This window comes from Roseateles toxinivorans (assembly GCF_004362525.1).
GTDB lineage: Bacteria > Pseudomonadota > Gammaproteobacteria > Burkholderiales > Burkholderiaceae_C > Paucibacter > Paucibacter toxinivorans.
Genome location: NZ_SNXS01000002.1, coordinates 957,951 through 1,014,699 on the forward strand (window position 1 = coordinate 957,951; position 56,749 = coordinate 1,014,699).

Here is a 56,749-nt window from a genome sequence, read left to right on the forward strand (position 1 = left end):
GGCAGGTGGCGTCGGCATGGTGATGGCCGACAACGGCTCCGGCCTGGTCGCCGAAGCCCACTCGGTGCCGACGGTCCATGTCAGCGCCGCCGACGGTGCCCTGGTCAAGGCCTACGCCGCGGGTGCCAACCCCACCGGCGCGATCTCGGCCTTCTACCCCGGCAGCGTGCCCGCCCCGGTGATGGCCAGCTTCTCGTCGCGCGGCCCGAACATGGGTGACGCGAACATGCTCAAGCCCGATCTGACCGCGCCCGGCGTGGACGTGATCGCCGGCGTGACCTACGACCTGACGATGGCCGAGAAGGATGCCGTGGCCGCTGGCACCTGGACGCCGCCTGCAGACTTCGCCTCCTACCAGGGCACCTCGATGTCCAGCCCGCACATTGCCGGCCTGAGCGCCCTGCTGAAGCAGGCGCACCCGAGCTGGTCGCCGGCCGCCATCAAGTCCGCCTTGATGACGACGACGATGTCGACGCTGAACGACGGCCAGGCCGGCATGGCCAATGGCCTGCTGCCCTGGGCGCAGGGCACCGGCCATGTTGTGCCGAACAAGGCCACCGACCCGGGCCTGGTGTTCGACAACAGCAACATCGACTGGATCCGTTACCAGTGCAAGGCCAACCGGACGGCCGTCACGGCATCCGAATGCAGCACCTACGGCACGCTGGACGAGACCTACAACGTCAATCTGCCCAGCATCACCGTGGGCGCCGTCACCGGCTCGACGACCGTGACCCGCCGTGTCAAGAATGTGGGCGGCTCCACGGCCACCTATACGCCGACCATCGTGGCACCGACCGGCTTCACCGCCGTGGTTGCACCGGCGTCGCTGACCCTGACCGATGGCGCCACCGGCACCTTCACCGTCAAGCTGACGGCTGCGGGCGCCGCCGAGAACGTGTGGGGTTACGGTTCGCTGACCTGGAGCGATGGCACGCACAACGTCAAGATCCCGGTCACCGCACGCGTGGGCAAGGCCATCACCGCTCCGGCGGAGCTGACCGCCACCTCGGCTGCAGGCACCCGCCTGGTGACGGTCAAGACCGGCTTTGCCGGCCGCATGACCGCCAACAAGGGTGGCCTGAAGGACGTGGTCATGGGTGACCAGGCCAGCCTGGCCCCGGGCGCGCTGACCTCGGCCGGCCTGAAGACGGCCTGCACGAACGGCAACGATCTGGCCAACGTCAAGGTCTATAACGTGGCCATCCCGGCCGGTACCATCGTCGCCCGTTTCGCCCTGCGCGATGCGGACGTCGGCACCGACGGTGATGACAACGACATGGGCCTGCTGACACCCGGCGGTACCTGGATCTATTCGGGCAGAGACGGCTCGAACGAGGATGTGCAGATTGACAGCCCGGCCGCCGGCAACTACAAGGTCTGCGTGGTCGCCTACGGTGGCGCTGCAACGATGACGCACCGCCTGTCCAACTGGGTGGTGACGCCCGCCGATGTGGGCGGCAAGTTCAACGTCATGCTGCCGGGTCAGGTCTATGCCGCAGGCACCTCGACGGTGGGCTTCGCATGGTCCGGCCTGGGAGCCAACGGCCGCTATGTCGGTGGCGTCCAGTTTAAGGACGCCGGCGGCGTGGTGCAAGCCACGACCGTGGTCCGTGTCGACACCGGTGCAGCTCCGCTGTCCGCGTCGACCAAGGACCTGTCGCCGAAGGCGCTGTCCAAGCTGAACTGATGTGAATGAAGCGGGCCACCTCACGGTGGCCCAACCTTCAGGAGGCCGCAGGCGTGATGCTTGCGGCCTTTTTCATTTACTGCGTCGAGCTGGCCGGCCCGGCCTTGTTCAGCTGGCAGCGGCCGGCCACGCAGCTGGCCCCCGGATCGGGCAGGTACTGACAGTTGGACAGCATGCCGCTGCGCGCCTGTTCTTCGGCCTGCAGCTTGGCATGGCGCTCGACCAGGGGCTTCAGCGCAGCCTCGTCTGTCTGCTTCGACGACCATGCCAGATAGCCGCCCGGGCCGCCGCAGGGCTTGTGGCCCACGCCTATGCTGCGGCATTGGGCCTGGCTGTCGCAGGGCGCGTCCCCAACCTGGGCAACGATGCGCGGCCACAGCGCTGCGCTGGTTTCTGGCGTGGCTGCTTCAGGCCTGCCGGCGCAGGCGCTGCCGAGCAGGGCCAGCAAGAGCAGCAGCGGCGGGCGATAGGGTGTGTTTGTCATGCCCGATGCTCGGGCATCGCGGGCGCGCTGGCAAGCGCTCGTCAGAAGCGGCCCTGTGCCCGCAGCATCAAGGCGGCTTCGCTCGGGGCGTCGGCCTGGTGGCCCGGCTGGCTGCGCAGGGCAAGCACGGCGTCCAGCCACAGCGGCTGGCCGCTGGCGAGCTTGTAGGGCCGGCCGTAGCTCAGCTCCAGCAATTGTTCGCGACCGGTGGGCACCAGGCTGGCGATGCGCTGGCTGCGCTGCTGCATGCCAAATTCATCCAGCCCCGACACCACATTCATCTGCAGCTGGCCCGACACGGCGCGCATCGGCTGCGACAGCGACAGGGTCAGGCGGTCACCGTCCACCCACCGGTTGGCGCCGGCCAGGCCCAGAGACCAGGACTGGGTGCGCTGCGCGCTCAGGCCGGTGATCAGGCTGTCGGCACTGAGATAGCCGGGCGTGCGGCCGAAGGCGGCTTGCGCGCCCAGGGCCCAGCCCGGAGCGAGCTGCCAGCCGGCGGCAAAGCTGATGGCCTGGGTGCGCGCCTGACCCGCCAAGGCCAGGCCACCGGCGGACTGTGTGCCCAGATAGGCGCCGCGCTCCTGCGTGCCCGACCATGACAGGCTCAGCGCGGTGTGCGTGAACTGGCGCTGCAATTCGACCACGGCGGCCTCGGCGCGGCCCGAGTCGGCGAGCAGGCCGAACTGGCCCTGCCATGCCGGCTTGAGGCCGGAGCTCAGCACGCCCGCCTTCAGCCGCAGGCCACCGGCCAGCGGCAGGCTGCCACCGGCATAGGCGGCATTCGGCACCAGGCCCAGATAGGGGTTGGCCAGCGCGCTGATGCCGCGCAGAGCTTCACCGGTGGCGGTGCCGGTCAGGCCGAAGTACTGATTCGCCAGGCCCAGACCGAAGGCCTGCTCCAGGCCGTCATCCTTGGCGCGGCTGACATAGCCGAAGGCGGCCAGCTTCTGCTGGCTGTTGCGCCCCAGAAACGGCAGCGGTGCGGCGGCCGGCTGCACTTCGGGCATTTGCAGCGCCAGGGTGAAGCGGCTGCCATCGGCCAGCACCTGCTCGGTGACCTGCAGCCGGCCGCTGTGCTCGGCCAGCATCTGGTCCAGCGACAGGGCCTGGGGCTTGGTCACATTGGCACCCAGATCGGCCTGGAAATCGCGCTGGTAGTCGTCGAAGGCGATGACCTTCAGGCCGCTGTTCTTGGCCAGGGTCCAGATGCCGCCCAGCGCCGGCGATGGGTTGATCTTGCTGTCCAGCACCTTGATCGTGCGGCCGTTCCAACTGGTGGTGGTGACGTTGCCGACCGGCTGCATCGCCTTCTCGACATTGATCAGTCCACGGCCATAGACCGCGTCGATGCCGGGCGCGCCCAGATCGGTGGCGGTGACGAACAGGATATTCGCCACCTGATCGGCGCGCAGCGTCTTCCAGCGGCTCTTGATCAACGCGGCGGCGCCGCTGACCACGGGCGTGGCCATCGAGGTGCCGCTCATGCTGGCGTAGCCGGTGCCCAGATACGACGAGGTAAGGCCCACACCGGGTGCGACGACGAACCAGGCGGCGGTATCGCCGGCGCGGTTGCTGAACGAGGCGATGACGTTCCTGGAGTCGACCGCGCCGACGGCAATGATCTGGTTGTTGGCCCAGGTCTCCCTGGCAAAACGCGCCGGCCAGCCGGGATTGGCCAGACCGTCGTTGCCGGCGGCGGCGACGATCAACAGGCCCTTGCCGATCGCGTACTTCATCGCGCTGGTGTCGCCGGGCTGGCTGCCGCCCAGACTCATGTTGGCGATGTCGGCACGGCCGGCGATGGCGCGCAGTGCGGCGTCGCTCATGCCGGTATTGCCCGCGCCCTTGTCGTTCAGGACCTTCATCGGCAAGAGGCTGGCCTCGAAGGCCACGCCCATCATGCCAATGCTGTTGCGGCTGGCGCCAATCAGCCCGGCCACATGGCTGCCGTGGCCCTGGCGATCCATCGTGTCGGTCGCGGCGCCGCTGCCGCTGAAATTGCTGCCTGTCAGCAGGCGGCCGCTGGCGGCGAACTCGCCGTGCTTGTTGTTCAGCCCGGTGTCCAGCACGGCCACGGTCACGCCCTTGCCGGTGGCGCCCAGCGCGTAGGCGGCACTGGCCTTGATCTGGGTGATGTAGTTGCTGCGGTTCAGCTCGGCCGTGGCGGCTGCCGTCTGCGCGTGGACCTGCGCCGCGACCAGGCAGGCGAGGGCGGCAATGGCAAGACTCAGAGCGGTGGGGCGACGGTGCATGGCGGACTCCAGGATCTTGAAACATCGATCTGGGCAAGCGCCTGAACACAAGGAGTTGAGCCCTTGCGGCGGCCCCGCTGGCATGCAGCACAGCGCTGCTGTACTGGGTAGCCCGGAAGCTTTGCGTCTCCGGCTTTCGCCGGATTTGCCCTGGACGTCTGGCGGTGCGCCAGCGTCCGGCTCAATGGTAGGGGTTGATGATGGGTTTGGGGGCGGTTTGTCGAGGTGGCGCCGTGAAGGGCGTCACGCTGGTGGACACCAGCCACGTCGTCAGGCGCCGACCCCCGTGATCGCCCGTGCCACCGGGAGATACTTCTCCAAGATTTCCACCATCGTTCTTGCATCCGCCTTGGACAGCGGTGGAAATGGAGATCGGTAGGAGGTGTCGTTGCGCCGGTCGTGTGCGCGGATGACGGCCGCCATCTCGGGGGCAGACAGTTTCAGGTCGGCGCTGACGCGCTGGATGGCCAGGGCACGACCGGATTCCTTGGTGCGTACTTCGTGGAATTCGAGCACCGCTTGCACCAACTGGTGATAGCCCTCGTAGGCATTCGTGAAGGTCTGCATGGGCTCGGTCGCTACCGGCACGCCTGCGAGCAGTGTCTTCGACAGCAGCAGAAAATTCTCGGCATTCTTCAGAAAACCGGCCACGGCGCCGGGCGTGGGCTGGACGGCTTCGAGCGCTCGCGTCTTGATCAGGTTGTCGTATTCAATCGGTCTTGGCATACGGAAGAACCTCCAGCCTGGGTCCGCCGGCGATTTGGGAGACCACCGGGTCGTTCGCGACCAGATCACGCCATTCCGCCGGTTCGTAGACGTTGAATTGCACCCTGCGTCCGAGCGTTTGCTGCAGCCGGCTGGTGACCTCGAACAGTTCCAGTTGAGGCACCAGGCCGATCACCATAACGTCTATGTCGCTCTGACTGGTGTCTGTGCCTTTTACCACCGAACCAAAGACAAAGGCCTTCTCAATGCGGTCCGCATAGGGTTGCAGGGCTTCGCGAACCGGTTCGATGAGACCGAAAGTCTTCAGGGCGATGCTTCTGAGCTCGGGGTAGAGGAAGAACTCGGTGTTGGCTCGAATGCTGCGTTGACGTCCCCTGCGCGGCTCCTCGACGAGCACGCCGGCCTGCACCAGGCGGTCGATCTGCTGCTGGGCGCTACCTCGACCCGCTGCAGCGCTGCGCAGCAATTCTTGAAGGGTGAACGAGCGGTCCGGGCGGGTCAGCGTCGTGCCCAGCACGCGCTGGACCGTGGGGGTGAAGAGAAAGTCCACGGAACTCATGTAATCCCTGAATAGTGGATGAACATCCCTATTATAGGTACTTCCCTGGAATGGGGATATAAATCCCTATTCCAGGGATTTTCTCGTCCATTCGCAAGGAATCAAGCCGCCCGCAGGCAATCGACGATCTTCAGCCTTGCTGCGCGCCAGGCCGGCACGAATCCGCCCAGCAGGCCCATGAACAGGGCGAAGGCCAGCGTCTGCACGACGATGCCAGGAGTCAGCTTGAACTGAAAGGCCAGTTCGGAGAAGGTCTGGAAATTGGTCGTGGAAATGTCCACGCTCTGCATCAGCGCGGCCAGCCCCAAGCCGATCAGGCCGCCGACCAGGGACAGCAGCAGCGACTCGCCCAGGAACGCGATCAGCACCGCGCCGCGCCGGAAACCCAGCGCGCGCAGCGTGCCGATCTCGCCGATGCGCGAGGCCACGGCGGCGAACATGGTGATCATCGCGCCGACGATGGCGCCGATCGAGAAGATCACCGACAGCGCCGTGCCCAGGATGCTGATGAAATTGGCCAGCGCCTCGGACTGGTCGGCATAGAAGCGCTGCTCGCGCTTGGGCTCGACGGTCAGGCGCGGGTCGGCGTCCAGCGTGGCCTTGATGCCATCGAAGGCGTCGACGCGGCCCAGGCGGAACACCACGCTGGAGAAGGCCTGGCGGCGGAAGGCCTGCATCATCTGGTTGGCGTCGCCCCAGATCTCGGAGTCGAAGCCGGTGCGGCCGGCATCGAACACACCCACCACCACCCAGTCGCGGCCGGCAAAGCGCAGGCTGTCGCCCAGCTTGGCGCCCTGAAAGCCCTTGGCCACGGCGGAGCCGGTGATAATCTCCGAGGTGCCTGGCCGGAACATGCGGCCCTCGACCAGCCTGACCTGGGGGCGCAGCTGCAGACCGATCTCGGACGTGCCGCGCACCGTCACATTGCTGGGCTTGCCGCTGCCGCTCTTGGGCAGATTGTTCAGCACCACCGGCTCTTTGCTGACCAGGGGCCGGCCCTCGGCGCTCAGCGCAATGCCGGGCAGGCTCTCGATGATGGCGGCCTGGTCCCGCGTGATACCCGAGTTGATCTCGGCACCGGCGCCCTTGCGCAGGACCATCACATTGTCCGGCTGGCCGGTGGCCACAAGCGTGGCGCGTATGCCCTCGCTCATCATCAGCACGGTGGCGAACACATAGACGACCAGGGCCATGCCGCCGGCCGTCAGCAGGGTGGTGACGCGCCGCACCCAGAGGTTGCGGGCGATGTAGGACAGGGGGATGGCTTTCACTTCTCCGCCGCGCTGCGCGCGCCCTTCGCCGCAGGAAACGTGGAGCGGCAGGGACGAGGGCGCGCCGGCCGCTGCGGGCTGAAGCCTTGCCCGGCCCTGGACGGACCGGACTCCGGCTTCTCTATGCCCGCTGCGACCGGCCCGCCCTCGCCCCTGCTGCAGCCGATGTGCGGGCTCGCCAATCCGCGAGCCACGGGCACTACTCTGGGTTGGGGGCCAACAGCGTATCCGCAGAGGGGGTGGGGGGCCGGCCATGGCGGGCATAAAGAAGCTGGAGGTCGGTCCGAAGGGACCGGCCCAAGCTTCAGCCCGTCGTGGCCGGCCCCCCGCCCCCTCCGCCACGCGAACAACTCCAGGCGCCAAGCACCGACACCCAGTGGCAAGTCGATCAATTCCATCTCAGCCCCCGCATTCCGGCCTGCGGCCTGCATACGGGCTACGCCACATGACGCAGCCCTTGAACGATATCGATACGGCTCATCTTCCACGCCGGCCAGGCGGCGGCCACCAGGCCGACGATCAGCGCGGCCCCCATCTGCAGCGCCATGGTGCCGGCCGAGACATGAAAGCGCGGCAGCAGGCTGCCCACGGCCGCACCAAAGCCGCTGGCCAGCGGCAGGGTCAGCAGCAGGCCCAGCAGGCCGCCCAGCAGCGCGATGAACAGGCTCTCGCCGAACAGCAGCTTGACGACGAACTCGGGCGGGAAGCCCAGCGCCTTGAGCGTGGCGTATTCGGCCAGTCGCTCGCGGGCCGTCATCGTCATGGTGTTGGCCATCACCGCCATGATGATGATGACAATGATGAAGCTGACCGCCTGTATGGCCACCAGGATGGCCTCGCTCATCGACACAAAGCCGAGCTGGAAGGCCTTCTCGGTCTCGGTCAGCGTTTCGGCCAGCGAGTTCTTGAAGGCGGTGTCCACCCGCTGCGAGATCAGCGCGGCGTTGTTCGGTTCGTTGATGCCGACGATGTAGACGCCCACCGTGTCCGCGCGATTGCCCAGGCGCTTGCGCAGGCTCTCGTTGATATAGGCCCAGTGGAACAGCAACTGGTTCTCGTCGGTGCTGGCCTCGGCGCCGGTCCAGATACCGCGTATCGTGAAGTTCCAGGTGCCGGGGTAGATGGTGCCCTTGATGGGCACCACGTCGCCGAGCTTCCAGCCGAACTTGTCGGCCAGCTTCTTGCCGACCACGCAGCCCTTGCGGTCCCGGTAGAAGGCCAGCTTCTCCTCGTCGGTCAGCTGGTACTCCGGGTACAGGGCCAGATAGCTTTGCGGATCGACGGCGAACTGCGGGAAGAAGTTGCGTGGTTCCTGGTAGATGCCGCCAAACCAGTTCGACCAGGAGATGCCGGTCACGCCGTCGATGGCCTTGATGCGGCCGGCGTAGCTCAGCGGCAGGCTGAAGGTCAGCGAGACCGCGCTGCGCGTCACCAGCCGGGTGCTGGAACTGCTCTCGACGCCGGCATACCAGGCGCTGACGATGGTGCGTAGCAGGCCGAAGGCGCAGATCGCCACCACCAGGCCGACCATCGTCAGGCCGGTGCGCAGCTTGTGGCGGAAGGCGTTCTTCAGCAGCAGCTTGAACAGGAACATGGTGCGTTGCCGTTCGCGTCAGGCCGGGGCGTCGTCGACCAGCACGCCCTTTTCCAGGTGCACCATGCGCCGCGCGCGCGAGGCCGCCTTGGGGTCGTGCGTCACCATCACGATGGTCTTGCCCAGGCTGCGGTTCAGGTTGTCGAGCAGGCTCAGCACCTCTTCGCCGGTGACGCGGTCGAGGTCGCCGGTCGGTTCGTCGGCGACGATCAGCGTCGGGTCGCTGACCAGGGCGCGGGCAATCGCCACGCGCTGCTGCTGACCGCCGGACAGCTCGTTGGGATAGTGGTCCATGCGGTCGGTCAGCCTCACCATCTCCAGCGCCGCCTGCACATGCTGCTTGCGTTGCCTTGACGACAGGCTGGTCAGCAGCAGCGGCAGCTCGACGTTCTCGAAAGCCGTCAGGACCGGCATCAGGTTGTAGAACTGGAAGATGAAGCCGACGTTGGCGGCGCGCCAGTCGGCCAGCGCGGCCTCGCTCAAGGTGGCGATGTCGACGCCGCCGATATGGATGCTGCCGGAGCTGGGCTTGTCGATGCCGGCGATCAGGTTCAGCAGCGTGCTCTTGCCCGAGCCGCTGGGGCCCATCAGCGCGACGAAGTCGCCGGCGGGCACGTCCAGATCGATGTTCAGCAGCACCGGGATCTGCTGATCGGCGCGGGTGTAGGACTTGGACAGCCCACGAATGCAAATGAGGGCTTCCTCGCTCATTTGGCGCTGACACTCACCTTGGCGCCGGTCTGCAGCCTGGCATCGGGCTTGAGCACCAGCTTGTCGCCGGCCTTCAGCGCGCCGCTCACTTCCAATGCATCGCCGAGCTTGCGGCCGGTCTTGACCTCGACCGCCTCGACGGTCTGTGCGCCGGCCTCGCCCTGGATGCGCAGCACCAGCCTCTTGCCGTCGCGCTCGAGCACGCTGCCCGGATTGACGGCCAGCACCTTCTGCTGGTCGGCCTCGCTGGCAGCCTGGGACAGGAAGCTGACCTTGGCGCTCATCTCGGGCAGGATGCGCGGGTCCAGCTTCTCGAACTGGATCTTGGTCATGACGGTCGCCTTGGCGCGGTCCACCGTCGGCACGATGCTGCCGACCTTGCCGCGCAGGCGCAGCTCGGGCAGGGCGTCCAGCGTGATCTCGACCGGCTGGCCGATGGTGGCCTTGGACAGATTGCTCTCCGACACATCGGCCTCGACCTCCAGGGTGCTCATATCGGCCATCGTCACCACCGCGCCCTGGCTGCCGGCGGCGCTGGAGAAGGGCGTGATGATGTCGCCCACGTTCGCGTTCTTCACCAGCACCACGCCATCGAAGGGCGCGCGGATCTCGGTGAAGTCCTGGTTCACCTGCTGCACCCGGGTTTGCGCCTGGGCCTGGGCGACGCTGGCCTGGGCCTGGGCCACGGCGGCCTGGGCGGTGGCCAGCGAGGCGCGGGCGGCGTCGAAGCGGCGCTGCGTGGCCTCCAGGCTTTGCGCCGAGATGAAGCCCTGGCCCTGCAGGCTCTGCGCCCGCTTGAACTCGGCCTCGGCATTCAGCTGCTCCACCTGGGCCTGGCGCACGCCGGTCTCGGCCTGGCGCTGCGCGGCCTCGGCCTGGCGCACGCCGGCCTGGGTGGCAGCCATCGCCGCCTGCACATCGCTGGCGTCCAGCCGCGCCAGCAGATCGCCCTTCCTGACCTTGCTGCCCTCGCGCACATTCAGCTCCAGCAGCCGCCCCGTCGCCTTGGAGGCCACAGCCGCACGGCGCTGGGCGACGACATAGCCCGAGGCGGTGAGCTGCACATATTGCTGCGAGGGATAGCTGACCAGCACGGCCGTGGCCTGCACATCCTGCGAGCGCGGCATCAGAGCCACGGCCGCGGCGCCGGCCAGCAGCACCGCCACCACCGCCCAGCGCACCCAGCGGCGGCGCTTGCGCGCGACCGGCGCGCTGCGATCGATCTTGAGCTGGGTCAGCGAAGCCTTGTCGTTCTCTGCCATGGTGCTATGCGCTTGTGCTTGGAGTGAGCGCATTGTGCACGGCGCGGCGCTCCGATCGTTACCATCTCCGTCCATGACACGCTTCAAGCCCTGCCTGATGCAAGGCCTCATGCCGTTCGCACCGGCCTGGGGCCTGCTGCTCTGCTTGGCCACGCCGTTGGCGCTGGGCGAGCCAACGCCCTGCAGCGCCATGAACACCCAGGCCGAGGCCCTGCGTCAGCTCAACGATTTGCGTGCCCGGGGCGGGAGTTGCGGGGCCTCCGCCTTTGCCGCCGCCCCATCGCTGCGCTGGGACGAACGCCTGGCGCAATCGGCCCATGGCTATGCGCGCGAGCTGGCCGAGCGCGATCAGATCGATCCGCTGCGCCACAGCGTGTTGCGCGACCGCTTCCGCGCGGCGGGCTACCGCCTGCGCCTGGCCGGCGAGAACCTGGCCGCCGGCCCCGAGCAGGTGGACGAGCTGCTGGCCCTGTGGCTGACCAGTCCGGCGCATTGCGCCAATCTGCTGGAGCCACGATTCGTCGATGTAGGCATGGCCTGCGTGCCTGGTCGTGCCAGTGGCGAGCCCTTCTGGGTGCTGCACCTGGGGCGCGGCTTGCAGGAGTAGCAGCTGGCGATCAGCAGCCCTCGATGCTGTGGTTGATGATGCGGTCACTGCGTTCGTTGACGATGTAGCGGACCACGCAGCTGAAGGTCACCGGGCCCTTGGGCCCTTTGAGTTGTGCCGACCGGGCATAGAGGTGGACGAGCGTGCCGTCACCGCTGCGGGTGCTCGACTTCGGTGCCCCCAGCTTGGCAAACAGCTCCTGCGTGCGTGCGCCATGCCAATGGTCCAGGCTGCGGTCGAACTCGGTGCGGCGCTGCGCGTCGGTCTGCGCGGGGGCGGGGCGTGCAGCGGGTGGCGGTGGGGCGGGCAGCGGCTTGGGCGGCGGCGCCGAGGCACAGCCGGCCAGCAGCCCCAACGCGATCAATGCCAGTCTCCAGGGTTGCTGCTTCATGCCGGGTTTCCATGCGCCCGGATCGGGCCCAGCGGTCAGTGTGCCGGCATTCGGCGCCTGTGACGCGCCGAGCATGTATCCAAAAGGAACAGAAGCGTTGTGGCTACAGCGCGCGCTGCACGCGCAGCACGGTCGCATCGCCCGGCACCGGCTCCACCTTGAAGTGGAGCCTGCGTGCCAGCATCAGCATTGACGTGTTCGCCGCGGTCACCCAGCCTTCCATCGTCTTGTAGCCATCGCGCCGCGCCCGGCGCAGCAGACTGGCGAGCAGGCGGCGGGCGATGCCGGTGCCGCGCCAGTCTTCGGCCACGGTGATCGCGAACTCGCAGGTCTCGACATCGCCCGGAGCCGTGGCGACGTACTGCGCGGCCGCAACGATGTCGATGCCGTCGGCGGCCGGAATCGTTACCACGAAGGCAAACTCGCGGCCGGGCTGCGGGCGCACCCCGCGCTCAAGGGCGATATCACTGATGCGTTTCTTGTGCTGCATGAAGCGGCTGTAGCGCGACTCGGGCGACAGCCGCTCGAAGGCCTGCACAATCTCCGCCGCATCGGTCTCGGCAATCGCGCGCAGCGTCACCTCGCGGCCATTGCGCAGGACGATGCGCCGCGGACGAAAGCGGGGCGGCGGCTTCACACGCGCAACTCGCGCCGCAGGATCTTGCCGATATTGGTCTTGGGCAGGGGCTCGCTGCGGAACTCGACGATGCGCGGCATCTTGTAGCCGGTCAGGTGCTGCTTGCAATGGGCGAGCAGCTCGGCCTCGGTCAGCGCCGGATCCTTGCGGACCACCACCACCTTGACCGCTTCACCGGAGCGATCATCGGGCACGCCGATCGCTCCGGCCTCCAGCACGCCGGGGTGCATGGTCAGCACATCCTCGACCTCGTTGGGGAAGACCTTGAAACCGGAGACCACGATCATGTCCTTCTTGCGGTCGGTGATGCGTATGCCACCGCGCTCGTCCATCAGGCCCATGTCGCCGGTGCGCAGCCAGCCGTTCGCTGTGAACACCTTGGCGGTTTCCTCCGGCCGCTGCCAGTAGCCCTGCATCACCTGCGGCCCGCGCAGGCAGATCTCGCCCACCTGACCCGGTGCGACGGGCTTGTCGTCGTCGCCGAGGATGGCGGCTTCGGTGCTGGGCAGTGGCACGCCGATCTGGCCGCTCCACTCCTGGATGGTGACCGGGTTGGCGATCGCCACCGGTGCGCTCTCGGTGAGGCCATAGCCCTCAACCAGGGGCACGCCGGCGCGCTCCTTCCAGCGATGGGCGATCACATGCTGCACGGCCATGCCCCCGGCCACCGCGAGCTTCAGATGATGCAGATCGACATCGGCGAAATCCGGTGTGTCGAGCATGGCGCGGAACAGGGTGTTCACGCCGATGATGGCGGTAAAGCGCGTCTGCCTGAGCGCCTTGAGGAAGGCCGGCATGTCGCGCGGGTTGGCGATCAGCAGAATCTGCGCACCCTTGCTGAAGAAGGACAGGCAGCCGGTCAGTGCGAACACGTGATACAGCGGCAGCGGAATGACCACGGTCTCCTGGCCGTCGATCAGATTGGGCGACATCCAGGCCGCCACCTGCAGCACATTGGCCACCATATTGCCGTGGCTGAGCATCGTGCCCTTGGCCACGCCGGTGGTGCCTCCGGTGTACTGCAGGAAGGCCAGGTCGTCGCGGGTCAGCGGCACGTCGTCGAGCGCCTGCGCACGGCCGGCGGCCAGCACCTGCCTGAAGTCCACCGCACCGGGCAGCCGCCATGGCGGCACCTGCTTGCGCACCTGCTTGACGACGAAGTTCGTCAGCAGCCGCTTCAGCGGCGGCAGCAGGTCGCCGGCCTGCGTCGTGATCACCCTGCGTACCGACGTGGCCTTGATGACCTGCTCCAGCGTGTGCGCGAAGTTCTCCAGCACCACGATGACGGTGGCGCCGGAGTCGCTGAGCTGGTGCTCGAGCTCGCGTGGCGTGTAGAGCGGGTTGACGTTGACCGCCACCATGCCGGCGCGCAGCACGCCGAACAGCGCCACCGGGTACTGCAGCAGATTGGGCAGCATCAGGGCGACGCGATCGCCGCGCCGCAGCTGGGCCACCTGCTGCAGCCAGGCCGCAAAGGCGCGGCTGGCCTCGTCGAGCTGCCGGTAGGTCATGACCGTGCCCATCGAGTTGAAGGCGGGCAGGTCGGCAAAGCGCGCGCAGCTGGAGGCCAGCACTTCCTTCAGCGAGGCGAACTGTTCGATGTCGATCTCGGCCGGAACCCCGGGCGGGTACTGGACGAGCCATGGCTTGTTCATCTGTGCCGCTCCTTGCCGCGGGACAGGGCCCGCGTGCACGGCCGAGTATGCGGCCTTGGTGGCAGCCCGGGACTGCGCTGGAACAAGGGAATGGCGCAATCGGTGGTGCGCGCCGGATTCAGGCCCAGGCCGCGCAGATCACCCCGCCGCCCAGGCAGACCTCGCCGTCGTAGAGCACGGCCGACTGACCCGGCGTGACGGCCCATTGCCTGTCGGCGAAGCTCAACTTGAAGCCGGCCTCGGTGGGCTCGAAGCCGCAGGCGGCGTCGCTCTGACGGTAGCGGCTCTTGGCCGCGTAGGCACCTGTTGGCGGCGGGTGGCCGGCCGCCCAGCTGACGTCTTCGGCCGTCAGGGCGGTGTACTGCAGCCAGGGGTGCTCATGGCCCTGCACGATGTACAGCGTGTTGGTCGCCATGTCCTTGCGCGCCACGAACCAGGGCTCGTGCTCGCCGCCGCCGCGCGGTGCGCCCTTCTCCTTGACGCCGCCCACGCCTATGCCCTTGCGCTGGCCCAGGGTGTAGAAGCTGAGCCCCACATGCTCGCCGAGCTTGCGGCCGCGATCGTCCTTGATGGGCCCGGGCTGATGCGACAGATAGCGGTTCAGGAATTCGCGGAACGGCCGCTCGCCGATGAAGCAGATGCCGGTCGAGTCCTTCTTCTTCGCGTTGGGCAGGCCGATCTCCTCGGCCAGGCGGCGCACCTCGGTCTTGGGCAGTTCGCCGACCGGGAACAGGGTGCTGGCCAGCTGGGCCTGGTTCAGACGGTGCAGGAAATAGCTCTGATCCTTCAGCGGGTCCAGGCCCTTCAACAACTCGAAACTGTTGTTGCGCTCCCGCACCCGGGCATAGTGGCCGGTGGCGATCTTCTCGGCGCCGAGGCGCATCGCATGGTCCAGAAAGGCCTTGAACTTGATCTCGGCATTGCACAGTATGTCGGGGTTGGGCGTGCGGCCGGCCTGGTACTCGCGCAGGAACTCGGCGAACACGCGGTCCTTGTAGTCGGCGGCGAAGTTGACGTGCTCGATCTCGATGCCGATCACATCGGCCACGGCCGCGGCGTCGACGAAGTCGATATTCGACGAGCAGTATTCGCTGTCGTCGTCATCTTCCCAGTTCTTCATGAAGATGCCGACCACCTCGTGGCCCTGCTGCTTGAGCAGCCAGGCGCTCACCGCCGAATCGACACCGCCGCTCAGGCCCACCACCACGCGTTGTTTTTTACTGTTCATCACCATCGGCGGATTTTATCGACCGGCCCCCGGTCCGGTCGGCGCGGGGCCTTTGCTCAGGTGAGTTCGGGCAAACAGGCTTCCAGCAACCGCGCCATATGCACACCGGCCTGGGCCGCGTGGGCCAGCACCGCCTCTATCGTGTCCGGCTGCTGGTGCTTGGAACCGGTGGCGACATTGCAGATCGCCGATAGGCCCAGCGCGTGCAGCCCGGCGTGGTTGGCGGCAATCACTTCCAGCACGGTGGACATGCCCACCGCGTCGCCGCCGGCCAGGCGCATGAAGCGGCGCTCGGCCGAGGTCTCCAGCGAGGGGCCCGGCGTGGCCACATAGATGCCGCGCTGCAGCGGCGTGCCCAGCCTGGCGGCCTGCGTCGCGACAAGCTCGCGGTGCGCCGGCCAGTAGGCCCGCGACAGGTCGGGGAAGCGCAGGCCCAGTCGCTCGTCATTGGGGCCGGTCAGTGGATTGACGCCCAGCAGATTGATGTGGTCGTCGATCAGCATCACCTCGCCGGGGGCGAAGTCGGGGTTCAGTGCGCCGGCGGCGTTGGTGACGATCAGGTGGCGGCAGCCCAGGCGTTGCATCGCATAGACCGGGCAGGCCACGTCCTGCGCGCTCCAGCCCTCGTACAGATGAAAACGCCCCTGCATGGCGACGACGCGGCGGCCGGCGAGAAGCCCCAGCACCAGCTGGCCGGCATGGCCAGGCGCGGTGGAGGTGGGCAGGCCGTCGATCTCGGCATAGGGGATGCGACGTGCGTCGCCGATGGCGTCCACCATCCGGCCCAGGCCCGAGCCCAGTATCAGGCCGACTTCCAAGCCCTCGCCCACGCCATGCCGCTGCAGCGAGGCCTTGATGCGATCCACTCGTTCCATCATCTGACTCATCGGTGTTTCTCCGGCGTGCCGAACATTGCCGCAATCGCCGCCGGGTTGGCGGCGCAGACTCCCCGCTCGGTGATCAGCCCGGTGACCAGGCGCGCGGGCGTGACATCGAAGCCCGGATTGGTTGAGCAGGAGCTGCCGTGCGGGGCGATGCGCACGGTCTCCAAGCGCCCGTCGGCGGCAATGCCGCTGACCATGGCGATCTCGTCCGCCGAGCGGTTTTCTATGGTGATCTCGCGCAGGCCGTCGCTGACCGTCAGGTCCAGCGTTGGCGAGGGCATGGCGACGTAAAAGGGCACATCGTTGTCATGCGCGGCCAGCGCTTTCAGATAGGTGCCTATCTTGTTGCAGACGTCGCCATGGGCCGTCACGCGGTCGGCGCCGACGATGCACAGGTCGACCTGACCATGCTGCATCAGATGACCGCCGGCGTTGTCCACGATCAGGCTGTGCGGCACGCCGTGCCGCCCCAGCTCCCAGGCCGTCAGCGAGGCGCCCTGGTTGCGCGGCCGGGTCTCATCCACCCAGACATGCAGCTCAATGCCGGCGTCGAAGGCCTGGTAGATGGCCGAGGTGGCCGTGCCCCAGTCCACCGTGGCCAGCCAGCCGGCATTGCAGTGGGTCAGGATGTTCAGCCGGCGGCCGGGATGGCGCGCTGCGGCGGCCTTGATCAGGGCCAGGCCGTGATGGCCCAGGCTCTGGTTGATGGCCACGTCCTCGTTGCACAGCTCGGCCGCCAGCAGATAGGCCATCTGCCTGCGGTCCGCCGCCGGCGCCGGGCGCAGCTGGCGGCTCAGGCGATCCAGCGCCCAGCGCAGATTGACGGCGGTCGGCCGGGTGGCCAGCAGGCGCGCGCAGGCCTCGTCCAGCGCCGCATCCGAGGCCTCTTCGCGCATCGCCAGGGCCAGGCCGTAGGCGGCGGCGGCGCCTATCAGCGGCGCGCCGCGCACCCACATATCGCGGATCGCGACTTCGACCTCGGCGCAGCTACACAGGCGCCGCGTCTCCAGGTAATGGGGCAGGGCGCGCTGGTCGATCACGCCGACCGCGCCATCGGGCTCGCGCCATATGGTGCGCCAGGCTTCTCCGTTGATCAGCATCTTGACCTCTCAGCGCAGCATCGCGGCGACATTGCCGCCGTCGACGCAGATGATGTTGCCGGTGGACTTGGTGAGCTGGGCCGACAGCACGAAGGCCTGGGCCACATCGTCGGCCGTGACCTCCCGTTCCAGCAGATTGCCGGCCATGTACTGGGCCTCGCTGACGCCGCGCGCCTGGGCGCGGCTGGCGATCATCTGCTCGTTGAGCAGGCCCGAGCGTATGCGGTCGGCATTGACGGCGTTGACGCGTATGCCGTCGCGGCCGTGCTCCAGCGCGTACTGCCGCACCAGAGCCAGCAGCGCCGCCTTGGCTGTGCCGTAGGCGCCGAAGTCGGGGCCCGGGTTGACCGCCTGCTTGGACACGTTGAACAGCAGCGCACCGCCCATGCCCTGCGTCTGCATGATGCGTACCGTGGCACGCGCCACATTCTGGTGGCCGAAGAAATTGACCTCGAAGCTGCGGCGCAGTGCGGCATCCTCCAGGCCCAGCATGCTGCCCTGGGTGGCCATGCCGGCGTTGGACACCAGCACATCGATGCCGCCGAAGCGCCGCACCACCGCATCGAAGGCGGCCTGCACCGACACGACATCGCAAACGTCGCATTGCAGCGCCAGCGCGTGGCGGCCTATCGACTGGGCGACGGCCTGCGCCGCATGGCCGTCAAGATCGAGCAGGGCCACCTCGGCGCCGCGGGCCGCAAAGGCCTTCGCGGTGGCCGCGCCAATGCCGCTGCCGGCGCCGGTGATCACGACCACGCGGCCCTGCTCGGGTGGCGGCAAGGTCCTGCCCAGCTTGGCCTGCTCCAGCGACCAGTACTCCATGTCGAACTCGTCGGCCTCGCCGACCGGCGTGTAGCGGCCTATCGCCTCGGCCTGGGTCACGACCTGCATCCAGCATTCGATGATGTCGGCATTGACCGCCGCCTCGGCGGCCGAGCGGCCCACACCCAGGAGCCCCAGATGGGGCACAACGATGGCGCGGGGCAGGCGGTCCAGCTCGATCTTGATGCCGCCGACGCGGGTGTTGTTGCGGCGGAAGTAGGCGTGGTAGTGGTCCTGGAAGCCGGCCAGATGGCCGCGCAGGCTCAGTGCCCAGTCGTCTATCCGGCCCTGCTCAGGGGCTTCCAGCACCATGGGCCGGCCCTTCATCCTGATCACATGGTCTGGCGTGGCCACACCGCGTTGAGCTGCCTTGCTTCGGCCCAGTCCCGATGAGAAGGCCAGCGCCGCCGGTGAATCGCGCAGATCGAATACCCAGTGGCGGCCCTGCAGAGGCGACTGCTCGGCATAGGCGGCGCGCAGATGCGGGGCGATATCGGCGATGCGGGCCAGGTTGGCCGGGGCTGCCTCGGTGGGCGATGCCGGGGCGGCCCGCCGGGCAATGAAGTCCTCGGCCAGCGTGACGAATTCGATCATCCGCTCGTAGCTTTGCCGGGCCGTGTCGCCGAACGAGAACAGGCCATGCTGGGCCAGCAGCAGGCCCTGGGCCTCGGGCCGGGCCTCGACCGCGCGAGCCACCACCTGGGCCAGCTCGAAGCCGGGCATCACGTACGGAATCCAGATCAGCCGCTCGCCGTAGATCTGCTGGCACAGCGCCTCGCTGTCGGGCTGGTCGGCGATCACCATTGCCGCCACCGCATGGGTATGGTCGATGTAGCGGGCTGGTACATAGGCGTGGAGCAGGGTCTCGACCGAGGGCGTCGGCGCATTGCAGTCGAGCAGGTTCAGGCGCAGGACATTGACCATATCGGGGTCCGACAACTGGGCCAGCTGGCGCAGCCGCTGCAGCGGGCCCAAGCGCACCGCCGGATGGCCGGCCGGCTCGATCTTGGCCAGATCCCAGCCGCTGCCCTTGACGCACAGCACCTCGACCTCGTCGCCGAACACATCGCGCTGGGTCAGCTTGACCGAGGTGTTGCCGCCGCCATGCAGCACCAGGCTGGGGTCACCGCCCAGCAGCCGCGCCGAATAGGTGCGCAGCGCCAGCTCTGCCGGCACGTGCTGGTAGTTGTCGATAAAGCGCTGAGCTTCGTCGGGCTTCCACAAACTCTTCATGCTGCTGATGCCTGAGGTTGAACAGGGCACAGCGTAGCGGGCCGCGGGCGCGGCGACCAGCGTTGGATCAAAAAATAGCTTCATCGCCGCCGGACGCGGGCGCCGAGGCGCGCAGGAGACTGGGCGAGCCCGCAGCTCCGTGTCCCCCGGGCGCTGCGCGCCCTCCTCCTTTACCTACGCTGCGGGCCCACCCAGCCTCCTGCTTGTGCCACTTCGGTGCTCTGCAACGCACGCCCGCAGCCCGAGTCACGCTACCACCGGGGCCCCGGAAAGCGGCGATGAACCGAAAAGCCGGGGAGTCAGTCGCGCAGCTCTGGGGAATAGACGGTGGCGTCCGTTGTCACCAGATTCAGCTGGTGGCGGATGCCGACCAGATGGTCTTCGATGCAGCGCAGCAGCAGCGGGCTGCGGTGGCGATCGACGCTGGCGCGTATCTCGTCCACCGTCATCCACAGCGTGCGCAGGATGCCGGTGTCCAGCTGCAGGCCGGGCAGTTCATCGCCGACCGTGCCGCAGAAGGCGAAGCGCATATAGGTCACGTCTTCGCCGCTGGCCTGCCGGTGAAAGCGCGACAGATAGACGCCCAGCAGCGCCTCGGGCTTGAAGGGCCGCATCGTCTCTTCCAGCGTTTCGCGCACAACCGCCTGCTCGGGCGACTCGGCCGGGTCCAGGTGGCCCGCCGGGTTGTTCAGCTTCAGGCCCTCGGGGGTCTGCTCCTCGATCAGCAGATAGCGGCCGTCCTGCTCGATGATGGCCGCGACGGTGACGCTGGGCTTCCAGCGCAAATCATTGTTGCTCATGGTTCCCTCGTGTCGTTCAGGCCCAGCGCGCCATTGACCATGGCCAGTATCGTCTCGCGGGCCTGGGCGAATTCCTCGCCGTCGGGCGTCGGCTTGCCCAGCAGCATGCCGGTCTGCCAGGCGAAGTCGGCATAGGTCTGTGTCATGGCCCAGAGGGTGAACAACAGGTGCGGCACCGGCACGCGCTTGATCTGGCCGGCGGCCATCCATTGCTCCAGCAGGGCCGTCTCGGCCTTGAAGGCGGGCAGCAGCTTGGCCTCGATGTCGGCCGCGCAGAGCGGGGCCTGGGCCATGATCTCCAGCGCGAACAGCCTTGAACCGGTCGGGTTGTCGAACGAGAACTGGAGCTTTTGCGTTACATAGCGCTCCAGCGCCTGGCGTGGCGTCGAGGCCGGATCGGCCAGCTCGCTGAGGTCCTGCACCCAGGCGTCGAGCACGTCGTTGAAGACGCGCCGGTACAGCGACTCCTTGGTGGCGAAGTAGTACAGGAGGCTCTGCTTGGACATGCCGGCGCTGGCCGCAATGTCATCCACCGACACGCCCTCGTAGCCGTGGCGGGCGAAGCGCTCCTGCGCGGCGGCCAGCAGCTTGGTCTCGGTCTGCTGGCGTTTGGTGGTGCGGTTGTCGCTCATCGCTGGGTCTCGTTTTCTGCTGCTGACCCTAAGCAAACCGGAGGTTGCAAGGCCTAGGTGTTTCGCCCTATAGGCCAAATGCTGCGCTTATCTGACCATTTGGTCAAATTCAGCCAGGAGTCCTCCGATGAGCGAAGCCAAGCAACCCGACGTGCGCGCCGGCCGACTGAGCCCGGCCCAGCTGAAGCAGAACTTCTGCGACGCCCATCCGCCGCTGAATGCGGTGCAGGCCAATATCGAGGCCGAGCGCTGTTACTACTGCTACGACGCCCCCTGCCAGACCGCCTGCCCGACCGGCATTGACATCCCGACCTTCATCCGCCGCATTGCCGATGGCAATCTGCGCGGCGCAGCGCGGGCCATCCTCGAAGAGAACCCGCTGGGTGGCATGTGCGCCCGTGTCTGCCCCACCGAGGTGCTGTGTGAGCAGGCCTGCGTGCGCAACACCAATGAGGACAAACCGGTCGAGATCGGCATGCTGCAGCGTCACGCGACCGATGCGCTGCTGGCCAACCCGGGCAAGCCGCTGTTCGTGCGTGCCGCCGAGACGGGCAAGCGTGTCGCCGTCGTCGGCGCAGGCCCGGCCGGCCTGGCCTGCGCGCACCGGCTGGCGCTGCTGGGTCATCAGGTCAGCCTGTTCGATGCAGCACCAAAGCCGGGCGGGCTGAACGAATATGGGCTGGCGACCTACAAGACTGTCGACGACTTTGCCCAGCGCGAGATAGCCTGGCTGCTGTCGGTGGGCGGCATCACGGTGCACTGCAATCAGGCGCTGGGGCGTGACATGCATCTGAACCAGCTGACGGACGAGTTCGACGCCGTGTTCCTGGGCCTGGGCCTGGGCGGCGTCAACGAACTGGGCCTTGACGGCACCGATCTACCCGGCCTGCGCCCGGCAGTGGACTTCATCGCCGAGCTGCGCCAGGCCACCGACTACGCCGCGCTGCCGGTGGGCCGCAGGGTGGTGGTGATAGGCGGCGGCATGACGGCGGTGGACGCCGCCGTGCAATCGCGCAAGCTCGGTGCCGACGAGGTGACCATCGTCTACCGCCGTGGCCCCGAGGCCATGGGCGCCAGCGGCCACGAGCAGAGCTGGGCCAAGGAGAACGGCGTGCGCATCGTTCACTGGGCCGCGCCCAAGGCCCTGCTCAGCGAGGCCGGCGTCTTGAGTGGCATGGAGTTTGCGTGCACCACGCTGCAGGAGGGCAGGCTGATTGAAACCGGGGAACGCTTCACGCTGGCCGCCGACTGGGTGCTGGGCGCCATCGGCCAGAGCTTTGTGGCCAGCGCGCTGGAGGACAGCGGCCTGGAGCTGCAGGGTGGGCGCATCAAGACCGATGCCGAGGGCGGCACCAATCTGCCCAAGGTCTGGGCCGGCGGCGATGCCCGCTACGGCGGTCGCGACCTGACGGTGGAGGCGGTGCAGCACGGCAAGCTGGCCGCGGCGTCCATTCACAACGCGCTGGTTGGTTCTTGATTCATACCTGACCCCCAAGCAAGCAGGAGCGAACAAACATGGCAGACCTGAGCAGCACCTTCGTCGGCATCCGCAGCCCCAATCCCTTCTGGCTGGCCTCGGCCCCGCCGACCGACAAGGAAGTCAATGTCCAGCGCGCCTTCGAGGCCGGCTGGGGCGGCGTGGTCTGGAAGACCGTCGGCGAGGACCCCTGTGTCGTCAATGTGCACGGCCCGCGCTACGGCGCCATCTACGCCGCCGACCGCCGCGTGATCGGCTTCAACAATATCGAGCTGATCTCCGACCGGCCCTTGCGCACCAATCTGGACGAGATGGCCCGCGTCAAGCGCAACTGGCCGGACCGCGCCGTCGTCGCCTCGGTGATGGTGCCCTGCACCGAGGCCGCCTGGAAGAACATCCTGCCGATGATCGAGGACACCGGCTGCGACGGCGTCGAGCTGAACTTCGGCTGCCCGCACGGCATGAGCGAGCGCGGCATGGGCTCGGCCGTGGGCCAGGTGCCCGAGTACATCCAGATGGTCACCGAATGGTGCAAGCAGTATTCGAAGCTGCCCATCATCGTCAAGCTCACCCCCAACATCACCGACGTGCGCCAACCGGCACGTGCGGCGAAGAAGGGAGGGGCCGACGCGGTGAGCCTGATCAACACCATCAACTCCATCATGGGCGTGGACCTGGAGGCGATGGCGATGATCCCCAACACCGCCGGCATGGGCTCGCACGGCGGCTACTGCGGCCCCGGCGCCAAGCCGATCGCGCTGAATATGGTGGCCGAGATCGCCCGCGACCCGCTGACCGCCGGCCTGCCGATCTCCGGCATCGGCGGCATCACCACCTGGCGCGACGCGGCCGAGTTCATCGCACTGGGCGCCGGCAATGTGCAGGTCTGCACCGCGGCCATGGTCTACGGCTTCAAGATCGTTGAAGACCTGTGCGACGGCCTGTCCAACTTCATGGACGAGCAGGGCTACCAGAGCGTGGACCAGATGAGCGGCCGCGCGGTCAAGACCGTCACCGACTGGAAGTTGCTGAACCTGAACCATGTGGAGAAGGCGGTCATCCACCAGGACGCCTGCATCCAGTGCGGCCGCTGCCATGTGGTCTGCGAAGACACCTCGCACCAGGCCATCAGCGCCACCAAGGACGGCAAGCGCTTCTTCGAGGTCAAGGAAGAGGAATGCGTGGGCTGCAATCTCTGCGTGGCGATCTGCCCGGTGCCGGGTGCCTTGAGCCTGCGGGCGCTGAAGCCGGGCGAGGTGGATCTGCGCACAGGCAAGACGGTCAGCGGGGAGTATGCGAACTGGACCACGCACCCCAACAACCCGTCGGCCGTGGTGTAGCCCGGATGCAATCCGGGGGCCGCCGTTCCGCCGCACCGCAAGCCCCGGATTGCATCCGGGCTACGGCGTAAACACCGTTGCGGCCTATCGCTGCCGCGTCGTACCTTCAAACACCCATTCACTCACAGGAAGCCAGCATGATGATGAATACGCGTCGATTCGCTCTCCTTGCAGCCGGCGCCGCCGCGCTGATGTCACTGGCGCCTGCCGCCATGGCGCAGGCCAAGCTGAAGGTGGCCGGCATCTACACCGTGCCCTTCGAGCAGCAATGGGTGAGCCGGCTGCACAAGGCCCTGCTGGCGGCCCAGGCCCGCGGCGAGATCGAGTACAAGGCCAGCGAGAACGTCGCCAATCCCGACTACGAGCGGGTGATGCGCGAATACGCCACCGGCGGCAACCAGCTGATCGTCGGCGAGGCCTTCGCCGTCGAGGCTGCCGCCCGCAAGGTGGCCAAGGACTTCCCCAAGGTGTCCTTCCTGATGGGTTCGTCGGCCAAGCCGCAGGCGCCGAACTTCTCGGTCTTCGACAACTTCATCCACGAGCCCTCGTACCTGGCGGGCATGGTGGCCGCAGGCGTCAGCAAGAGCGGCAAGATCGGCCTGGTCGGCGGCTTCCCGATCCCTGAGGTCAACCGGCTGATGAACGCCTTCATGGCCGGCGCCAAGGAGATCAACCCGAAGATGCAGTTCTCGGTCAGCTTCATCAACAGCTGGTTCGATCCGCCCAAGGCCAAGGAAGCGGCCTTCGCGATGATAGACAAGGGTGCCGACGTGATGTACGCCGAGCGCTTCGGCGTCAGTGACGCGGCCAAGGAGCGCGGCAAGCTGGCCATAGGCAATGTCATCAACACCCAGGACAAGTACCCCGACACCGTGGTCGCCTCGGCGCTGTGGCATATGGAGCCGTCTATCGACCGCGCGATCAAGCTGGTCAAGGAGGGCAAGTTCGCGCCTGAGGACTACGGCGTCTATTCGATGATGAAGCACAAGGGTTCAGAGCTGGCCCCGCTGGGCACGTTCGAGAAGAAAGTGCCGGCCGACGTGGTGACCAAGATGCGTGCCAAGGAGAAGGCCATCCTGGACGGCACGTTCACCGTCAAGATCGACGACAGCCAGCCCAAGGCTGCTTTCAACTGATCGACCGCTGATCCGGTGCCTGCATGACTGAATCTGCGCTTCGCATGCAGGGCATTACCAGACGCTTCGGCGAGCTGGTGGCCAACAACAATATCTCGCTGGAGCTTGGCTCCGGCGAGGTCTTGGCCCTGCTGGGCGAGAACGGCGCCGGCAAGTCCACCTTGATGTCCATCCTGTTCGGCCACTACTCGGCCGACGAGGGGCACGTCGAAGTCTTCGGCCAACCGTTACCGCCCGGTGACACCCGCGCGGCGCTGGCCGCCGGCATCGGCATGGTGCATCAGCACTTCACCTTGGCTGACAACCTCAGCGTGCTCGACAACGTGATGCTGGGCAGCGAGAGCCTGGCTGCTTTGAAGAGTGCTCGCGGCGAGGCACTGGCCCGGCTGAAAGAGGTGGCGCAGCGCTCCGGCCTGCCGGTCAATCCGCAGGCCCTGGTCGGCAGCCTGTCGGTCGGCGAGCGCCAGCGCGTCGAGATCCTGAAGGCGCTGTACCGTGGCGCGCGCATCCTGGTGCTGGACGAGCCCACCGCCGTGCTGACGCCGCAGGAGGCCGATTCGCTGTTCGTCACGCTGCGTCAGCTGGTGGCTGAAGGGCTGGCGGTGATCTTCATCAGCCACAAGCTGCACGAGGTGATGGCGATCTCGCACCGGGTGCTGGTGCTGCGCGGCGGCACGGTGGTGGCGCAGGCCAATACGGCCGACACCGACAAGGCCGAGCTGGCGCGCTGGATGGTGGGGCAATCGGTGGTGTCGCTGCAACGCGAGGCGGCCGTGCTGAAGCCCGACGCGCCGCTGCGGTTGAGTCTGAAGCAGGTGAACGCCAACGATGGCCACGCCGCGCTGCGCGAGCTGAGCCTGGACCTGCGCGCCGGCGAGATCGTCGGCATTGCCGGTGTTTCGGGCAATGGCCAGACGCTGCTGGCCGATCTGCTGTTCGGTCTGCTGCCGGCCAAGGGTGGCACGCTGAAGGTCGATGGCCAGCCGTTGGCCAGGACGCCCGCGCGCATCGTCGCCCAGGGTCTGGCGCGGATACCGGAAGACCGGCAGGCGGTGGGCATCGTCGGGGATCTGCCGATCTGGGAGAACGCCTGCGCCGAAGGCCTGCGCACGCCGGTGTTCTCGCGCTGGGGCTGGATACGCCGCCGCGCCGCGCGGGCCTATGCCAGCACGGTGCTGCAGGCCTTCGATGTGCGTGGCGCGAGCCTTGACAGGCGCACCCGCGCGCTGTCCGGCGGCAATATGCAGAAGCTGATTCTGGGCCGCGTGCTGCGCCGGCCTGGCGGTGCGTCGGCCGGCGTGATCATCGCCCACCAGCCGACCTGGGGGCTGGACATCGGCGCCGTCAATTTCGTGCACGCTCAGCTGCGTGCCGCGCGCGATGGTGGTGCGGCAGTCTTGCTGATTTCCGACGATCTGGACGAGATCGAGTTGCTGGCCGACCGCATCGCGGTGATGCACCACGGCCAGCTGAGCGCGGCCCTGCCCAGCGCTGACTGGAACCGTGAGCGCCTGGGCTTGGCGATGGCAGGAGCAACCCATGCGGCTTGAGGCGCGCAGCCATGTCGGCCCCCATTTGCTGTTGATCGCGGGACTGGCCTCTTTCGCCGCCGTGATGCTGATCGCCGCCTTGCTCGTTGCCGCCGCCGGTGCGCCGGTAGCCCAGACCTTCGCGCTGTTGATACAGGGCGCCTTCGGTTCGGTGTTCGCCTGGAGCGAAACGTTGACCCGCTCGATACCGCTGATGCTTACTGGGCTTGCCGCCACGGTGGCCTTCAAGGCACGCTTGTTCAATATCGGCGGCGAGGGCCAGCTCTATGGCGGCGCGCTGGCAGCGGTGGCCATCGGCGGCTTGCATGACGGCGTCGGCCTGGCCACCCCCGGCCCGCTGCTGTTCACTGCCATGATGGCGGCCGCGATGCTGGCAGGTGCCCTGCTGCTGCTGGGTCCGGCGTTGATGAAGCTGCGCTTCGGCGTTGACGAGGTTGTGAGCACCCTGCTCCTGAACTTCATCGTGCTGCTGGGCGTCGGCGCGATGCTGGACGGTGCGATGAAAGACCCGCTGGCCATGGGCTGGCCGCAAAGCGTGGCGCTGCAGCCGGAGCTGGAATTGGCCAAGCTGGTCGAGAAGACTCGCGTGCACACCGGGCTGCTGTGGAGCGTTGGCGCCGCCCTGCTGCTTTGGGTGATCATGCGATTCACGACGCTGGGCTTCGACATTCGCGCTCTGGGTGCCAACTCGCGCGCCGCGGCCTTTGCCGGCGTGCCGGTGACGCGCACGGTCGTGCTGGTGGCCCTGCTGTCCGGTGGTTTGGCGGGCCTGGCCGGCGCGATCGAGGTGGCCGGGCGCACCAGCTATGTGACCCTGGACATGTCGCCAGGCTATGGCTACAGCGGCATCGTCATCGCGATGCTGGCGGGCCTGCATCCGCTGGCGGTGGTCGGTTCCAGCGTGCTGGTGGCCGGCGTGCTTGTGGGCGCCGACAGCATGAGCCGGCAGATCGGCGTGCCCAGCTATCTGGCGGATGCGGTGGTGGCCTCGGCCCTGCTGGTGGTGCTGGTGGCGGCGATGCTGACGCGCTACCGCGTGCGGCTGGAGTTGAAGGCGGCCGCATGAGCGACGTCTTGGACATGCTGACCACCATCCCCTTCTGGGTCGCCGTGCTGCGCGTGGCCACGCCTCTCATCTTCGGTACCCTGGGCGTGCTGTTGTGCGAGCGCTCCGGCGTGCTGCATCTGGGCATCGAAGGCCTGATGGTCGTAGGCGCGTTCGCCGGCTGGTATGCCGTCTTCCTGGGCGCGCCGCTGTGGGGTGGAGTCATCGCGGCGGCAGCAGTTGCCGCCATCTTCGGCCTGCTGCACGCGCTGCTGACGGTGGGCCTGGCCCTGTCCCAACACGTCGCCGGCCTGGGTCTGACGTTGCTGGGCACGGCGCTGAGCTACTTCTGCTACCGCGTCGCCTTTCCCAAGGTCAATACGCCGCCGACGATCACGCCGTTTGCCGAGATGTCATGGCTGCCGATCCCGGTGCTGCAGCAGCAGACGCCGCTGACCCTGCTGGCCCTGCTGCTGGTGCCGCTGATCGGTTACGGCCTGTACCGCACGCCGGCCGGTCTGGCGCTGCGCATGGTCGGCGAGAGTCCGCAGGCGGTCGAGAGCCAGGGCATTTCGGTGGCGCGGGTGCGCACCACCGCCATCGTGCTGGGTTCGGCGCTGATGGGCGTGGCGGGGGCCTTCCTGACGCTGTCGGCCTTCAATTCCTTCTACTTCAATATGGTCAACGGCCGAGGCTGGGTCTGTGTGGCCCTGGTCGTGTTCGCCGCCTGGCGGCCGGGCAAGGCGCTGCTGGGCGCGCTGCTGTTCGCCTTCTTCGATGCGCTGCAGCTGCGTCTGCAGCAGGCCAATGCGGGAGGCTTACCCTATCAGTTCTATCTGATGCTGCCCTATCTGCTGTCGATCGCGGCGCTGATCGTCGCCTCGCGCCGATCGGCCACGCCGCAGGCCTTGATGAAACCCTATATCAGGGGAGAGCGCTGAACCATGTCCCAACTCGATCTGCTGATCACCAACGCCTCGCTGGCCGATGGCCGGCGCAACATCGGCGTGGCCGTGCGCGAAGGCCGCATTGTGGAAGTGAGCGGGGGCCTGCAGGCGCCGGCTCACGAGACCGTCGATGCCAAGGGCCTGCTGCTGAGCACGCCGTTCGTCGATGCCCATTTCCATATGGACGCGACACTCAGCTACGGCCTGCCGCGTGTCAACCAGAGCGGTACGCTGCTGGAGGGCATCGCGCTGTGGGGCGAGCTGAAGCCGCTGCTGACGCAGGAGGCGCTGGTCGAGCGCGCGCTGGCCTACTGCGATTGGGCGGTGGCCAAAGGGCTGCTGGCGATACGCAGCCACGTGGACGTCTGCGACGACCGCTTGCTGGCCGTCGAGGCGCTGCTGGAGGTGAAGAAGCGCGTCGCACCGTACCTGGATCTGCAACTGGTGGCCTTCCCGCAGGACGGTGTGCTGCGCAGCGCGACTGCCTTGGCGAATCTGCGGCGCGCGCTGGACTTGGGCGTCGATGTCGTCGGCGGCATCCCGCACTTCGAGCGCACGATGAGTGACGGCGCCGCCAGCGTGAAGTTGCTATGCGAGGAGGCCGCCGCGCGCGGCCTGCGCGTGGACATGCATTGCGACGAGTCGGACGATCCGCTGTCCCGGCATATCGAGTCGCTGGCCAGCGAGACCCATCGCCTCGGCCTGCACGGCCGGGTCACCGGCTCCCATGTCACCAGCATGCATTCGATGGACAACTATTACGTGTCCAAGCTGATACCGCTGATACGCGAATCCGGCGTGTCCATCATCGCCAACCCGCTGATCAACATCACCCTGCAGGGCCGGCATGACAGCTATCCGAAGCGCCGCGGCATGACCCGCGTGCCCGAGCTGCTGGCCGCCGGCGTACCGGTGGCCTTCGGCCACGATTGCGTGATGGACCCCTGGTACAGCATGGGCAGCGGCGACATGCTGGAGGTGGCCCATATGGGCCTGCACGTCGCCCAGATGACCGGCCAGGCGGCGATGCGCCAGTGCTTCGAGGCGGTGACCAGCACGCCAGCCCAGATACTGGGCCTGGACGGCTACGGCATCGCCGCGGGCTGCCATGCCGACCTGGTGCTGCTGCAGGCCCGCGACCCGGTCGAAGCGCTGCGCCTGCGTGCCACTCGTCTGAAGGTCTGGCGCCGCGGCAAGCTTGTCGCCCAGGGCCCGGCCGCCACGCATCAGTTGCATCTGGATGGCCGGCCCGGCCAGATCGATTTCATGCCCCGGCAGTAGAAGTCCAACACCACAAGATCAACAGGAGAGCCCATGAGCAATACCCAAGCGATTCGATCCGCACCGGCCGACGCCGCGCTCAGCAACGAGGACCTGCAGCCCACGCCGGTCGCCCATCGCACCTGGACCTGGAAGGACTTCGCCGCGCTGTGGGTGGGCATGGTCGTCTGCGTGCCCACGTACACCATGGCCAGCTCGATGCTGGACCAGGGCTTCAGCTGGCAGATGGCCGTCTGGCTGGTGCTGCTGGCCAACTGCATCGTGCTGATTCCTATGGTGCTGATCGGCCGCGTCGGGCCGCGCCACGGTATTCCGTTCCCCATCCTCGCGCGGGCCTCGTTCGGTGTGAAAGGCTCCAATCTGCCGGCCGTGTTGCGCGGCCTGGTGGCCTGCGGCTGGTTCTCGATCAACTGCTATTTCGGGGCGCTGGCCCTGCACGGCTTCTTCAATGTGATCGGCATGAACCTGGCCGGCCCGGGGCCGGGCGAGACGATCTCGACCTCGCAGTTCCTCTGCTTCCTGGCCTTCTGGGCGATGCATCTGTACTTCATCTGGCATGGGCCCGAGTCGATCCGCAAGCTCGAGGTCGTCGCCGCGCCGCTGATGATTGCCGCCTCGGCCGCGCTGGTGATCTATCTGATGATCAAGGTGCCGGCTGGCCAGCTGTTCAATCTGCCGGCCAAGGTGGTGGAGGGCGGGCCCAAGACCTGGGCGGCGCTGACCGGCCTGGTCGGCTTCTGGGCCACGCTGGCGCTGAACATCCCCGACTTCACCCGCTTTGCCAAATCGCAGAAGGACCAGACCCTGGGCCAGGCGATAGGCCTGCCGATCCCGATGGCGCTGTTCTCGATGGTCGGCGTGATCGGCTTTTCGGCCTCGGCGATCCTGTACGGCAAGGCCCAGCTCTTCCCCGACGGCCTGCTGACGCAGATGGGCACCTTCGCCTCGGGCCTGGGCCTGCTGGTGATCTTGCTGGCCAACCTGACGACCAATGTGGCGGCCAATCTCGTCTCGCCCTCGTATGACTTCAGCCAGCTGGCGCCCAGCCGGGTGAGCTTTCGCACCGGTGGTTTCATTGCTGCCACCATAGGCCTGCTGTTCATGCCCTGGAAGCTGCTGGCCACCTCGGGCGGCTATCTGTTCACCTGGCTGGGCGGCTACGGCACCCTGCTGGGCGCGATTGCCGGCATCCTGCTGGTGGACTACTACTTTGTGCGCAAGGGCGAGCTGAAGGTCGATGACCTGTACCGCCGTGGTGGCGAGTACGAGTACAGCGGCGGCTGGAATGTCCATGCGCTGGTGGCCTTTGGCTTGGGCGTGCTGCCCTGCCTGCCGGGCTATCTGGTGGTGTCGGGCCTGTTGCCGAAGGAGTCCGTGCCGCCGGTGCTGGTGAGCCTGTTCGACTTCGGCTGGTTCTTCAGCCTGTTCGTCGCCGGGGTTTATTACTACCTGACGGCGAAGAAGCGCTAAGGTTGAGTTGGGATGGGTCCCGGATTGCATCCGGGCTACCCGCCTTTCGCGGCCCGGATGTTTTCGTAGCCCGGATGCAATCCGGGGAGCATTGAGGAGTTGTCATGAGCCCTACCGTGTTGATACAAGGCGGCACCGTCGTCAATGCCGACCGCGAGTTCCGCGCCGATGTGCTGTGCATTGACGGCAAGATCGCGGCCGTCGGCCCTGATCTGGAGGTGCCGGCGGGCGCCACGCGGCTGGACGCCAGCGGCCAGTACCTGCTGCCCGGCGGCATAGACCCGCACACGCACATGCAGCTGCCCTTCATGGGCACGGTGACGATGGACGACTTCTTCACCGGCACGGCCGCGGGCCTGGCCGGCGGCACGACCAGCATCATCGACTTCGTCATCCCCAACCCGCAACAGCCGCTGATGGAGGCCTACCGCACCTGGCGCGACTGGGCGCAGAAATCGGCCGGCGACTACAGCTTCCACGTCGCCGTGACCTGGTGGGCCGACAGCGTGCGCGAGGACATGGGCACCCTGGTGCGCGACGAGGGCGTGAACAGCTTCAAGCACTTCATGGCCTACAAGAACGCCATCATGTGCGACGACGAGACGCTGGTGAACAGCTTCAAGCGCGCGCTGGAGCTGGGCGCCATGCCCACCGTCCATGCCGAGAACGGCGAGCTGGTGTTCCTGCTGCAGCAGGAGGTGGCCAAGATGGGCATCACCGGGCCGGAGGGGCATCCGCTGTCGCGCCCGCCGATGGTCGAGGCCGAGGCTGCTCAGCGTGCCATCGCCATCGCCGACGTGCTGAACGTGCCGATCTACGTCGTCCACGTCTCCTGCACCGAGGCGGCCGACGCGATCGCCCGCGCACGGGCCCGCGGCCAGCGCGTCTATGGCGAGGTGCTGGCCGGTCATCTGGTGATAGACGACAGCGTCTACCGCCACCCCGATTTCGCCACCGCCGCGGCCCATGTGATGAGCCCGCCGTTCCGGCCCAAGGGCCATCAGGAGAATCTCTGGCGCCATCTGCAGGCCGGCAATCTGCACACCACCGCCACCGACCACTGCACCTTCTGCGCAGCGCAGAAGGCTGCGGGCCGCAATGCCTTCGCGCAGATACCCAACGGCTGCGGCGGCATCGAGGAGCGCATGGCCGTGATCTGGGATGCCGGCGTCAACACGGGCCGCCTCACGCCCAGCGAGTTCGTCGCCGTGACCTCGGCCAACGCCGCCAAGCTGTTCAATATCTATCCGCGCAAGGGCAGCATCTCGGTCGGCGCCGATGCCGACCTGGTGCTGTGGGACCCGGCCGGCACCAAGACCCTGTCGGCCAAGACACAGTTCTCCAAGGGTGACTACAACATCTTCGAGGGCCGCACCGTCAGGGGCGTGCCCAGCCATACGCTCAGCGCCGGCAAGATAGTTTTTGCCAGCGGTGATCTGCGCGCCGAGCAGGGGGCAGGGCAGTACATCAAGCGCCCGCCGTTCGCGCCGGCCTTTGGCGCGCTGGCCAAGCGCACAGCCGATCTCGCGCCGACTGCAGTCACCCGTTAAGACTTCGAGAACATCATGGACATGACCACCACCCAAACGAGTATCGACAGCTTGCGCATCAATGGCGACCGTCTGTGGGCCGCGCTGATGGAGCTGGCCCAGATCGGCGCCACCAAGAAGGGCGGCGTTTGTCGTCTTGCCTTGACCGACCTCGACCGCCAGGGCCGCGATCTGGTGCTCGGCTGGGCCCGCGAGGCCGGCATGACCGTCACCATCGACAAGATAGGCAACGGCTTCATGCGCCGCGCCGGCCGCAACAACAGCCTGCCGCCGGTGATGACCGGCAGCCATATCGACACCCAGCCCACCGGCGGCAAGTTCGACGGCAACTACGGCGTGCTGGCCGGCCTCGAGGTGGTGCGCACCTTGAACGACCATGGCATCGAAACCGAAGCACCGATCGAGGTCGCCTTCTGGACCAACGAGGAGGGCTCGCGCTTTGTGCCGGTGATGATGGGCTCCGGCGTGTTCGCCAAGGCCTTCACCCTGGAGAAGGCCTATGCCGCCAAGGACACCGAGGGCCTGACCGTGCAGGGCGAGCTGGAGCGCATCGGCTACATCGGCAGCGAGGAACCCGGCGCCCATCCGATAGGCAGTTATTTCGAGACCCATATCGAGCAGGGCCCGGTGCTGGAAGACCATGATGTGACGATAGGCGTCGTCAACGCCGTGCTGGGCATCAAGTGGTATGACTGCCTCGTCACCGGCATGGAGGCCCACGCCGGACCCACGCCGATGGCGCTGCGCAAGGATGCGTTGCAGGTGGCCGCCAAGCTGATGCAGGAAGTGGTGGCCGTCGCCCACCGCCATCCGCCCCATGGCCGCGGCACGGTGGGCATGGTCCACGTCCACCCGAACAGCCGCAATGTGATCCCCGGTCAGGTCAAATTCAGCATCGACCTGCGCAACAACACCGATGAGCTGGTCGAGGCGATGGACGCCGACATCCGTGCCACCGCTGCCCGCATCAGCGCCGAGTCCGGTCTGCCGATCACGATCGAGCTGGTGTCGCACTACCCGGCCCAGCCCTTCCATCCGGATTGCGTGGACGCCGTGGAACGTGCGGCGAAGAAGCTCGGCTACTCGAACATGCCGGCCGTCTCAGGCGCCGGGCACGATGCCGTCTATATGGCCAAGCTCGCCCCGGCCGGGATGATCTTCATCCCCTGCAAGGACGGCATCAGCCACAACGAGATCGAGGATGCCAAGCCGGAGCACATCACGGCCGGATGCAATGTGTTGTTGCATGCGATGCTGGAGAGGGCACGAGTGGCGTCGTGATTGCTGGCTGAAGAACTCAAGCCGCCGGAATGTGAAGCCGTGTGAGCGGAGGCCACTGGATGGCCGTTTTCTTCGCGCAGCTACCTCGGGGTTCTCACCATTCAGTCGTGAGGCGGTCTCGAAGTAAACTCAGCAAAACAGTTAGTTGAGCGTCATCTTGCCCGCCAGGATGAGCGTGCGCCTGGGGAGGCCGTCGATACATCTGCCATCGCAAGATCGGGCAACGGGCTCGGTCTGGTTGCCCTGTGCCTGCGACTGAATAGATGCAATAGAACACCACATCAATCGAGGAGGGAATATGAGAAAACTGTTCATTTTGGCCAGCATGGCTCTGGGTGCCGCGTTAAGTGGCTGCGCATCATTTGTCACACCCGAGTATTCGGCCGACTATGCTGCAGTTGATGCCCTCAAGCGGCAGAGTCTGAAGCCCGCATCGGTGGGCAAGGTGCAGCCGGAGGACCCGGGTGCCAAGGTCAACAACATCACGCTGAGAGGTACCAAGCTGGCGGCCAGCACCGGTACTTTTGCCCTTTATGTCGAGCAGGCATTGATCCGAGACCTCACCGAGGCTGGGCTGTACGACAAGGCAGCGGGCAAGCGCCTTGATCTGCGCCTGGTCCGCAACGACATCGATGTGTCGGGCTTCAGCACTGGCGCGGGTGATATCGCGGCCGAGGTCACCGTGACCGAGGGCAGCAGCGTGCTCTTCAAGAAGCAGTTTGACGCCAGGACCCAGTTCGAGTCTTCCTTTGCCGGCGCCGTGGCCATACCCAAGGGCCAGGCCGAGTATCCGCGCCTCGTGCGCGAGCTGCTGTCGGTCATCTATCGCGACGCCGGTCTGGTGGCTGCGCTGAAGAAGTAGAACAAGCTCATCCACCATTGTTCAGGGAATCAAGAAGATGAACCGTATCACCTCTCATCCCGCATCTGCAGCCCGCCTGCTGAAGCTGGCACTGGGCCTCGCCCTTGTGCTGATACTGGGTGCTTGTGCCCACCCGATCTCCATCGAGGCCAAGAGCGTGCCGCAGCGCAACGCTGGCGCCACCTCTTCGGCCAAGAAGGTGGTCTATGTGATGAGCGATACCGATCGCGCCAAGCAGGTCACGACGGAAGGCGGCGGCGGCGACAAGATCACTTATTTCCCCTACCGCGATTTCGAGCGCTCGCTGCGTGCGGCACTGGGTGCGAGCTTTGCCGACGTCAGCGTCGTCAAGGCGGCCACTGACCTACCGGCCATAAAGGAGACCGGCGCGAGTTATGTGTTCGTGCCAGACATCATGACCCACTCCAGCTCGCCCTCGCTGCTGACCTGGCCACCGACCCGCTTCACCGTGACCTTGGCGGTCGAGGTGCTGGATGCCACTGGCGCGCCCCAGACGAAAGTGCGCGTCGTCGGCAACGGTGCAGCCGAGTTCGAGGAATTCAAAGGTGATTTCGGCCTGGCAGGCCGCCGCGCGGTCGAGGCTGCCGCGCAGGAGTTGGTAGTCGAGTTGAAGCGCAACGACAAGCTTCGCTGATGGTCTCTTTGGTGTCGGCAGGAACGGCGGATCGATCAGATGGCCGTCTGCCAGTGCCATTGCAGCTGGTGTCGCATTACCTGCCCAGCCTTTTCATCCGGACTGCGTGGATGCCGCGGCACGCGCCGCGACGAAGCTCGGCTACTCGAACAAGCCGGCCGTCTCAGGCGCCGGACATGACGCCGTCTACATGGCCAAGCTCGCCTCGGCCGGCTGCAATCTGCAGCTCCACGCCATGCTGGAGCGGGCTGAGCCCGTGCACAAATAGGCCGGCGGCCTGTTTGTGACTGGCGAAGGGCCGGGCCACTGGCCCGGCGCGCCCTGCAAGGGGAGCCCGTGCACAAATAGGCCGGCGGCCTGTTTGTGACTGGCGAAGGGCCGCTCGGGAGTCTCAGCGCAGCAACGCCAGCACGGCCTTGGCGGCCTGCTCCGACGAGGCCGGATTCTGGCCCGTGACCAGTTTGCCGTCGGTCAGCACATAGGGCTGCCAGTCAGCATCCTTGCTGTAGATGCCGCCGTTGGCCTTGAGCATGTCCTCGACCAGAAAGGGCACGACGTCGGTCAGCTGTACCGCCGCCTCCTCGCTGTTGGTGAAGCCGGTGACCTTGCGGCCGTTGACCAGCGGCGTGCCGTCGGCGTTCCTGGCGTGGCGAAGCACCCCGGGCGCATGGCACACCGCGGACACGGGCTTGTCGGCGCGGACCATGGTTTCGATCAAGGCGATCGAATGAGGGTCTTCGGCCAGGTCCCACAGCGGGCCGTGGCCGCCCGGATAGAACACGGCGTCGAAATCCTCGGCCCTCATGTCGGCCAGTAGCGCGGTCTTGGCAAGCAGCGCGGTGGCCGCAACATCAGCGCGAAAGCGTTTCGTCGCCTCGGTGTGTGCGCTTGGGTCATCGCTCTTCGGATCCAGTGGTGGCTGGCCGCCCAGCGGCGAGGCCAGGGTGATGGCTGCGCCGGCATCCTTGAACGCGTAGTACGGTGCGGCAAATTCCTCCAGCCAGAAACCGGTTTTCTGGCCGGTGTTGCCGAGCTTGTCGTGCGAGGTAAGAACCATCAGGATATTCATGGCATGTTCCTTGTTGAGTGGGTGGGGCCGGGGGGCATAAGGGCGGTGAGTGAGTGTGCCCCCGTGCATCGGGCCGGCGGCAGAGGACGGTGCCGCGCCTCGGTGTCAGGATTTGCCGCGTCTCCTGCCGTGTTAGCTTCGGGCTTACCGTCAGACTGGCATGGCGCTTTCGGCCCGGCGATCCTGCCGGAGGGCCTTGCTCACGCCACCACCCCCTTGCTGCGCAGTGCGGCGATCTGCTCTGCCGTAAGGCCCATGCCGGCCAGCACCGCGTCGGTGTCGTCGCCCAGGTGCGGGGCCGAGGTGCGCAGGCTGCCCGGCGTGGCCGACAGCTTGGGCACGACGCCGGGCACGTCCAGCGTGTAGCCGTCGCGGGTTTCCTGCGGAACTATCATGTCGCGGGCGCGGTAGTGCGGGTCCTCAACGATGTCCCTGGCGGTATAGACCTTGCCGGCCGGCACGCGGGCTGTACCCAGCAGGGCCAGCACCTCGTCGACGCCGCGGCTCAGCGACCATTGCTCGATGGCCGCGTCGATCTCGGCCACGCGCACAACGCGGCCGGCGTTGTTGGCCAGGTCGGGCGCGTTGCCCAGGTCCATCCGGCCGATAGCCTCCATCAAGCGCTTGAAGATGCTGTCGCCATTGCCGGCGATCAGCACATAGCCGTCGCTGCATTTGTAGGCGTTCGAGGGCGCAATGCCGGGCAGGGCAGAGCCGGCCGCCTCGCGCACCGCACCGAAGGCGCTGTACTCGGGGATCAGGCTTTCCATCACATTGAACACGGCCTCATGCAGGGCCACGTCGATGACCTGGCCCTGGCCACCGTTGACCTTGCGGTGGTACAGGGCGGTCAGCACACCGATCACCCCGTGCAGGGCGGCCAGCGTGTCGCCGATCGACACGCCCACGCGCACCGGCACTCGGCCCGGCTCGCCGGTCAGGTGGCGCAGGCCGCCCATCGCCTCACCGATGGCGCCGAAACCGGGCAGGTCGCGGTAGGGGCCGGTCTGGCCGTAGCCGGAGATGCGCAGCATCACCAGGCCGGGGTTCAGCGCACTCAATTGCTCCCAGCCCATGCCCCAGCCTTCCAGCGTGCCGGGGCGGAAGTTCTCGATCAGCACATCGGCCTCGGCTATCAGCCTGCGGGCAATGTCCTGGCCTTCCTCGGTGCGCAGGTCCAGCGCCAGCGACTGCTTGTTGCGTGACGACACCTGCCACCAGACCGAGGTGCCATTCTTCAGCAGTCGCCAATTGCGCAACGGGTCGCCGGCGCCCGGGGCCTCGATCTTGATCACCTCGGCGCCGAAGTCGCCCAGCGTCTTGCCGGCAAAGGGCCCGGCAATCAGCTGGCCCATCTCGATCACGCGCAGGCCCTGGAGGGCGTTGGGGTGCAGCGCAGGCGGGTTTGGCTTCATCATCGGGCTCGCGATTGGGGAGCCCCGATGGTAGCGAGTGGCGGCCAGCGACGGCCACAGGGCAGCCGCCGGATCGACCCTTGCGTCAGACCTCGAAGGCGCTGACCAGGGCGGTCAGGCGATGCGTCTGCCCGCGCAGCGACTCGGCTGCCGCGGCGGCCTCCTCGACCAGCGCGGCATTCTGCTGGGTGGTGCGGTCGATGTCGGCAATCGCCAGGTTCACTTCCTCTATGCCCGAGGTCTGCTCGCGACTGGCGGCGCTGATCTCGCTGATGATGTCGGCCACCTTGCGCACCGACAGCATCACCTCGCCCATCGTGCGGCCGGCTTCATCCACCATGTCCGAACCCGCCTGGGTGCTGGTCACGGCCGAGCGGATCAGGGTCTCGATCTCCTTGGCCGCCTGCGTCGTGCGCTGCGACAGGGTGCGCACCTCCGAGGCCACGACGGCGAAGCCGCGGCCGTGTTCGCCGGCCCGTGCCGCCTCGACGGCGGCATTCAGCGCCAGGATGTTGGTCTGGAAGGCGATGCTGTTGATCACCGAGGTGATGTCGCCGATCTTCCGCGAGTTGTCGTTGATGGCGCTCATCGTGCCGATGACCTTGCTCACCACCTCATGACCCTGCTCGGCGCGGCGCGCCGCGCCCTGCGACAGCTCCTGGGCATGGGCGGCGTTCTGCGCGTTCTGCTTGACCGTGCTGGTCAGGTGCTCGACGCTGGAGGCGGTCTGCTCCAGCGCGCTGGCCTGCGATTCGGTGCGCGAAGACAGGTCCGAGTTGCCCTGGGCGATCTCGGTCGAGGCGCCATCGATCGCATTCGCACCCATGCGCACCTCGCTGACCATGCGGGCCAGGCTGTCGCGCATGTCGCGCAGCGCGCTCAGCAGCAGCGTGGCCTCGTCATTGCCGCTGAGGGCGATGTCCGAGGCCAGGTCGCCCTTGGCGACGCGGGCCGCGGCATCGACCGCGGTCTGCAGCGGGCGGGTGATGCTGATCGTGAGGCGCCAGGCGGTCAGCGCGGCAAGCGCCAGCAGCAGCACGCCCGCGGCGGCAATCACCCGCTCGGTGTTGCGGTTGCTGGCGTTGGCCTGCGCGGTGGCTTCGGCCGTGTGCTCTTTTTGCATCTGGATGAACTTGGCCAGCTCGGCGTTGGCCTGGTTCAGCAGGGGGTCGATCTTGCCGGTGATCACGGCACCGGCCTGCTCGGTGTTGAACTGCGCCGCCAGGTCAACGGCTTCCTTGAAGTGCTTTTCCATCAAGTTGTCGATTTCGCCCAGCCGCTTGAAGACTGCGCGCTCGTCGGCATCGAGCTCGGTGGCCTCCAGCTTGTTGCGGGTGGCCAGGTAGTTGCCGCGTTCCTTCTTCGCCTGCGCCTCATCCTTCTGCACGGCCTCGACCTGGGTCTGCAGGCCCATGTTTCGCACCGCCACGGCGCTGCTGAGCAGGGCGTGGCGCATGGCCACCGCCTGGTCTTCCTGGGCTGCTGACACCTGCAGCGTCTGCAGCAGGGCGCCACGGCTGCTCGCATTGCTGACCATGGCGCCGACCAGCATGGCGCTGGCCGAAGCCAGGATGACGCCGAAGCCCAGCCCGAAACGGGCACCTATCTTGAGATTGCGCAAATTCATGGCGGTGACGAGCTCCCGAGAAGAGAAAGGCCCGCAACATCGCCGCGGGCCTGGGGTGCCGATGCCAGGCCGCCTGGGCAGCATGGCCGGCAGCGAGGATCAGCCCTTGTAGATGCCGCAGCCGACCAGGGTGTCGCCCACGCGCTCAAGATACATGGCCTTGCCTTCGATCTTCTGCGTCACCGGATTCAGGAACTTGTAGCCCTCGACCCAGCCCTTGCCCTTGGTCTTGGCCAGTTCGACGAACATCTGGATCAGCGGCTTGCCGTCCGGGTCCTTGAGGCCGATCAGGTCCTTGCCCACCAGCTTGGGGTTGGCGCCCTGGGCCAGGTTCTTGCCATTCAGGTCGTAAACAATGATGTAGAGGTCACGGTCCTTGAATGACTTGCCATTGGTGAACTCCTCGTATGACTTCTCCGGCCCGTTGGCCTTGATATAGGCCACGGCCTTCTTGACCATGGCCTCGGCCTCGGCGGCCGTGCCTTGCTCGGCGGCGTGGGCCGCGCCCAGCATCACCAAGCTCATCAGCGCAGCGCGCACAAAACCCTTGAACAGCGAAAAACTCTTCATTGACCGTCTCCGTTGGAAAATTGCGTGAGCCCTGAGGATCCTGAGGTGGACGCCCCGTGTGCCTTCATATCGGCAGCGAAACGGGCGGATTGATGTACGAAGGCAATTAAACCCACGGTCTGCAGCCCTTGTCCTCGAAATCTGTGGGGTCCCGTCACATTGGCGACAGCGCAGCTGGCAATACTTGGCACCTGGCCTGTTCATGAGGCTGCACCCGCTGCGGTCAGCTTGATGAAAATCAACGCGTCGGCGCGCTGATCGCACAACACCGGTGCACGCAGGATTAGTATGAAAACCTTGTTCATTCAGCGCCCGGACCGTCGCTGCCCGGTAGCGCGGGCGGCCTGTGAGGTCGCTGACAATTGATTGGCTACCTCGGAAAATGAGCGAAGCGGCAGACAACAGCGTCAACCCCCACTATCTGGATCATGTCGTGGCCACCGGCCGGCAGTATGAGGTGGAGGCCAGCGAGGACATCATGGCCGGCAACGGCATGAAGCTGCTCGCCAAGGGCGCCCGAATCAACGCCGATGTGCGCGACCGCCTGCTGCAGCACAAGCTGAGCAAGCCGCTGGAGGACTGCGTGCAGGTGGTGGACGGGGTGGTGCCGGCCCGGTTCGGCCCCATCGCCGAGGAATTGATGGGCCAGCATGCGCTGCTGGCCGCGCTGTGCACGCCTAAGCTGGCCCAGCAGGGGCTGCCGCAGTCGCTGGCCAAGCTGCGCCTCAGTCTGCCGGTGCAGTCGTTGCTGACGGTGTATTCCGAGTATCAGGGCGACCGGCTCAGGCACACGGTCGGCGTTTCGCTGATCGCGATGGCGCTGGCCCGCCACCTGCTGCCGGGCCAGGTCGATCACCAGCGCATGCTGGCCCTGGCAGGCCTGGTCCATGATGTCGGCGAGCTGTACATCGACCCTGTGTATCTGCGCCGCGAAGAAACGCTGAGCCCGGAGGGCTGGAAGCACATCGTGCTGCACCCTGTGGTGGGCCATCGCGTGCTGCACAAGATGCTGGGCGCCGGCCCGGCCGTGGCCGAGGCGGTGCTGATGCACCATGAGCGGCTGGACGGCTTTGGCTATCCGTATGGCATAGCGGCCGAGCGTCTGAGCCTGGATGGCCAGATTCTTGGCGTCGCCGAGTGGCTGATGGCGCTGATCGAGTCGGGGCTGTCGCCGCTGGAGCGCGCCAGCGTGGCCACCAAGCTGATACCCGGCGAGTTCAGCAGCGAGTTGCTCGAATGGGTGGCGGCCTCGGCCGGCGCCAGCCCCGGCATGCAGCAGGCCCGCGAGGCCCCGGCGCCGCTGGAGCTGGCCGTGCCCCGGCTGGAGCGGCTGGCCACGCTGTTGGCGCGCTTCGGCGCCCTGCGCGGCTGGATTGACGCCCACATCGCCGAGGCCGGGCCCGAGCTGGGCCAGCAGCTGCAAAGCGGCGCGCAGCGCCTCTTGCGCATCCAGCGTGCCTTCAGCAGCGCCGGCCTGGACATTGCCGAGCCTGTGGTGCTGTTGCGTCAGCTGGCCGCCGTCCGCGAGCCCGGCATGCATCTGGAGGTGATGCTGGTGCTCAGCGAGCTCGAATGGCGCTTGCGCGAGCTGGAGCGCGAGGCCCTGCTGCGCGGTGGCCTGATGGGCGCTGACGACCGTGCGGTGATGCTGGAAATGGTGCAGCGGCTGACCGAGGGCTTGGGCGACGCCCCCGTCTGATCACGGCCCAGTCGAGTTTGGGGCGGGCGCGCGAGGGCGGCCGCCCGCATTGCGTGGACAATGGGCCCCCGTCTCAACGCAGAAAGCAGCCCCCGATGTCGATTCAATGGTTCCCCGGCCACATGCACCTGACCCGTCAGGCCATTGCCGAGCGCATCAAGGACATCGATGTGGTGCTGGAAATGCTCGATGCGCGGCTGCCGGGTTCCAGCGCCAATCCGCTGCTGGCCGAGCTGACCAAGGCCAAACCGGCCCTGAAGGTGTTGAACAAGCAGGATCTGGCCGATGTGGCGCGCACCGCGCTGTGGCTGGCCCACTACAACGCCAGGCCCAACACCCGGGCGATCAGCCTGGACGCCAGCGTCACCGCGCCGGCCAAGGCCCTGATCAAGGCCTGCCAGGAGCTGGCGCCGCTGCGCGGCGGGCTGACCAAGCCGATGCGGGTGCTGGTCTGCGGCATTCCCAACGTCGGCAAATCGACTCTGATCAACACCTTGACCGGCAAGCGCGCCGCCAAGACCGGCGACGAAGCAGGTGTCACCAAGGCCGAGCAGCGCATCAATCTGGCGCCCGACTTCGTGCTCTACGACACCCCGGGGGTGCTGTGGCCCAAGATCATTGTCGCCAAGAGCGGCTACAACCTGGCTGCCAGCGGCGCCATCGGGCGCAATGCCTTCGACGAGGAAGAGGTGGCGCTGGAGCTGCTGCACTACCTGATCCCCAACTACGGGGCGGCGCTGCAGGCACGCTACCAGCTGGACGTGGTCGAGGGCCAGAGCGACGAGCAGGTGCTGGAGGCGGTGGCGCGCAAGCGTGCGCCGTTGCTGGGCAGGGGCCGTGCCAATCTGCAAAAGGCGGCCGAGATCGTGATTCACGATTTTCGCCACGGTGTGCTGGGCGCCATCAGCCTTGAGACACCAGAGGAGTTCGCCGCCTGGCATGCCGAGGGCCACAAGCTGGACGCCGAGCGCAAGGCCAAGAAGCAGTCGCTGCAGGACCAGGGGCTGATCAAGGTCAAGCCGCCGAAGAAGGTCAAGACCGACGCGCGGGCCAAGAACAAAGCGTAGGGTCTGGCCTCAAGCGCGCCCTCACGATCTTTGTGTAAGCTCCGGGTCAGTCAAGCTATAACGAGCCCGAGGAGCCAGCATGTTGATCGGAGTCCCTAAAGAGACCGCCCAGGGGGAGACACGCGTGGCCGTGACCCCCGAGACGGCCAAGAAGCTGAAGGCCCAGGGCCACACGCTCAAGGTGGCCGCGGGCGCGGGTCTGGCGGCCAGCGTCACCGACGAGGCCTATGTGGCCGCCGGGGCCGAGATCACGGATCAGGCCGGGGCCCTGGGTGCCGAACTGGTGCTCAAGGTGCGCAGCCCGTCGGAGCAAGAGCTGACCCTGATGAAGGCGGGCGCCAATCTGGTCGGCATGCTCAACCCCTTTGACCGTGAGGGCCTGCAGCGCCTGGCCGCGGCCGGCCTGACCAGCTTCGCTCTTGAAGCCGCCCCGCGTACCACACGGGCGCAGAGCATGGACGTGCTGTCCAGCCAGGCCAATATCGCCGGCTACAAGGCGGTGATGATGGCCGCCGACAAATACCAGCGCTTCTTCCCGATGCTGATGACGGCGGCCGGCACGGTGAAGGCCGCCCGCGTCGTGATCCTGGGCGTCGGCGTGGCCGGCCTGCAGGCGATCGCCACGGCCAAGCGCCTGGGCGCCGTGATCGAGGCCTCGGATGTGCGGCCCTCGGTCAAGGAGCAGGTCGAGTCGCTGGGCGCCAAGTTCATCGATGTGCCCTACGAGACCGCCGAGGAGAAGGAAGCGGCCGAGGGCGTGGGCGGCTATGCCAAGCCGATGCCGCAGAGCTGGCTGGACCGTCAGAAGGTCGAGGTCGCCAAGCGCGTGGCCGCCGCCGATGTGGTGATCTCCACCGCGCTGATTCCAGGCCGCGCCGCGCCGGTGCTGGTGACCGAGGAGATGGTCAAGGCGATGAAGCCGGGCTCGGTGATCGTCGACATCGCCGCCGGCAAGGGTGCCAACGGCGTGGGCGGCAACTGCCCGCTGAGCGTGGCCGACCAGACGGTGGTTGCGCATGGCGTGACCATCATCGGCGAGACCAATCTGGCCGGCCTTGTGGCCGCTGATGCCTCGGCGCTCTATGCCCGCAATGTGCTGGACTTCCTGAAGCTGGTGCTGCCCAAAGACGGCGGCTTCACCGTGCCTATGGACGACGACATCGTCGCCGCCTGCCTGATGACACAGGCCGGCGAGATCAAACGCAAATAGGTCGTAGCCCGGATGGAATCCGGGGCCGATCCCGGATTTCATCCGGGCTACGAACTCGAAAAGAAGGAGAACTCCATGGACATCGTTTCACCCACCGTCACCAACCTGATCATCTTCGTGCTGGCCATCTATGTCGGCTACCACGTGGTCTGGAATGTCACCCCGGCTCTGCACACGCCGCTGATGGCAGTGACCAACGCGATCTCGGCCATCGTCATCGTCGGCGCCATGCTGGCCGCGGCCCTTACCGAGACCGACCTGGGCAAGGCCATGGGCACGCTGGCCGTGGCGCTGGCCGCAGTCAATGTCTTCGGCGGCTTTCTGGTGACGCGGCGCATGCTGGAGATGTTCAAGAAAAAGGACAAGAAGACCGTGGAGGGCAAGCAATGAGTTTCGATCTCGTCACCCTGCTGTATCTGTTCGCCAGCGTCTGCTTCATCCAGGCGCTGAAGGGCCTGTCGCACCCGACCACCTCGATACGCGGCAATTTCTTCGGCATGCTGGGCATGACGGTGGCGGCGCTGACCACCGTTGCGTTGATCGTCAAGCTGGCCCATGGCGAGCTGTTCGGCCTCAGCTATGTGCTGGTGGGCCTGGTCATTGGTGGCGGCATGGGCGCCTATATGGCCAACAAGGTCGAGATGACCAAGATGCCGGAGCTGGTGGCCTTCATGCACAGCATGATCGGTCTGGCCGCCGTTTTCATCGCAGCCACCGCCGTGGTCGAGCCCCATGCCTTTGGCATCACTTCCAAGGGCGGGCCGATTCCGGGCGGCAACCGCATCGAGCTGGCGCTGGGCGCCTTCATCGGCGCGGTCACTTTCAGCGGCTCGGTGATCGCCTTCGGCAAGCTCAGCGGCAAGTACAAGTTCAGATTGTTCCAGGGCGCACCGGTGACCTTCGCCGGCCAGCACAAGCTGAACCTGGCCCTGGGTCTGGCGGCGGCCTTCTTCTGCTTCGGCTTCTGGCACTCACAGAGCTGGATGGACTTCGGCATCATCATCGCGCTGGGCTTTCTGCTGGGCGTGCTGCTGATCATTCCGATCGGCGGCGCCGACATGCCGGTGGTGGTCTCCATGCTGAACAGCTACTCGGGCTGGGCGGCGGCGGGCATCGGCTTCTCGCTGAACAATTCGATGCTGATCATTGCCGGCTCGCTGGTCGGCAGCTCGGGCGCCATCCTTTCGTACATCATGTGCAAGGCGATGAACCGCTCCTTCTTCAACGTCATCCTGGGAGGCTTTGGCGGTGATGCCGGCGGCCCGGCGGCCGGGGCCAAGGAGCAGCGCCCGGTGAAGAGCGGCAGTGCCGACGATGCGGCCTTCATCCTCGGCAATGCCGAGACGGTGGTGATCGTGCCCGGCTATGGCCTGGCCGTGGCCCGCGCCCAGCATGCGGTCAAGGAACTGGCCGAGAAGCTCACGCACAAGGGCATCACCGTCAAGTACGCCATCCATCCGGTGGCCGGCCGCATGCCGGGCCACATGAACGTGCTGCTGGCCGAGGCCGAGGTGCCCTACGACCAGGTGTTCGAGATGGAGGACATCAACGGCGAGTTCGGCCAGGTCGACGTGGCCATCATCCTGGGCGCCAACGACGTGGTGAATCCGGCCGCGCTACAGAAGGGCAGCGCCATCTATGGCATGCCGATCCTCGAGGCCTACAAGGCCAAGACCATCATCGTCAACAAGCGCTCGATGGCCGCCGGCTATGCGGGCCTGGACAACGAGCTGTTCTATATGGACAAGACCATGATGGTGTTCGGCGACGCCAAGAAGGTGGTCGAGGACATGGTCAAGGCGATCGAGTAAGCCGCAGCCGCCGGGGCCCGCAAGGTGGAGGCTGCAGTCAAGCCCGCCCGACCCAGAGGCCTGCGGCGTATCGCCCTGGCGCTGCTGCTGCTGTTGCTGCCGCTGCTGTTGATGGCGGTGGTGCATGAGGTTTCGCAGTACTACAACATGGTCACGCCGCCGCAGGTGCTGCGGTTGGTGCTGGCCGACCGCATCTTTGATACGGGTGAGTTGCCTCCGTTCGGTGCGGTGCTGCCCCCGGCACGGCCGGCACAGGCAGTCACGCTGCCCGACGCGGTGCCCGAGACTCAGGCCGACGGCAGCCCCACCGCGGCCAGTTGGTACCGCCTGCCCTTCGAGCTCAGCGAGCCGGCGCGCGAGCCCTATCTGCTGAGCCTGCAGCACCGGCCCGAGGCGATGGTGTATCTGGACCAGTACCTGGTCACCCGCTCGCATCCCGATGACGCCAGCAACCGGCTGCAGCGCAGTCTGGGCCTGGGCCGCCAGCCGGTGCTGATCAATATCGCGCCCGACATGCTGGACGCCGGTCCGCATGCCATCTATGTGCGGCTGGCCGAGCCCGGCTTCGAGGGCACCAAGCTCTCGGCCGTCCTGCTGGGCCCCGCCGCTCAGATGCAGCGCTTTCATTCCTCGCGCGACGTGCGCCAGTCGCTGCGCGCCGCCACTGCCCTGGCCGGCCTGGTGATAGGCATCTTCCTGCTGCTGGTGTGGCTGGCCCTGCGCCAGGAGTGGGTGTACGGCCTGGGGGGCTTTTTCTGCCTGTCGGTGGCCCTGCTTCTGTCACCCTATCTGTTGGCCGCCGCGCCCCTGCCTTCGCCCTGGTGGCGCATGGTGCTGGACGTGGGCGATCTGCTGTCCAAGGTGGCCCTGCTGGTGCTGGTGGCACGGCTGACCGCCTGGCCTGCACGCTGGCCGGTGATGCTGGCCCTGGGCGTGGCCGCCATCGGCCTGCCCATAGATGCCTGGGCCGCGCTGACCGGGCAGACCTGGCTCGACTTCAGCCGACCCTGGCCCTGGTGGGCGCTGGGCAGCCGCCTGACGCTGCTGGTCGCGGCGGCCGGGCTGATGCTGCTGGCGGCGCTGCGCAGCGGGCGGCTGGTTGCGGCGGCGGCGGCCCTGGCGGTGGGGCTGTCGTTGTGGGCCTGGGTCTATGTGAGCTTCTTCGCGCTGATCATGAACAAGCTGTTCCTGGTGGTGGACGTGAATATGGTCGGCCATGCGGCCCTGGTGCTGCTGGCCGGCCTGACGCTTCAGCAGCGCTTTGTGGCCTCGCTGCGCGAGCAGCAGCGTGTGCGGCAGGATCTTGAGCGCCAGGTTGAAGCGCGCTCACGGGAACTTGAGCAGCGCTTTCGCGAGCTGCAGCACAGCGAACAATTGCGCAGCGCCGCCGCCGAGCGCGAGCATCTGCTGCAGGAAATGCACGATGGCCTGGGCTCGCAGCTGCTGATGGCCAAGCTGGGAGCCGAGAGCGGGCTGGACAAGCGCGAACTGGCCGCCCTGCTGGACGACTGCATCGACGAGATGCGGCTGACCGTCGATGCGCTGTCGGTCAGCGACGGCGACCTGACGCAGTTGCTGGCCAATCTGCGCCATCGGCTGGGCGCCCGGCTGGCCGCCGCCGGCCTCACGCTGAGCTGGCAGCTGGCCGACACGCCGCTGCTGCCCTGCCTGGCCGGCACCGGCGGGCGCGAGCTGGTGCGCATCGTGCAGGAGACGCTGAACAATGTGCTGCACCATGCCGGCGCCACCGAGGTGGTGTTCTGCACGCAGCTGGAGGCTGATGGCACTGCCGTGCGTCTGTCGATCAGCGACAACGGCCTGGGCATGCCCGCCGAGCCGAGCGCGGGGCAGGGCATGCGCAATATGCGCAAGCGTGCAGCGCGGCTGGGCGCCACCTTGAGCTGGCACGCGGCGGCATCGCTGTCCGTTGTGCCCGGCGCGCCGCCCCGGGGCACCGAGCTGCGCCTGCGCCTGCCGCTGGATGCGCCGCGTATCAGCCGTGCCTAGGCCATTTACCTAGGGACTGCCGCCCAAATCCCGCTATCGAATCCCCTGATTTCGGTGACCCCATTCCTTGGTCACAATGCCCCTCAATAATTGGAGACCGTGCTGATGGAGAAAATCTGGCTGAAGCAGTACCCCGCAGGCGTGCCGGCGGAGATCGATACCAAGCTCTATCCCTCGCTGGTGGCCTTGCTGGACTCAGGTTTCAAGAAATATCGTGACCGGCCCGCCTACAAGATGATGGGCAAGGCGATGAGCTTCGGCGAGATGGACGAGCTGTCGCAGGCGCTGGCCGGCTATCTGCAGGGCCTGGGCCTGGAGCGCGGCGACCGTGTGGCGGTGATGCTGCCCAATGTGCCGCAGTACCCGGTGGCGGTGGCAGCCATCCTGCGCGCCGGCTATGTGGTGGTCAACGTCAATCCGCTGTACACCCCGCGCGAGCTGGAGCATCAGCTGAAGGACTCGGGCGCCAAGGTGATCGTGATCCTGGAGAACTTTGCCGCCACCCTGCAGCAGGTGCTGCCCCATGTGCCGACCAAGCACATCCTGCTCACCGGCATGGGCGATCTGCTGGGTTTCCCGAAGCGTTACATCGTCAACTACGTCGTGCGTCAGGTGAAGAAGCTGGTGCCGGCCTTCGAGCTGCCCACGGCGGTGACGCTGGCTGCGGCCCTGTCGCGGGGCGCCAAGCTGCCCTACAAGGCGCCGACCATGGGCCCGGAAGACATTGCCGTGCTGCAGTACACCGGCGGCACCACCGGTGTCAGCAAGGGGGCGGTGCTGGTGCACCGCAATCTGGTCGCCAATCTGCTGCAGAGCGAGGCCTGGTACGGCCCGGCGCTCAAGAAGGTGCCGGCCGGCGAGCAGCTGGTGTCGATCGCGGCGTTGCCGCTGTATCACATCTTCGGCTTCACGACGAACATGATGCTGGGCCTGCACATGGGCTCCTGCAATGTGCTGATCCCCAACCCGCGCGACATCCCGGCCCTGTTCAAGGAGCTGTCCAAGCACCGCTTCCACAGCCTGCCTGCGGTCAACACCCTGTTCAATGCGATGGCCAACCACGCGCTGTTCAACACGGTGGACTGGAGCGGCCTGATCATCTCGGTCGGCGGCGGCATGGCCGTGCAGCAGGCCACGGCCAAGCTGTGGCTGGAGAAGACCGGCTGCCCGATCTGCGAGGGCTATGGCCTGTCCGAGACCTCGCCCTCGGCCACCTGCAACCCGACCGACAGCCTGGCCTATACCGGCTCGATCGGCCTGCCGCTGCCCAGCACCGAGCTGTGCCTGCTCGACGACGACGGGCACGAGGTGGCCCCGGGCCATTCGGGCGAGATTGCCATCAAGGGCCCGCAGGTCATGGCCGGCTACTGGCAGCGTCCCGACGAAACCGCCAAGGTGATGACGCCGGAGGGATTTTTCCGCACCGGTGACGTGGGTACGGTGGACGATCAGGGCTTTTTCCGCATCATCGACCGCAAGAAGGACATGATTCTGGTCAGCGGCTTCAATGTCTATCCGAACGAGATCGAGGACGTGCTGACGCAGATGGAGGGTGTGCTCGAATGCGCCGCCGTCGGCGTGCTGGACGAGAAGTCCGGCGAGGCCGTCAAGGTGGTGATCGTCAAGAAGAATCCGGCGCTGACCGAGGCCGAGGTCAGGGCCTATTGCGAAACCACGCTGACCGGTTACAAACGGCCCAAGGTGGTGGAGTTCCGCACCGAACTGCCCAAGACGCCGGTAGGCAAGATACTGCGGCGTGAACTACGCGACAAGAATTGAGTTTGCGCAGCGGGTGACCACCGCCTGATCGGGCCGGCCTGCGCTAAGGTCGCGGCGGAGGATTTGAACGCCGATGCTTGACCAGTGCTACACGAAGACCGATGCGGGTCGCGCCGAGATCAAGGCGCGGGCCCTGGCCTTGTCGCGCAGCACCCGCAATCTCTTGCTGGTGCTGGACGGTTCGCGCACGGCCCGTGAGTGGCTGGGCCTGGTGCAGGGCGTGACCGAGGCCGACATCGCCTACTTGCTGGAGCATGGTCTGATCGGCGCTGCCGGCGCTGCCGCTCCCGCCCTTGCTGCAGCGGTGCCGGTTGCCTCCACGCCGGCCATCGCGGTGCCTCCGTCCAGCCGGTCGGAGCGCCAGCTCGCCGCCTTCGGTGATCCTCCGCAGCTGGACTACCAGCAGCTCTACGCCTACCTGAGCAGCCAGGCCACCAAGCAGCTGGGCCTGATGAAGGGCTATGTGTTTGCGCTGGAGGTCGAGCAATGCCACGACCTGGCCGAGCTGCAGGGCCTGGCGCTGACCCTGGTCGAGCGGGTGGAGCAGAACAAGGGCGCCGAGGTAGCCGGTCCACTCCGCCTGGCCTTGGGCATCCGGGCTTAGACCACCAGCGCTTCCGTCTCGGCCATCAGGCCCAGTGCGGCCTTGACCAGGCCTTCCACCTGCGGCACGCCGGCCTGCTCCAGCACCCAGGACGCCGCCGCCGGCGCATCGGGCCCGGTCACGCGCCTGATCGGCGCCTTCAGCGCGGCAAAGGCCTTCTCGCTGACGATGGCCGCCACCTCGGCGCCCACGCCGCAGGGCGCCGCCGCCTCATGTACCACCACCAGGCGGCCGGTCTTGCGCACCGAACGCAGAATCGTCGCCTCGTCCAGCGGCTTCAGCGTGCGCAGGTCTATCACCTCGGCGTCCACGCCCTGGGCGGCCAGCTGTTCGGCCGCCTGCAGGCAGCTGCCCACCGTCTTGGCATAGGACACCAGGGTCACGTCATGACCGGCCTTCAGCACGGCGGCCTGGCCCAGCGGCACCACATGCTCGCCTTCCGGCACTGGGCCTGGAGTATGGGCCAGGGCCAGATCCATGAAGAACAGGACCGGGTTGTTGTCGCGGATGGCGCTCTTCAGCAGGCCCTTGAAGTCGGCCGCGCTGCTGGGCATCACCACCTTCAGCCCGGGGGCGTGGACGAACATCGCCTCCAGATTGTGGTTGTGCTGGGCGCCGACGGCCCAGCCGGCGCCGGTCATCGTCATCACCACCATGGGGAACTCGAACTGGCCGCCGGACAGATAGCGAAGCTTGCCGGCGCTGTTCATGATGCCGTCCATGGCCAGCGACAGAAAGGGCGCGAACAGCAGATCGACCACAGGGCGCAGGCCCATGGCCGCGGCGCCGGCGGCGGTGCCGGCGATGATGCCCTCCGCCAGTGGTGTGTTGCGCACGCGCTGCGGGCCGAATTCGGTCAGCAGGTCACCGCGCTTGGTGGCCACGCCCTCGCCGAACATCATGACGCGGGGGTCGCGGCGCATTTCCTCGACCAGGGCCTGGCTGATGGCATCGCTTACAGATATGGTTTGCATTTCGGATACTCCTTGATGGCGTTCAGGCGTAGACATCGGTGGTCAGCTCGCGCAGATCGGGCCAGGGCGAGGTCTGGGCATAGCTGAAGGCGGCCTCGACCAGGGCGGCGACGCGATGCTCGATGTGCGCGTATTCGCCATGGCCCAGCTGGCCGCTGGCCAGCAGCCGGTCGCGCTGCAGCGCGATCGGGTCACGGGCCTTCCAGCGCGCCAGCTCGGCCGGCGGCACATAGGACTGGTCGTCGGGCTCGAAATGGCCGCGGGTGCGGTAGGTGTTGAGCTCGAGGAAGTAGGGCTTGCCGGTGCGGCGCACCTGTTCGGCGGCGGCCAGGGTCGCGGCATGGACGGTCTCGACATCATTGCCGTCGACCGTCAGCGCCGGCAGGCCATGGCCCTCGGCCCAGGGGCGCACATGCTCATGCGGCATCGTTTCGTCGCGGCGCACAAAGGCCTGCCACTGGTTGTTCTCGCAGATATAGAGTACCGGCAGCTGCCAGGTCACGGCCAGGTTCAGCGACTCGTGGAAGATGCCCTCGCAGGCGGCGCCGTCACCGAAGAACACGGTGGTGATGCCGCCCGGCTCGGTGCCGGCGCCGCCCATTTTCTGGGCCAGGGCCACGCCGGTGGCCAGCGACAGCTCGCCGCCGACGATGGTGGATGTGAGCACCACGCCGAGCTCCCGCGCCGAGACATGGAGCGAGCCGCTCTTGCCCTTGCAATAGCCGGTGGCGCGGCCCATCACCTCGGCCATCAGGCGGCCGGGGTCGGCGCCGCGGGCCAGCAGATGGCCGGCGCTGCGGTGGTTGGTCAGGATGCGGTCCCGCGGCTGCAGGGCCGTGACCGCGCCGACGGCAGCGGCCTCCTGGCCGACGGCGGTGCAGGTGCCGGGCGATTGACCGGCGATGGTGGCGAGCTTCTCCTCATGGGCGCGGATCAGCATCATGGCTTCGAGCATGGAGATGCGGCTGGGGCTGGGCATGGCGGTCCTTCGGGTGGCAGGTGGGGTGATTCGATTCTGGGCAAACGGGCCTCTGCCGGCATCGGCCAAAGGAGTCACGGCCCGGGGCACGACGGGCCATGGCCCGAGGGCCCCTGGCCCTGGGGCACAATTCGCCATGCCCTCCCGCCTCCATGTCGATACGCCGCTGCAGACCGGTGTGACCCTGCTGCTGCCGCCCTCCGCTGCCCGCCATGCACAGGTGCTGCGCCTGCAGCCCGGTGCCGAGCTGACCCTGTTCAATGGCCTGGGCGGCGAATGGGCCGCCACCGTCACCCGCATGGGTCGCAGCGAGGTCGAGGTGATGATTGGTGCCCATGACAACGTCGAACGCGAGTTGCCCCAGGCCATCACCCTGGCCCTGGCCATGCCCGCGAATGACCGCATGGACTTCCTGGTCGAGAAGGCCACCGAGCTGGGCGTGGCTGCCATCCAGCCGCTGATGAGCGAGCGCTCGGTGCTGCGCCTGGCCGCCGAGCGGGCCGAGAAGAAGATCAACCACTGGCAGGGCGTGGCCATTGCCGCCTGCGAGCAAAGCGGCCGCACCCGCGTGCCGCGGATCGCTCCGGTGCGCACGCTGGCCCAGTGGTTGGCCGGGCTGGAGATGCCCGCCGGTGATCAGCGCCGCTGGCTGCTCAGCCCTACCGCCGCCAGACCGCTACCCGAGCTGTTCCAACAAGCAGGAACTGGCACCATCGTGCTCAGCGGCCCCGAGGGCGGCCTGAGCCCGGCCGAGGAAGACGTGGCCCGCGCACGCGGCTTCGAGGCCGCGACACTGGGCCCGCGCATCCTGCGTGCCGACACCGCGCCGCTGGCGGCGCTGGCCTGGCTGGGGCTGCAGACCTCATGAATCCTCAACTGCTGCTGCTGACCTTCTGCCAGGGCCTGTTCCTGACCAACAACGTCACCTTCATCGCCATCAACGGCCTGGTTGGCCTGGCCTTGGCGCCGCAGGCGTGGATGGCCACGCTGCCGGTCTGCGGCTATGTCGCCGGCGGTGCGCTGTTCGCGCCGCTGGTGGCGCGTCATCAGCGCGCCTGGGGGCGCAAGCGCGGTTTCCAGCTGGGCCTGGTGGTGGCCATGTTCAGCTGCGCGCTGGCCGCCTGGGCGGCGAGCACCCAGCAGTTCTGGTGGGTGGTGGTGGCCACGGTGCTGGCCGGCTACTACAACGCCAATGCCGGCCTGTACCGCTTTGCCGCCACCGAGCTGGTGGCGCCGGCGTTCAAGGAGCGGGCCATCTCCTGGGTGCTGGCCGGCGGCATCATGGGTGCGGTCACAGGGCCGAATCTGGCCAAGGCGAGCAAGGATCTGCTGGTCCAGCCCTTTGCCGGCGCCTATCTGGTGCTGATCGCCGTGGCCCTGCTGTCACTGTTGACCCTGTCCTTCATCCGCTTTCCGCCGCTGCCTGTGGCGGCGCCCGGCGCGGCGGCCGGGCGCACGGTGCGCGAGCTGATGCGCCAGCCGGTGTTCGTGGTGGCGATCGCCGCCAGCGCCCTGGGCTATGGCGTGATGAATCTGCTGATGGCCGCCACGCCGATCGCGATGGCGCAATGCGCGCACCCATTCGATAACGCCGCCATCGTGCTGGAGTGGCATGTGCTGGGCATGTTCGTGCCCAGCTTCTTCACCGGCAGCCTGATCAAGCGTTTCGGGGCCCTGCCCATCATGGGCGTCGGCGTGCTGCTGAACCTGGCCTGCGTGATGTTTGCGTTGTCCGGCACCGACCTGATGCATTTCGTCGGTGCGCTCCTGGTGCTGGGCGTGGGCTGGAACTTTCTGTTCATAGGCGGCACTACGCTGTTCACCCAGGCCTACCGGCCCGAGGAAAGAACCACCGCCCAGGGCGCGATGGATTTTTGCATTTATGCGACTATGACCGTTACCTCGTTCAGCTCCGGCGCCCTGGTCACGACCGGCGGCTGGACCTGGATGAATCTGGGCTCGTTGCTGCCGTTGGCGGCCACCGGTTTGGCGCTGTTGTGGCTGGCCACGCGCCCCAGACTGGCGCGTGTTTGAACTGTTACACCGTTGCCCTCTATTTGACTTGAAATAGGCCGAAACTCGGCAATACTCGTTGTCCACACCCGCGCATCGTCAACCTGGGAGACGCATGATGGGACTGCTGAATGCCGTGCTGATTGCGCTGTCGCGCCGCAATGGCTTCGAGAATTCGGAGCTGGGCGCCGTGGCCGGATTGCTGGGGCGCGACGCCCCGGGCGAGGGCGTGACCGGTCTGGTGGAGCAGTTCGAGTCCAGCGGCATGGGCGAACTGGTCGACTCCTGGATTGGCCCCGGCGAGAACCTGCCCGTCGAGCCGCACCAGATCCAGCAGGTGCTCGGTCGCGAAACCCTGCAGGGCATGGCCGATCAGCTGGGCCTGTCGGAGCTGGAGGTGGCAGTGCGCATGAGCCAGCTGCTGCCCGACGCGGTGAACCGGCTGACGCCGCAGGGCCATCTGCCACCCCGAGGCCTGGGCAGCGTCAACGAACTGCTGGGGCGGCTCAGCGCGCCGAACTGATCACTCGGGCGCGGATTCGGCGGCTGGCTTGGGCGTACGCGCCGAGCCGGCGACGAGATCGAACCTGAACAGCCGACATTCGATCGGGCCATTCCACATCGGCACCCGGCGCGACTCCTTCAGCCGCATCTTGCTGGGCAGCTTCATGTCCGGTGTCAAGAGGTAAGCCGTCCAGCCCGGGGTCTGCAAGGTGTAGGCCCGCTTCCAGTGGGCCGACAGGCGCGGGAAGAAGTCGTCCGTCGCGTCACGCTGCTCCGATCCGGATGCATCGCGGCTCATCGTCTGCAGTCCGGCCTTGCCGCGCACCTCGATCCGTTCGCCATAGGGCGGATTCATCATCAAGGTGCCGGGCATGCCCTCGGGCAGCACGGGGGCCGGGCGCTCCAGCGCATCGCCGCCATTGAACTGGATGTACTGGGCGACGCCGGCGCGCTCCGCATTGCGGCGGGCAAAGTCCACCATGCGGAAGGCCACATCGCTGGCGTATATCGGCACCGGGCAGGGACGGATGCGCTGCTTGGCCTGGTCCTTGATCTGCTGGAAGCGCGAGCGCAGGCCGGCAAAGGGCAGCAGGCGCTCGAAGGCAAAGCGGCGGCCCATGCCGGGCGCCATCTGGCAGGCGATCTGGGCGGCCTCGATGGCAATCGTGCCCGAGCCGCAGCAGGGGTCGTGCAGGGCGCCGCCCGCCTCGGGCGTGCCCTTCCAGCCGGCGGCGGCCAGCATCGCGGCGGCCAGCGTTTCCTTCAGCGGGGCGTCGCCCTTGTCCTCGCGCCAGCCGCGCTTGAACAGCGGCTCGCCGGAGCTGTCGACATACAGCGTCGCCCACTCCGGGCCCAGATGCAGCACCACCGACAGATCGGGGAAGCGGGTGTCCACGCTGGGCCGCTCGCCGGTGGCGTCGCGCAGCACATCGCAGATCGCGTCCTTGATGCGCAAGGTGGCGAAGTTCAGGCTTTGCAAGGGCGAGCGGTGGGCGGTGGTGTCCACACGTATCGTCTGGTGCGGGGTGATCCACTGCGTCCAATCGATGCGGCAGGCCAGTGTGTACAGCGCGTGCTCGTCGAAATAGGGGCCGTCGGTCAGCTGTATCAGCACCCGCTGGGCCAGGCGGCTGTGCAGATTGAGCTGCATCACCACGTCCAGATCGCCCTTCAGGCCTATGCCGCCCTTCAGCGTGTTGACCGGGATGTCGGGCAGCAGGGCCTGCACCTCCTCGGCCAGCAGGGCTTCGACGCCGGCGGCGCAGGGGAGGAACAGGGTGAAGGTGGTGGGGATTGAGGCTTCGGACATACGAGATTATCGGCCCTGCCGATAGTGCCCGCCTTAGAGCTGTTTTCGCAGATTGGCGGGGGCTATCCGCAAGCCCTCGCGGTACTTGGCCACCGTCCGCCGCGCCACCTGTATGCCCTGCTCGTCCAGCATATCGCTGAGCTGGCTGTCGGACAGCGGCTTGGTCGGCGACTCGGCGGCAATGAACTGCTGGATCAGCGCACGCACCGCGGTGCTGGAGGCATTGCCGCCGGCCTCGGTGTTCAGCGAACTGCCGAAGAAATACTTCAGCTCGAAGGTGCCGAAGCGGGTGGCCATGTACTTGGCGGTGGTGACGCGCGAGATGGTGGACTCGTGCAGGCCCAGCTCGTCGGCAATCTCGCGCAGCACCAGCGGCTTCATCGCCAGTGCGCCGTGGGTGAAGAAGGCCTTCTGCCGCTCCAGGATGGCCTGGGACACGCGCAAGATGGTGTCGAAGCGCTGCTGGATGTTCTTGATGAACCAGCGCGCCTCCTGCAAGTGGGTGCCCAGCGTCGAGCCGCTGGCGCCGCCGCGCTGCTGGCGCAGCGCCCGGGCATAGAGCTCGTTGATGCGCAGCTTGGGCATCACGTCCGGGTTGAGCACCACCTTCCAGCCCTTGCCCGCGGGCAGCACCAGCACGTCGGGCTGTATCGCCGCCGCCTCGGTGTGCGAGAAGGCGCGGCCGGGCTTGGGCTCCAGCGAGGTGATCAGGTTCTGCGCCTCGCGCAGCAGGTCCTCGTCGGCGCCGGTGGCGGCCATCAGGCGCTTGTGGTCGCGCCGCGCCATCAGCTCCAGATGCTGCTTGCAGATCAGGATGGCAATGGCCTGGGCCTGGCTGCGTGGCAGTGCGCGCAGCTGCAGCAGCAGGCATTCGGACAGATCGCGGGCGCCCACGCCCAGCGGCTCCATGCTTTGCAGCCACTTCAGCGCGCAGCGTAACTGGTCAAGGATCTCGTCATGGCTGTCTGGCTCATCGG

The 56,749-nt window shown here is 67.1% G+C and carries 50 protein-coding genes, 1 pseudogene and 1 riboswitch (2 of these 52 only partly in view); of the genes and pseudogenes, 26 read left to right on the forward strand and 25 right to left on the reverse strand.

Annotation, left to right across the window (positions count from 1 at the left end):
- Positions 1–1,690: the 3' portion of a S8 family peptidase gene (locus DES47_RS10145; protein ID WP_133700536.1), read on the forward strand. The gene continues 1,466 nt to the left of window position 1, outside the view; 1,690 of the gene's 3,156 nt are visible here — the last part of the coding sequence; its start codon lies off the left edge, out of view; the stop codon is at positions 1,688–1,690.
- Positions 1,691–1,766: 76 nt separating this feature from the next.
- On the opposite strand, the gene DES47_RS10150 is transcribed toward DES47_RS10145, so the two are convergent.
- The 8 genes from DES47_RS10150 to DES47_RS10185 all read right to left on the reverse strand — a co-directional run bounded on the left by DES47_RS10150 (position 1,767) and on the right by DES47_RS10185 (position 10,552).
- Positions 1,767–2,174: a hypothetical protein gene (locus DES47_RS10150; RefSeq protein ID WP_133700537.1), complete on the reverse strand. Its 408-nt coding sequence runs from the start codon at positions 2,172–2,174 to the stop codon at positions 1,767–1,769.
- Between the two features lie 41 nt (positions 2,175–2,215).
- Positions 2,216–4,429, reverse strand: a complete 2,214-nt coding sequence (locus DES47_RS10155) for a S8 family peptidase (protein ID WP_133700538.1) — start codon at positions 4,427–4,429, stop codon at positions 2,216–2,218.
- Between the two features lie 64 nt (positions 4,430–4,493).
- Positions 4,494–4,589: riboswitch (cyclic di-GMP riboswitch) on the reverse strand.
- Positions 4,590–4,699: 110 nt separating this feature from the next.
- Positions 4,700–5,155 (reverse strand): hypothetical protein, encoded by a 456-nt coding sequence (locus DES47_RS10160; protein ID WP_133700539.1) that lies wholly within the window; start codon positions 5,153–5,155, stop codon positions 4,700–4,702.
- Positions 5,139–5,714 carry a nucleotidyltransferase domain-containing protein gene (locus tag DES47_RS10165; protein ID WP_133700540.1) on the reverse strand — a complete coding sequence of 192 codons (576 nt, stop codon included), beginning with the start codon at positions 5,712–5,714 and terminating at the stop codon, positions 5,139–5,141. Before DES47_RS10165 ends, DES47_RS10160 begins: the two co-directional genes overlap by 17 nt.
- A 101-nt stretch (positions 5,715–5,815) precedes the next feature.
- Entirely contained in the window at positions 5,816–6,985 is a 1,170-nt protein-coding gene (locus DES47_RS10170; RefSeq protein ID WP_243748246.1) for an ABC transporter permease, read from the reverse strand.
- Between the two features lie 436 nt (positions 6,986–7,421).
- The gene (locus tag DES47_RS10175; RefSeq protein WP_133700542.1) at positions 7,422–8,579 is read right to left on the reverse strand and encodes an ABC transporter permease; all 1,158 of its coding nucleotides are present in this window, start codon (positions 8,577–8,579) and stop codon (positions 7,422–7,424) included.
- An 18-nt stretch (positions 8,580–8,597) separates the two neighbouring features.
- On the reverse strand, positions 8,598–9,290 hold the full coding sequence (locus DES47_RS10180; protein ID WP_133700543.1) for an ABC transporter ATP-binding protein: 693 nt from the start codon (positions 9,288–9,290) through the stop codon (positions 8,598–8,600).
- The gene (locus DES47_RS10185; protein ID WP_133700544.1) at positions 9,287–10,552 is read right to left on the reverse strand and encodes an efflux RND transporter periplasmic adaptor subunit; all 1,266 of its coding nucleotides are present in this window, start codon (positions 10,550–10,552) and stop codon (positions 9,287–9,289) included. The genes DES47_RS10180 and DES47_RS10185 overlap by 4 nt, the downstream gene beginning before the upstream one ends.
- A gap of 73 nt (positions 10,553–10,625) precedes the next feature.
- On the opposite strand from DES47_RS10185, the gene DES47_RS10190 reads away from it, so the two are divergent.
- Positions 10,626–11,159 (forward strand): CAP domain-containing protein, encoded by a 534-nt coding sequence (locus DES47_RS10190; protein ID WP_166651946.1) that lies wholly within the window; start codon positions 10,626–10,628, stop codon positions 11,157–11,159.
- 10 nt (positions 11,160–11,169) lie between these two features.
- Here the strand turns inward: DES47_RS10190 and DES47_RS10195 are convergent, their stop codons facing one another.
- From DES47_RS10195 to DES47_RS10235, 9 genes are all read right to left on the reverse strand, one after another.
- Entirely contained in the window at positions 11,170–11,550 is a 381-nt protein-coding gene (locus DES47_RS10195; RefSeq protein WP_133700546.1) for a hypothetical protein, read from the reverse strand.
- 103 nt (positions 11,551–11,653) lie between these two features.
- A complete protein-coding gene (locus tag DES47_RS10200; RefSeq protein ID WP_166651947.1) occupies positions 11,654–12,187 on the reverse strand; it encodes a GNAT family N-acetyltransferase in 534 nt (177 codons plus the stop codon).
- Positions 12,184–13,842 carry an AMP-binding protein gene (locus DES47_RS10205; RefSeq protein WP_133700548.1) on the reverse strand — a complete coding sequence of 553 codons (1,659 nt, stop codon included), beginning with the start codon at positions 13,840–13,842 and terminating at the stop codon, positions 12,184–12,186. Before DES47_RS10205 ends, DES47_RS10200 begins: the two co-directional genes overlap by 4 nt.
- A 118-nt stretch (positions 13,843–13,960) precedes the next feature.
- Positions 13,961–15,070, reverse strand: a complete 1,110-nt coding sequence (gene mnmA, locus DES47_RS10210; protein ID WP_208114951.1) for a tRNA 2-thiouridine(34) synthase MnmA — start codon at positions 15,068–15,070, stop codon at positions 13,961–13,963.
- A 56-nt stretch (positions 15,071–15,126) separates the two neighbouring features.
- Positions 15,127–15,957, reverse strand: coding sequence for a purine-nucleoside phosphorylase (locus DES47_RS10215; protein ID WP_133700549.1), 831 nt, complete (start codon positions 15,955–15,957; stop codon positions 15,127–15,129).
- Positions 15,954–17,054 carry an S-methyl-5-thioribose-1-phosphate isomerase gene (gene mtnA, locus DES47_RS10220; RefSeq protein WP_133700550.1) on the reverse strand — a complete coding sequence of 367 codons (1,101 nt, stop codon included), beginning with the start codon at positions 17,052–17,054 and terminating at the stop codon, positions 15,954–15,956. The genes DES47_RS10215 and mtnA overlap by 4 nt, the downstream gene beginning before the upstream one ends.
- Positions 17,055–17,063: 9 nt before the next feature.
- Complete coding sequence (locus tag DES47_RS10225) at positions 17,064–19,109, reverse strand: bifunctional aldolase/short-chain dehydrogenase (RefSeq protein WP_133700551.1); 2,046 nt, start codon at positions 19,107–19,109, stop codon at positions 17,064–17,066.
- Between the two features lie 299 nt (positions 19,110–19,408).
- The gene (locus DES47_RS10230) at positions 19,409–19,909 is read right to left on the reverse strand and encodes an NUDIX hydrolase (RefSeq protein ID WP_133700552.1); all 501 of its coding nucleotides are present in this window, start codon (positions 19,907–19,909) and stop codon (positions 19,409–19,411) included.
- The gene (locus DES47_RS10235) at positions 19,906–20,541 is read right to left on the reverse strand and encodes a TetR/AcrR family transcriptional regulator (protein ID WP_133700553.1); all 636 of its coding nucleotides are present in this window, start codon (positions 20,539–20,541) and stop codon (positions 19,906–19,908) included. Before DES47_RS10235 ends, DES47_RS10230 begins: the two co-directional genes overlap by 4 nt.
- Before the next feature lie 127 nt (positions 20,542–20,668).
- Here DES47_RS10235 and DES47_RS10240 point away from each other — a divergent pair, with 127 nt between their 5' ends.
- The 13 genes and pseudogenes from DES47_RS10240 to DES47_RS29240 form a co-directional block, all read left to right on the forward strand.
- Positions 20,669–22,018 carry an NAD(P)-dependent oxidoreductase gene (locus DES47_RS10240; protein ID WP_133700554.1) on the forward strand — a complete coding sequence of 450 codons (1,350 nt, stop codon included), beginning with the start codon at positions 20,669–20,671 and terminating at the stop codon, positions 22,016–22,018.
- A 38-nt stretch (positions 22,019–22,056) separates the two neighbouring features.
- Complete coding sequence (gene preA / locus DES47_RS10245) at positions 22,057–23,358, forward strand: NAD-dependent dihydropyrimidine dehydrogenase subunit PreA (protein WP_133700555.1); 1,302 nt, start codon at positions 22,057–22,059, stop codon at positions 23,356–23,358.
- Between the two features lie 137 nt (positions 23,359–23,495).
- On the forward strand, positions 23,496–24,494 hold the full coding sequence (locus tag DES47_RS10250; RefSeq protein WP_425057423.1) for a BMP family protein: 999 nt from the start codon (positions 23,496–23,498) through the stop codon (positions 24,492–24,494).
- A gap of 23 nt (positions 24,495–24,517) precedes the next feature.
- Positions 24,518–26,044, forward strand: coding sequence for an ABC transporter ATP-binding protein (locus DES47_RS10255; RefSeq protein WP_133700556.1), 1,527 nt, complete (start codon positions 24,518–24,520; stop codon positions 26,042–26,044).
- Entirely contained in the window at positions 26,034–27,110 is a 1,077-nt protein-coding gene (locus DES47_RS10260) for an ABC transporter permease (RefSeq protein ID WP_133700557.1), read from the forward strand. The genes DES47_RS10255 and DES47_RS10260 overlap by 11 nt, the downstream gene beginning before the upstream one ends.
- Entirely contained in the window at positions 27,107–28,030 is a 924-nt protein-coding gene (locus DES47_RS10265) for an ABC transporter permease (protein WP_133700558.1), read from the forward strand. The genes DES47_RS10260 and DES47_RS10265 overlap by 4 nt, the downstream gene beginning before the upstream one ends.
- 3 nt (positions 28,031–28,033) lie before the next feature.
- Entirely contained in the window at positions 28,034–29,317 is a 1,284-nt protein-coding gene (locus tag DES47_RS10270) for an amidohydrolase family protein (protein WP_133700559.1), read from the forward strand.
- Positions 29,318–29,350: 33 nt separating this feature from the next.
- Positions 29,351–30,787: an NCS1 family nucleobase:cation symporter-1 gene (locus tag DES47_RS10275; RefSeq protein ID WP_133700560.1), complete on the forward strand. Its 1,437-nt coding sequence runs from the start codon at positions 29,351–29,353 to the stop codon at positions 30,785–30,787.
- A 104-nt stretch (positions 30,788–30,891) separates the two neighbouring features.
- On the forward strand, positions 30,892–32,337 hold the full coding sequence (gene hydA, locus DES47_RS10280) for a dihydropyrimidinase (protein WP_133700561.1): 1,446 nt from the start codon (positions 30,892–30,894) through the stop codon (positions 32,335–32,337).
- 15 nt (positions 32,338–32,352) lie between these two features.
- Entirely contained in the window at positions 32,353–33,618 is a 1,266-nt protein-coding gene (locus tag DES47_RS10285; protein ID WP_133700562.1) for a Zn-dependent hydrolase, read from the forward strand.
- A gap of 298 nt (positions 33,619–33,916) precedes the next feature.
- Positions 33,917–34,480 carry a hypothetical protein gene (locus DES47_RS10290; protein WP_208114952.1) on the forward strand — a complete coding sequence of 188 codons (564 nt, stop codon included), beginning with the start codon at positions 33,917–33,919 and terminating at the stop codon, positions 34,478–34,480.
- Positions 34,481–34,517: 37 nt separating this feature from the next.
- Entirely contained in the window at positions 34,518–35,135 is a 618-nt protein-coding gene (locus tag DES47_RS10295) for a hypothetical protein (protein ID WP_133700563.1), read from the forward strand.
- Positions 35,136–35,214: 79 nt separating this feature from the next.
- A pseudogene (locus DES47_RS29240) lies at positions 35,215–35,403 on the forward strand (Zn-dependent hydrolase); the annotation flags it as partial.
- A gap of 123 nt (positions 35,404–35,526) precedes the next feature.
- Here DES47_RS29240 and DES47_RS10305 read toward each other — a convergent pair.
- The 4 genes from DES47_RS10305 to DES47_RS10320 form a co-directional block, all read right to left on the reverse strand.
- Positions 35,527–36,204: a type 1 glutamine amidotransferase domain-containing protein gene (locus DES47_RS10305; RefSeq protein ID WP_133700564.1), complete on the reverse strand. Its 678-nt coding sequence runs from the start codon at positions 36,202–36,204 to the stop codon at positions 35,527–35,529.
- Between the two features lie 200 nt (positions 36,205–36,404).
- The gene (locus DES47_RS10310; RefSeq protein ID WP_425057424.1) at positions 36,405–37,622 is read right to left on the reverse strand and encodes a CaiB/BaiF CoA transferase family protein; all 1,218 of its coding nucleotides are present in this window, start codon (positions 37,620–37,622) and stop codon (positions 36,405–36,407) included.
- An 82-nt stretch (positions 37,623–37,704) separates the two neighbouring features.
- On the reverse strand, positions 37,705–39,246 hold the full coding sequence (locus DES47_RS29570; RefSeq protein WP_166651948.1) for a methyl-accepting chemotaxis protein: 1,542 nt from the start codon (positions 39,244–39,246) through the stop codon (positions 37,705–37,707).
- A gap of 99 nt (positions 39,247–39,345) precedes the next feature.
- Complete coding sequence (locus DES47_RS10320) at positions 39,346–39,816, reverse strand: cache domain-containing protein (protein WP_341800595.1); 471 nt, start codon at positions 39,814–39,816, stop codon at positions 39,346–39,348.
- Positions 39,817–40,198: 382 nt separating this feature from the next.
- Between DES47_RS10320 and DES47_RS10325 the strand changes: the two genes are divergently transcribed.
- The 8 genes from DES47_RS10325 to DES47_RS10360 all read left to right on the forward strand — a co-directional run bounded on the left by DES47_RS10325 (position 40,199) and on the right by DES47_RS10360 (position 49,993).
- Complete coding sequence (locus DES47_RS10325; protein ID WP_133700566.1) at positions 40,199–41,515, forward strand: HD-GYP domain-containing protein; 1,317 nt, start codon at positions 40,199–40,201, stop codon at positions 41,513–41,515.
- A gap of 95 nt (positions 41,516–41,610) precedes the next feature.
- A complete protein-coding gene (ylqF, locus tag DES47_RS10330) occupies positions 41,611–42,582 on the forward strand; it encodes a ribosome biogenesis GTPase YlqF (RefSeq protein ID WP_133700567.1) in 972 nt (323 codons plus the stop codon).
- A gap of 79 nt (positions 42,583–42,661) precedes the next feature.
- Positions 42,662–43,792 (forward strand): Re/Si-specific NAD(P)(+) transhydrogenase subunit alpha, encoded by a 1,131-nt coding sequence (locus DES47_RS10335; RefSeq protein WP_133700568.1) that lies wholly within the window; start codon positions 42,662–42,664, stop codon positions 43,790–43,792.
- Between the two features lie 75 nt (positions 43,793–43,867).
- Entirely contained in the window at positions 43,868–44,182 is a 315-nt protein-coding gene (locus tag DES47_RS10340; RefSeq protein WP_133700569.1) for an NAD(P) transhydrogenase subunit alpha part 2, read from the forward strand.
- On the forward strand, positions 44,179–45,603 hold the full coding sequence (locus tag DES47_RS10345) for an NAD(P)(+) transhydrogenase (Re/Si-specific) subunit beta (protein WP_133700570.1): 1,425 nt from the start codon (positions 44,179–44,181) through the stop codon (positions 45,601–45,603). Before DES47_RS10340 ends, DES47_RS10345 begins: the two co-directional genes overlap by 4 nt.
- Positions 45,604–45,627: 24 nt before the next feature.
- Complete coding sequence (locus tag DES47_RS10350) at positions 45,628–47,610, forward strand: sensor histidine kinase (RefSeq protein WP_133700571.1); 1,983 nt, start codon at positions 45,628–45,630, stop codon at positions 47,608–47,610.
- Between the two features lie 105 nt (positions 47,611–47,715).
- Entirely contained in the window at positions 47,716–49,389 is a 1,674-nt protein-coding gene (locus tag DES47_RS10355) for a long-chain-fatty-acid--CoA ligase (RefSeq protein WP_133700572.1), read from the forward strand.
- A 73-nt stretch (positions 49,390–49,462) separates the two neighbouring features.
- A complete protein-coding gene (locus DES47_RS10360) occupies positions 49,463–49,993 on the forward strand; it encodes a hypothetical protein (RefSeq protein ID WP_133700573.1) in 531 nt (176 codons plus the stop codon).
- Here DES47_RS10360 and DES47_RS10365 read toward each other — a convergent pair.
- Together DES47_RS10365 and DES47_RS10370 are read right to left on the reverse strand one after the other, a co-directional pair.
- On the reverse strand, positions 49,990–50,967 hold the full coding sequence (locus DES47_RS10365; protein ID WP_133700574.1) for an alpha-ketoacid dehydrogenase subunit beta: 978 nt from the start codon (positions 50,965–50,967) through the stop codon (positions 49,990–49,992). The two genes, DES47_RS10360 and DES47_RS10365, sit on opposite strands and share 4 nt — an antisense overlap.
- A gap of 22 nt (positions 50,968–50,989) precedes the next feature.
- Positions 50,990–51,946: a thiamine pyrophosphate-dependent dehydrogenase E1 component subunit alpha gene (locus DES47_RS10370; protein ID WP_133700575.1), complete on the reverse strand. Its 957-nt coding sequence runs from the start codon at positions 51,944–51,946 to the stop codon at positions 50,990–50,992.
- Between the two features lie 136 nt (positions 51,947–52,082).
- Here DES47_RS10370 and DES47_RS10375 point away from each other — a divergent pair, with 136 nt between their 5' ends.
- From DES47_RS10375 to DES47_RS10385, 3 genes are all read left to right on the forward strand, one after another.
- The gene (locus DES47_RS10375; RefSeq protein ID WP_133700576.1) at positions 52,083–52,814 is read left to right on the forward strand and encodes a 16S rRNA (uracil(1498)-N(3))-methyltransferase; all 732 of its coding nucleotides are present in this window, start codon (positions 52,083–52,085) and stop codon (positions 52,812–52,814) included.
- Positions 52,811–53,980 carry an MFS transporter gene (locus DES47_RS10380; RefSeq protein WP_133700577.1) on the forward strand — a complete coding sequence of 390 codons (1,170 nt, stop codon included), beginning with the start codon at positions 52,811–52,813 and terminating at the stop codon, positions 53,978–53,980. The genes DES47_RS10375 and DES47_RS10380 overlap by 4 nt, the downstream gene beginning before the upstream one ends.
- A 94-nt stretch (positions 53,981–54,074) precedes the next feature.
- Entirely contained in the window at positions 54,075–54,482 is a 408-nt protein-coding gene (locus DES47_RS10385; RefSeq protein ID WP_133700578.1) for a YidB family protein, read from the forward strand.
- Here the strand turns inward: DES47_RS10385 and DES47_RS10390 are convergent, their stop codons facing one another.
- On the reverse strand, positions 54,483–55,772 hold the full coding sequence (locus tag DES47_RS10390) for a THUMP domain-containing class I SAM-dependent RNA methyltransferase (protein WP_133700579.1): 1,290 nt from the start codon (positions 55,770–55,772) through the stop codon (positions 54,483–54,485). It lies immediately after the preceding gene.
- A 33-nt stretch (positions 55,773–55,805) separates the two neighbouring features.
- On the reverse strand, positions 55,806–56,749 hold the 3' portion of the coding sequence (locus tag DES47_RS10395; protein WP_133700580.1) for an RNA polymerase factor sigma-54. The gene runs 577 nt beyond the window's last position; the window shows 944 of its 1,521 coding nt (coding positions 578–1,521); its start codon lies beyond the right edge, outside the window; the stop codon is at positions 55,806–55,808.

Bases quoted from the DNA above. Each gene is read 5' to 3' on its own strand.
- DES47_RS10150 (WP_133700537.1), bottom strand. From the start codon at position 2,174: ATGACAAACACACCCTATCGCCCGCCGCTGCTGCTCTTGCTGGCCCTG.
- DES47_RS10155 (WP_133700538.1), bottom strand. From the start codon at position 4,429: ATGCACCGTCGCCCCACCGCTCTGAGTCTTGCCATTGCCGCCCTCGCC.
- DES47_RS10160 (WP_133700539.1), bottom strand. From the start codon at position 5,155: ATGCCAAGACCGATTGAATACGACAACCTGATCAAGACGCGAGCGCTC.
- DES47_RS10165 (WP_133700540.1), bottom strand. From the start codon at position 5,714: ATGAGTTCCGTGGACTTTCTCTTCACCCCCACGGTCCAGCGCGTGCTG.
- DES47_RS10175 (WP_133700542.1), bottom strand. From the start codon at position 8,579: ATGTTCCTGTTCAAGCTGCTGCTGAAGAACGCCTTCCGCCACAAGCTG.
- DES47_RS10180 (WP_133700543.1), bottom strand. From the start codon at position 9,290: ATGAGCGAGGAAGCCCTCATTTGCATTCGTGGGCTGTCCAAGTCCTAC.
- DES47_RS10185 (WP_133700544.1), bottom strand. From the start codon at position 10,552: ATGGCAGAGAACGACAAGGCTTCGCTGACCCAGCTCAAGATCGATCGC.
- DES47_RS10190 (WP_166651946.1), top strand. From the start codon at position 10,626: ATGACACGCTTCAAGCCCTGCCTGATGCAAGGCCTCATGCCGTTCGCA.
- DES47_RS10195 (WP_133700546.1), bottom strand. From the start codon at position 11,550: ATGAAGCAGCAACCCTGGAGACTGGCATTGATCGCGTTGGGGCTGCTG.
- DES47_RS10205 (WP_133700548.1), bottom strand. From the start codon at position 13,842: ATGAACAAGCCATGGCTCGTCCAGTACCCGCCCGGGGTTCCGGCCGAG.
- mnmA (WP_208114951.1), bottom strand. From the start codon at position 15,070: ATGAACAGTAAAAAACAACGCGTGGTGGTGGGCCTGAGCGGCGGTGTC.
- DES47_RS10215 (WP_133700549.1), bottom strand. From the start codon at position 15,957: ATGAGTCAGATGATGGAACGAGTGGATCGCATCAAGGCCTCGCTGCAG.
- mtnA (WP_133700550.1), bottom strand. From the start codon at position 17,054: ATGCTGATCAACGGAGAAGCCTGGCGCACCATATGGCGCGAGCCCGAT.
- DES47_RS10225 (WP_133700551.1), bottom strand. From the start codon at position 19,109: ATGAAGAGTTTGTGGAAGCCCGACGAAGCTCAGCGCTTTATCGACAAC.
- DES47_RS10230 (WP_133700552.1), bottom strand. From the start codon at position 19,909: ATGAGCAACAATGATTTGCGCTGGAAGCCCAGCGTCACCGTCGCGGCC.
- DES47_RS10235 (WP_133700553.1), bottom strand. From the start codon at position 20,541: ATGAGCGACAACCGCACCACCAAACGCCAGCAGACCGAGACCAAGCTG.
- DES47_RS10240 (WP_133700554.1), top strand. From the start codon at position 20,669: ATGAGCGAAGCCAAGCAACCCGACGTGCGCGCCGGCCGACTGAGCCCG.
- preA (WP_133700555.1), top strand. From the start codon at position 22,057: ATGGCAGACCTGAGCAGCACCTTCGTCGGCATCCGCAGCCCCAATCCC.
- DES47_RS10250 (WP_425057423.1), top strand. From the start codon at position 23,496: ATGATGATGAATACGCGTCGATTCGCTCTCCTTGCAGCCGGCGCCGCC.
- DES47_RS10255 (WP_133700556.1), top strand. From the start codon at position 24,518: ATGACTGAATCTGCGCTTCGCATGCAGGGCATTACCAGACGCTTCGGC.
- DES47_RS10260 (WP_133700557.1), top strand. From the start codon at position 26,034: ATGCGGCTTGAGGCGCGCAGCCATGTCGGCCCCCATTTGCTGTTGATC.
- DES47_RS10265 (WP_133700558.1), top strand. From the start codon at position 27,107: ATGAGCGACGTCTTGGACATGCTGACCACCATCCCCTTCTGGGTCGCC.
- DES47_RS10270 (WP_133700559.1), top strand. From the start codon at position 28,034: ATGTCCCAACTCGATCTGCTGATCACCAACGCCTCGCTGGCCGATGGC.
- DES47_RS10275 (WP_133700560.1), top strand. From the start codon at position 29,351: ATGAGCAATACCCAAGCGATTCGATCCGCACCGGCCGACGCCGCGCTC.
- hydA (WP_133700561.1), top strand. From the start codon at position 30,892: ATGAGCCCTACCGTGTTGATACAAGGCGGCACCGTCGTCAATGCCGAC.
- DES47_RS10285 (WP_133700562.1), top strand. From the start codon at position 32,353: ATGGACATGACCACCACCCAAACGAGTATCGACAGCTTGCGCATCAAT.
- DES47_RS10290 (WP_208114952.1), top strand. From the start codon at position 33,917: ATGAGAAAACTGTTCATTTTGGCCAGCATGGCTCTGGGTGCCGCGTTA.
- DES47_RS10295 (WP_133700563.1), top strand. From the start codon at position 34,518: ATGAACCGTATCACCTCTCATCCCGCATCTGCAGCCCGCCTGCTGAAG.
- DES47_RS10305 (WP_133700564.1), bottom strand. From the start codon at position 36,204: ATGAATATCCTGATGGTTCTTACCTCGCACGACAAGCTCGGCAACACC.
- DES47_RS10310 (WP_425057424.1), bottom strand. From the start codon at position 37,622: ATGATGAAGCCAAACCCGCCTGCGCTGCACCCCAACGCCCTCCAGGGC.
- DES47_RS29570 (WP_166651948.1), bottom strand. From the start codon at position 39,246: ATGAATTTGCGCAATCTCAAGATAGGTGCCCGTTTCGGGCTGGGCTTC.
- DES47_RS10320 (WP_341800595.1), bottom strand. From the start codon at position 39,816: ATGAAGAGTTTTTCGCTGTTCAAGGGTTTTGTGCGCGCTGCGCTGATG.
- DES47_RS10325 (WP_133700566.1), top strand. From the start codon at position 40,199: ATGAGCGAAGCGGCAGACAACAGCGTCAACCCCCACTATCTGGATCAT.
- ylqF (WP_133700567.1), top strand. From the start codon at position 41,611: ATGTCGATTCAATGGTTCCCCGGCCACATGCACCTGACCCGTCAGGCC.
- DES47_RS10335 (WP_133700568.1), top strand. From the start codon at position 42,662: ATGTTGATCGGAGTCCCTAAAGAGACCGCCCAGGGGGAGACACGCGTG.
- DES47_RS10340 (WP_133700569.1), top strand. From the start codon at position 43,868: ATGGACATCGTTTCACCCACCGTCACCAACCTGATCATCTTCGTGCTG.
- DES47_RS10345 (WP_133700570.1), top strand. From the start codon at position 44,179: ATGAGTTTCGATCTCGTCACCCTGCTGTATCTGTTCGCCAGCGTCTGC.
- DES47_RS10355 (WP_133700572.1), top strand. From the start codon at position 47,716: ATGGAGAAAATCTGGCTGAAGCAGTACCCCGCAGGCGTGCCGGCGGAG.
- DES47_RS10360 (WP_133700573.1), top strand. From the start codon at position 49,463: ATGCTTGACCAGTGCTACACGAAGACCGATGCGGGTCGCGCCGAGATC.
- DES47_RS10365 (WP_133700574.1), bottom strand. From the start codon at position 50,967: ATGCAAACCATATCTGTAAGCGATGCCATCAGCCAGGCCCTGGTCGAG.
- DES47_RS10370 (WP_133700575.1), bottom strand. From the start codon at position 51,946: ATGCCCAGCCCCAGCCGCATCTCCATGCTCGAAGCCATGATGCTGATC.
- DES47_RS10375 (WP_133700576.1), top strand. From the start codon at position 52,083: ATGCCCTCCCGCCTCCATGTCGATACGCCGCTGCAGACCGGTGTGACC.
- DES47_RS10380 (WP_133700577.1), top strand. From the start codon at position 52,811: ATGAATCCTCAACTGCTGCTGCTGACCTTCTGCCAGGGCCTGTTCCTG.
- DES47_RS10385 (WP_133700578.1), top strand. From the start codon at position 54,075: ATGATGGGACTGCTGAATGCCGTGCTGATTGCGCTGTCGCGCCGCAAT.
- DES47_RS10390 (WP_133700579.1), bottom strand. From the start codon at position 55,772: ATGTCCGAAGCCTCAATCCCCACCACCTTCACCCTGTTCCTCCCCTGC.